Annotated in this window: 38 protein-coding genes; 25 read left to right on the top strand and 13 right to left on the bottom strand. The window is 68.4% G+C overall.

Going from position 1 to position 44747, the window contains the following annotated elements; translation table 11 throughout:
* Together QZ271_RS05595 and QZ271_RS05590 are read left to right on the top strand one after the other, a co-directional pair.
* The coding region (locus QZ271_RS05595) for a BTAD domain-containing putative transcriptional regulator (protein WP_291429739.1) at window positions 1-785 on the top strand (785 nt) is incomplete at its 5' end.
* 173 nt (window positions 786-958) lie between these two features.
* The gene (locus QZ271_RS05590; protein WP_291429738.1) at window positions 959-1729 is read left to right on the top strand and encodes a 3-hydroxybutyrate dehydrogenase; all 771 of its coding nucleotides are present in this window, start codon (window positions 959-961) and stop codon (window positions 1727-1729) included.
* Window positions 1730-1841: 112 nt separating this feature from the next.
* On the opposite strand, the gene QZ271_RS05585 is transcribed toward QZ271_RS05590, so the two are convergent.
* The 3 genes from QZ271_RS05585 to QZ271_RS05575 all read right to left on the bottom strand — a co-directional run bounded on the left by QZ271_RS05585 (window position 1842) and on the right by QZ271_RS05575 (window position 4975).
* Window positions 1842-2342, bottom strand: coding sequence for a CAP domain-containing protein (locus tag QZ271_RS05585; protein WP_291429737.1), 501 nt, complete (start codon window positions 2340-2342; stop codon window positions 1842-1844).
* A 144-nt stretch (window positions 2343-2486) separates the two neighbouring features.
* Window positions 2487-4538, bottom strand: a complete 2052-nt coding sequence (locus QZ271_RS05580; RefSeq protein ID WP_291429736.1) for a M3 family metallopeptidase — start codon at window positions 4536-4538, stop codon at window positions 2487-2489.
* 179 nt (window positions 4539-4717) lie between these two features.
* Entirely contained in the window at window positions 4718-4975 is a 258-nt protein-coding gene (locus QZ271_RS05575) for a cold-shock protein (RefSeq protein WP_055362985.1), read from the bottom strand.
* 436 nt (window positions 4976-5411) lie between these two features.
* Here QZ271_RS05575 and QZ271_RS05570 point away from each other — a divergent pair, with 436 nt between their 5' ends.
* From QZ271_RS05570 to QZ271_RS05555, 4 genes are all read left to right on the top strand, one after another.
* Window positions 5412-6083 carry a GntR family transcriptional regulator gene (locus QZ271_RS05570; protein ID WP_291429735.1) on the top strand — a complete coding sequence of 224 codons (672 nt, stop codon included), beginning with the start codon at window positions 5412-5414 and terminating at the stop codon, window positions 6081-6083.
* A complete protein-coding gene (locus QZ271_RS05565; protein ID WP_291429734.1) occupies window positions 6080-7012 on the top strand; it encodes a proline dehydrogenase family protein in 933 nt (310 codons plus the stop codon). The genes QZ271_RS05570 and QZ271_RS05565 overlap by 4 nt, the downstream gene beginning before the upstream one ends.
* Before the next feature lie 208 nt (window positions 7013-7220).
* Window positions 7221-8792: an L-glutamate gamma-semialdehyde dehydrogenase gene (gene pruA, locus QZ271_RS05560; RefSeq protein ID WP_291429733.1), complete on the top strand. Its 1572-nt coding sequence runs from the start codon at window positions 7221-7223 to the stop codon at window positions 8790-8792.
* Between the two features lie 433 nt (window positions 8793-9225).
* Window positions 9226-11031 (top strand): S8 family serine peptidase, encoded by a 1806-nt coding sequence (locus QZ271_RS05555; RefSeq protein ID WP_291429732.1) that lies wholly within the window; start codon window positions 9226-9228, stop codon window positions 11029-11031.
* 80 nt (window positions 11032-11111) lie between these two features.
* Here QZ271_RS05555 and QZ271_RS05550 read toward each other — a convergent pair whose 3' ends face one another.
* Window positions 11112-12452, bottom strand: coding sequence for an NAD(P)/FAD-dependent oxidoreductase (locus tag QZ271_RS05550; protein WP_291429731.1), 1341 nt, complete (start codon window positions 12450-12452; stop codon window positions 11112-11114).
* Window positions 12453-12465: 13 nt separating this feature from the next.
* Window positions 12466-13356 carry a UbiA family prenyltransferase gene (locus QZ271_RS05545; protein ID WP_291429730.1) on the bottom strand — a complete coding sequence of 297 codons (891 nt, stop codon included), beginning with the start codon at window positions 13354-13356 and terminating at the stop codon, window positions 12466-12468.
* 240 nt (window positions 13357-13596) lie between these two features.
* Between QZ271_RS05545 and QZ271_RS05540 the strand changes: the two genes are divergently transcribed.
* Window positions 13597-14577 (top strand): B12-binding domain-containing protein, encoded by a 981-nt coding sequence (locus tag QZ271_RS05540; protein WP_291429729.1) that lies wholly within the window; start codon window positions 13597-13599, stop codon window positions 14575-14577.
* Window positions 14574-15455 carry an NAD-dependent epimerase/dehydratase family protein gene (locus tag QZ271_RS05535; protein ID WP_291429728.1) on the top strand — a complete coding sequence of 294 codons (882 nt, stop codon included), beginning with the start codon at window positions 14574-14576 and terminating at the stop codon, window positions 15453-15455. The genes QZ271_RS05540 and QZ271_RS05535 overlap by 4 nt, the downstream gene beginning before the upstream one ends.
* A gap of 169 nt (window positions 15456-15624) precedes the next feature.
* On the opposite strand, the gene QZ271_RS05530 is transcribed toward QZ271_RS05535, so the two are convergent.
* Both QZ271_RS05530 and QZ271_RS05525 read right to left on the bottom strand, forming a co-directional pair.
* On the bottom strand, window positions 15625-16164 hold the full coding sequence (locus QZ271_RS05530; protein ID WP_291429727.1) for a phosphoribosyltransferase family protein: 540 nt from the start codon (window positions 16162-16164) through the stop codon (window positions 15625-15627).
* 114 nt (window positions 16165-16278) lie between these two features.
* Window positions 16279-16827 carry a phosphoribosyltransferase family protein gene (locus QZ271_RS05525; protein ID WP_291429726.1) on the bottom strand — a complete coding sequence of 183 codons (549 nt, stop codon included), beginning with the start codon at window positions 16825-16827 and terminating at the stop codon, window positions 16279-16281.
* 104 nt (window positions 16828-16931) lie between these two features.
* Here QZ271_RS05525 and QZ271_RS14525 point away from each other — a divergent pair, with 104 nt between their 5' ends.
* The gene (locus QZ271_RS14525; RefSeq protein WP_367114315.1) at window positions 16932-17015 is read left to right on the top strand and encodes an excalibur calcium-binding domain-containing protein; all 84 of its coding nucleotides are present in this window, start codon (window positions 16932-16934) and stop codon (window positions 17013-17015) included.
* Window positions 17016-17048: 33 nt separating this feature from the next.
* Here the strand turns inward: QZ271_RS14525 and QZ271_RS05520 are convergent, their stop codons facing one another.
* Window positions 17049-18488 (bottom strand): YdgA family protein, encoded by a 1440-nt coding sequence (locus QZ271_RS05520; protein WP_291429725.1) that lies wholly within the window; start codon window positions 18486-18488, stop codon window positions 17049-17051.
* Between the two features lie 323 nt (window positions 18489-18811).
* On the opposite strand from QZ271_RS05520, the gene QZ271_RS05515 reads away from it, so the two are divergent.
* From QZ271_RS05515 to QZ271_RS05480, 8 genes are all read left to right on the top strand, one after another.
* Window positions 18812-19264, top strand: coding sequence for a DUF4395 domain-containing protein (locus QZ271_RS05515; RefSeq protein ID WP_291429724.1), 453 nt, complete (start codon window positions 18812-18814; stop codon window positions 19262-19264).
* A gap of 110 nt (window positions 19265-19374) precedes the next feature.
* Window positions 19375-20946 (top strand): nitrite/sulfite reductase, encoded by a 1572-nt coding sequence (locus QZ271_RS05510; protein ID WP_291429743.1) that lies wholly within the window; start codon window positions 19375-19377, stop codon window positions 20944-20946.
* A 47-nt stretch (window positions 20947-20993) separates the two neighbouring features.
* A complete protein-coding gene (cysC, locus tag QZ271_RS05505) occupies window positions 20994-21548 on the top strand; it encodes an adenylyl-sulfate kinase (RefSeq protein ID WP_291429742.1) in 555 nt (184 codons plus the stop codon).
* A complete protein-coding gene (locus tag QZ271_RS05500) occupies window positions 21545-22228 on the top strand; it encodes a phosphoadenylyl-sulfate reductase (protein WP_291429723.1) in 684 nt (227 codons plus the stop codon). The genes cysC and QZ271_RS05500 overlap by 4 nt, the downstream gene beginning before the upstream one ends.
* Before the next feature lie 153 nt (window positions 22229-22381).
* Window positions 22382-23548: a sulfate adenylyltransferase gene (gene sat, locus QZ271_RS05495; RefSeq protein ID WP_291429722.1), complete on the top strand. Its 1167-nt coding sequence runs from the start codon at window positions 22382-22384 to the stop codon at window positions 23546-23548.
* 291 nt (window positions 23549-23839) lie between these two features.
* Entirely contained in the window at window positions 23840-24829 is a 990-nt protein-coding gene (locus QZ271_RS05490; RefSeq protein WP_291429721.1) for an ABC transporter substrate-binding protein, read from the top strand.
* Window positions 24830-25067: 238 nt separating this feature from the next.
* Window positions 25068-25904 carry an ABC transporter permease gene (locus QZ271_RS05485; RefSeq protein WP_291429720.1) on the top strand — a complete coding sequence of 279 codons (837 nt, stop codon included), beginning with the start codon at window positions 25068-25070 and terminating at the stop codon, window positions 25902-25904.
* Window positions 25901-26656, top strand: a complete 756-nt coding sequence (locus QZ271_RS05480; RefSeq protein WP_291429719.1) for an ABC transporter ATP-binding protein — start codon at window positions 25901-25903, stop codon at window positions 26654-26656. Before QZ271_RS05485 ends, QZ271_RS05480 begins: the two co-directional genes overlap by 4 nt.
* A gap of 253 nt (window positions 26657-26909) precedes the next feature.
* Here QZ271_RS05480 and QZ271_RS05475 read toward each other — a convergent pair whose 3' ends face one another.
* Window positions 26910-28313, bottom strand: a complete 1404-nt coding sequence (locus QZ271_RS05475; protein ID WP_291429718.1) for an MATE family efflux transporter — start codon at window positions 28311-28313, stop codon at window positions 26910-26912.
* A 379-nt stretch (window positions 28314-28692) separates the two neighbouring features.
* On the opposite strand from QZ271_RS05475, the gene lysS reads away from it, so the two are divergent.
* The 7 genes from lysS to QZ271_RS05440 all read left to right on the top strand — a co-directional run bounded on the left by lysS (window position 28693) and on the right by QZ271_RS05440 (window position 36254).
* Entirely contained in the window at window positions 28693-29880 is a 1188-nt protein-coding gene (gene lysS / locus QZ271_RS05470) for a homocitrate synthase (protein WP_291429717.1), read from the top strand.
* 31 nt (window positions 29881-29911) lie between these two features.
* Window positions 29912-30463: a DUF1990 domain-containing protein gene (locus QZ271_RS05465; RefSeq protein WP_291429716.1), complete on the top strand. Its 552-nt coding sequence runs from the start codon at window positions 29912-29914 to the stop codon at window positions 30461-30463.
* Window positions 30460-31401: a PhzF family phenazine biosynthesis protein gene (locus QZ271_RS05460; protein ID WP_291429715.1), complete on the top strand. Its 942-nt coding sequence runs from the start codon at window positions 30460-30462 to the stop codon at window positions 31399-31401. The genes QZ271_RS05465 and QZ271_RS05460 overlap by 4 nt, the downstream gene beginning before the upstream one ends.
* A gap of 81 nt (window positions 31402-31482) precedes the next feature.
* A complete protein-coding gene (gene rlmN / locus QZ271_RS05455; protein ID WP_291429714.1) occupies window positions 31483-32538 on the top strand; it encodes a 23S rRNA (adenine(2503)-C(2))-methyltransferase RlmN in 1056 nt (351 codons plus the stop codon).
* Window positions 32539-32771: 233 nt separating this feature from the next.
* Complete coding sequence (locus QZ271_RS05450; protein WP_367114312.1) at window positions 32772-34385, top strand: tetratricopeptide repeat protein; 1614 nt, start codon at window positions 32772-32774, stop codon at window positions 34383-34385.
* The gene (locus QZ271_RS05445) at window positions 34382-35554 is read left to right on the top strand and encodes an SPOR domain-containing protein (protein ID WP_291429713.1); all 1173 of its coding nucleotides are present in this window, start codon (window positions 34382-34384) and stop codon (window positions 35552-35554) included. Before QZ271_RS05450 ends, QZ271_RS05445 begins: the two co-directional genes overlap by 4 nt.
* 1 nt (window position 35555) lies before the next feature.
* Window positions 35556-36254 carry a redox-sensing transcriptional repressor Rex gene (locus tag QZ271_RS05440; protein WP_291429712.1) on the top strand — a complete coding sequence of 233 codons (699 nt, stop codon included), beginning with the start codon at window positions 35556-35558 and terminating at the stop codon, window positions 36252-36254.
* A 351-nt stretch (window positions 36255-36605) separates the two neighbouring features.
* On the opposite strand, the gene cpdB is transcribed toward QZ271_RS05440, so the two are convergent.
* From cpdB to QZ271_RS05420, 4 genes are all read right to left on the bottom strand, one after another.
* Window positions 36606-38525, bottom strand: coding sequence for a 2',3'-cyclic-nucleotide 2'-phosphodiesterase (gene cpdB, locus QZ271_RS05435; protein ID WP_291429711.1), 1920 nt, complete (start codon window positions 38523-38525; stop codon window positions 36606-36608).
* A gap of 125 nt (window positions 38526-38650) precedes the next feature.
* Window positions 38651-39298: a DUF5639 domain-containing protein gene (locus tag QZ271_RS05430; protein ID WP_291429710.1), complete on the bottom strand. Its 648-nt coding sequence runs from the start codon at window positions 39296-39298 to the stop codon at window positions 38651-38653.
* A gap of 84 nt (window positions 39299-39382) precedes the next feature.
* Window positions 39383-41950, bottom strand: coding sequence for a bifunctional YncE family protein/alkaline phosphatase family protein (locus QZ271_RS05425; RefSeq protein WP_291429709.1), 2568 nt, complete (start codon window positions 41948-41950; stop codon window positions 39383-39385).
* Window positions 41951-42152: 202 nt separating this feature from the next.
* Window positions 42153-43526 carry an FAD-linked oxidase C-terminal domain-containing protein gene (locus QZ271_RS05420; RefSeq protein WP_291429708.1) on the bottom strand — a complete coding sequence of 458 codons (1374 nt, stop codon included), beginning with the start codon at window positions 43524-43526 and terminating at the stop codon, window positions 42153-42155.
* Window positions 43527-44044: 518 nt separating this feature from the next.
* On the opposite strand from QZ271_RS05420, the gene QZ271_RS05415 reads away from it, so the two are divergent.
* The coding region (locus tag QZ271_RS05415; protein ID WP_291429740.1) for a transposase at window positions 44045-44747 on the top strand (703 nt) is incomplete at its 3' end.

Genomic DNA, 44747 nt, shown 5'->3' with positions numbered 1-44747 from the left:
ACGGGGCCCTGGCCGGGGCGGCGCGCCTGCTGGGGTACGAGGCGGTGCCTGACCCGGCCGACACGCCGGGCTTCGAGGCGCACGTGCAGGTACTGGGCCGCGTGGCGGTCACGTGCGGGGACGGACGGGCGCGCGAGTGGGGCCGCGCCCGGGCACGTGACCTGCTGGCCCTGCTGGCCGTGCATCCGGCGGGCCTGCCGCGCGAGGCGGCGCAGGAGGCGCTGTTCCCGGGAGCGGACCCCGGCGTGGGTGAACGGAACTTCCGCGTGACCCTGCACGCCCTGGGGCAGGTGCTGGAGGAAGGGGCGCGCAGCGGCGTGTTCCTGGAACGCGGCGACTGGCTGCGGCTGCGGCCAGGGCCGGACCTGCACGTCGATCTGGCGGCCGCCTGGGCGCTGCTGGCGGAGGCGGCGGGCACCCCGGGCCGCCTGGACGGCCTGCTGCTCCTGCCGGCCGCGCTGGCCGACGTAGACCTGGACGACGTGGTCCGCGAGGCCGGGCGGTACGCGGCGGCCCTGCCCGAGGCGCTGACCGCCGAGGCGGAGGTCGCGCTGGCCGTGGCCCGCCCGGATCAGGCGGTGAGGGCCGCCGAACGCGCCCTGAACCTGGACCCGGCGCATGAACCGGCGGCGCGTGCGCTGATGCGCGCGCACTACGCCCTGGGGCGCGGCGCGGCGGCCGGGCGGGTGTACGCGGCGCTCACGGCGGCGCTGGCCGAGCTGGATCTGCGGCCCCTGCCGGACACGCAGGCGCTGTGGCAGGCGCTGGCCGGCGCGCGCTCCTAACCGCACCTGCGGCTGCACTTTTGGTCGCGCTTCTGATGCGCACTCCGATTGAATGGTCTGCCAGAACCGTTCAATCCGGGCGAAGCGAGTGGGAGCAAAGAGGAGTCCGGGCGTAGAGTCCGTATGAGCAGGGCCGTAACCCCGGAGTGACACGCGCGCCCTACACTCCACGCATGACGCAAGACACGCATCAGAGGGCCGCGCTGGTCACGGGCGGCACCAGTGGGATCGGGCTGGCGACCGCGCAGCGCCTCGCGCAGGATGGGCTGCGGGTGGCGGTGCTGGACCTGGACCGGCCGCAGGCCCGCGAGGTGGCGCGCGAGCACGACCTGACGTTCATCGGCGCGGACCTGTCGCGCCGCGAGGACTGCCGCCGCGCCATCGACGAGACCGTGACGGCACTGGGCGGCCTGGATGTCCTGGTGAACAACGCGGGCTTCCAGCACATCGATCCGATCGCGGAGTTCCCGGAGGACACCTGGGACGCGATGCTGCGCGTCATGCTGACCGCGCCGTTCCTGCTGAGCCGGTACGCGTGGCCGCATCTGACGCGCAGCGGGCAGGGCCGCATCGTGAACGTGGCGAGCATCCACGGGCACGTCGCCAGTCCGTTCAAGAGTGCGTACGTGAGCGCGAAGCACGGTCTGATCGGCCTGACCCGCACGGCGGCGCTGGAGGCCGGCGAGCAGGGCCTGACCGTGAACGCCGTCTGCCCCGGCTACGTGCGCACGCCGCTGGTCGAGGGGCAGATCGCGGATCAGGCCCGCACGCGCGGCCTGACGGTGCAGGAGGTCGAGCAGCGGGTGATGCTGGAACCCGCCGCCATCAAGCGCTTGCTGGACCCGCAGGACGTGGCGGCGCTGATCAGTTACGTGGTCAGCCCGGCCGCGTGGGGCATGACCGGCGCGGTCCTGGACCTGGACCTGGGCTGGACCGCCCGGTAGGCAGGGGCGGCAGCGGGGTGGGAGGCCGCGCGCGGTCGCAGGACGCACCCGAGATTCCGTCAGGGCGAATGGAGGCCGGTTCCATCAACCATCCTCCCTCCCCTATCAACCCTCAGCGGGGCTGGCTGCTCAGGACCATCACGTACGAGGTGCCGCGTGAGCCCTGCACGACGGCGGCGCCCACGTGGGTGTAGCGGTTCTCGTTCATCCAGTAGCAGTGCACCGCCGAGTTCAGCCACCAGCGCACGGCCTGTTCGGGGTTCACGCCGCCGCCCATGTAGATGATCTCGGTGACGCTGACGGCGTTCACGCCGGTGCTGGCCGCGCGGACCTTGGGGGTGGAGCCGTCGGCGCCGGTGTGGGTGATGCGGCCGCTACTGCTCATGTACCCGGCCTGGATGCGCGCGGCAGCGGCCAGTTCTAGCGAGTAGCTGAGTGCGCCCGCCACGGGGCGCCGCCCGCTGCCGGGGCAGCTGACGCCCTGGGCGCGCACCTGATTCAGCCGGACCATCAGCTGACTCTCGGCGGGGGTGGGGGCGGCCTGGGTGGTGCCGGGCAGACCGAGGGCCAGAAGGGCCGCCAGTGCGCCAAGCGTCCGCTTGGGGTTCCGCATGAGCATCGTGAACGCAGCTTAACCTGAATGTCCGGTAAATGTTGCAGGTTCCGGGCGCAGAGTTGATACCTCTGCGCCCGGAACCCGTTCTGGCCGGCGTGAACGATCAGATCAACCGTTCACGCCGGTCTCTTTCTTACAGCCTTACAGCAGGCCGCTGCGGCGCAGCAGGGCGTCCGCGTCGGGGTCGCGGCCCATGAACTCGCGGTACAGTTCGGCCGGGTCGGCGCTGTTGCCGCGGCTCAGGATGGCATCCACGAAGGCGCGGCCCGTGTCGCGGTTGAAGATGCCTTCCTGCGCGAAGCGGCTGAAGGCGTCGGCGTCGAGCACCTCGGCCCACTTGTAGCTGTAGTATCCGGCGCCGTAGCCGACGGGGCTGCTGAACAGGTGGCTGAAACTGGCGATCTGCGCGTACGTGTCGGGCAGCGGGAACGGAGTGAAGGTCGCCATGATGTCCCGCGCGAACGGCAGGGGGTCGGCGTCGCCGGTCGGGTCGAATTCCACGTGCAGGCTCAGGTCGGTCAGGCCGAAGGAGTACTGGCGCATGGCGGCGTTCGCCGCGCGGTAGTTGCGGGCGGCGATCATGCGTCCGAACAGCTCCTGCGGGATGGTCTGCCCGGTCTGGTAGTGCCGGGCGAACAGGTCCAGCGCCTCACGTTCCATGACCCAGTTCTCCATGATCTGGCTGGGGAGTTCCACGAAGTCCCAGGCGACGCGGGTGCCGCCCAGACTCCGGACGCTTACGCGGCCCAGCGCGTGGTGCAGTAGGTGGCCGAACTCATGGAAGACCGTTTCGACCTCCCGGATGGACAGCAGGGCCGGCGTCTGGGCGTCTGGGGGGGTCATGTTGCCGCACATCAGGCCCAGGTGCGGGTCCACGCCGCCTTCGCGGGGGCCGCCGGTGATGAAGGCGTTCATCCACGCGCCGGCGCGTTTGCTATCGCGCGGGAACCAGTCGGTGTAGAAACTCGCCACGTGCGTGCCCGCCTCGTCGTGCATGTCGTAGTACCGCACGTCCGGGTGCCAGCCGGGCGCCTGCGCTTCGGTGACGGTCACGCCAAACACGCGGCGCACGATCTCGAACAGGCCGGTCAGGACGCCGTCCATCGGGAAGTACGGGCGCAGGGCTTCCTCGTCGAAGTCGTACTTCGCCTGCCGCTGCTTTTCAGCCCAGTACGCGCCGTCCCAGGGTTGCAGGTGCGGGGCGTCCGCGCCGGCCTGCTCGTGGTAGAAGGCGTCCAGTTCGGCGTTCTCGCGCTCGAAGGCGGGTCGGGTGCGGGCGTCCAGGTCGCGTTCAAAGTTCAGGGCGCGGTCGCCGCTTCCGGCCATGCGGTCGTGTAGCACGTAGTCCGCGAAGTTCCGGAAGCCCAGCAGCGCGGCCTTCTCGCGGCGCAGTTGCAGGATCTCGCGGATCAGGGGGCGGTTGTCGCGGCCCTCCTGCACACCCAGCCGGGCCTGCGCTTCCCACAGTTCGCGGCGCAGGTCGCGGTCGTCGGCGTAGGTCAGGATGGGCAGCAGGGTGGGGGCGTGCAGGGTCAGGCGGTGACCGTCCTGGCCTCTGGTCTGGGCGTCTCGGCGGGTGGCGTCCTGCACGCGCTGCGGCACGCCGACCAGCCGCTCGGTCGGCACGAGCAGTTCGTACGCGGCGGTCGAGTCGAGCACGTTACGGGAAAATTCGCTGGTCACTTCTGCCAGGCGGGTGTTCAGGGCCAGGAGGCGGTCGCGGGCCTCGCCCTGCAGGTCGGCTCCCTCGCGGCGGAAATTGTCGATGGTCGTCTGGAGGTGCCGGGCGCGGACGGGGTCCAGCGCGGCCGCCGCGGGAGTGGCCGCAAAGGCTTTCAGGGCCTTCCAGAGGCCTTCGTGCAGGCCCAGGCGGGTGTAGAACTCACTCGTTCTGGGCAGGATCTCCATCTTGGCGGCCGTCCACTCGGGGCTGCTGATCACGGCGTCCAGGTGGTGAACGATGGTGTCCACGGTGTCCAGCTGTTCGGTCAGGCTGTCCAGGTCGGCCATGAAGTCCACGAAGTCCCGCTGCGGGGCGGCAGCCAGCTGCTCGAGCTTCTCCTGCGTCCGGGCCAGCAGGGTGTCCACGGCGCCCGCGGCGTGCTCGGGGCGAATCTGGTCGAACGGAATGCGGAACCCGACATTCAGCAGGGGGTTGTTCACGCCGGTCGTATCGGTATGGGGTGCAGTCATCGTTCTTAAGTATAGGAGGGTGAGTGCTGCGGACCCTAAGCATATTGGCGTGCTGGCAGTGCTACTCGCCAGTAAAGGGGGGCAGCGGTTCGCCCGCGCCGGGGTGAGCGGGCGCGGGCGGGATGACAAAAAAACCGGAGTGGCCCTGGTGGGCTCCTCCGGTTAGGGGTGGTTTGCGATTACCAGCGGTCGTCGCGGCGGTTGCCGCCGTACTCGCTGACGGGCGCGGCCTTCGTCACGACGATGTTCTTGGCCTGCGGGCCCTTGCCGCGCTGGCCTTCTTCCACTTCGAACTCGACTTCATCGCCCTCGTTGAGCTTCTTGAAGCCGGTGCTCTGGATGGCGCTGAAGTGCGCGAACACGTCGGGGCTCCCTTCCGTCTGAATGAAACCGAAGCCCTTTTCCGCGTTAAACCATTTCACTTTACCTACAGCCATGTTCAACTCCTTAGATTCCAGAGGCACGAAGAAACACACAGAAACCTTGTGCGCCCCTTACTCACTGCGTACCCGGGAAAACTATGGGTGCAGTGTAGACGCCGCCCCCAATTTTAAAAGCAGTTTTGATCACAATAGACACGAGGGGGCGAAGGGCCAGTTCAGCCTTCGCCTGCTCTGCTTCACCGGCGTCGCACCGTGATCCCTGTTGACTCGATAGAGACGCCCAGACCCGGTGACAAGACGGTGGTCTCTCATGCAGTTCTGAGCCAATCCGAGCGGACGCGAGTCGGAATAGCAGACGCCCCTTTGTGGTTTGGAGCCGCAGGCAGCGCTTTTCCGACTGTGGCGCAGTGGAGCGGCAGTCCGCATCAGAAGCGGCGCTCTGGGCCGGTCGGCTTGCAGGGGACCACAGAAATTGTATACAGTATCCACAATGACCTCTTTCGAGCGCCCCACCCTGGTCCGCGACGGCGTCTACGACCACCTGCGCCGCGCCGTACTGGACGGCGATATCGCACCAGGCGAACGCCTCGGCGAGGTGGAACTCGGCGCGCAACTCGGCGTGTCCCGCACCCCCATCCGCGAGGCCCTGATGCGCCTGACCCAGGACGGCCTGCTGATCGCCGAGGCGAACAAGGGCGTGCGCGTCCGCACCGTCACCGCCGACGAGGCCCGCGACACCTACGTCGTCCGTGAGGAACTCGACGGGCTGGCCGCCGCCCTGTGCGCCCACCAGCACAGCCCCGCCGACGCCCAGACCCTGCGCGGCGCCCTGAGCGCCCTGCAACGCGCGCCCAGCAGCGACTACCGTGAACAGACCCGCCTGGACCTGGCGTTCCACCGCGCCATCACCGCCGCCACGCACAACGCCGCACTGGCCGACCTGAACCGCGACCTGGAACAACGCGTTGCGCTCATCAAACACCAGACCCGCACGTACAACGCCCACCCCCAGACCGACGCCCAGCACGCCGCCATTCTGGACGCCATCCTGGCGCGCGACGCGGACGCCGCTCGGCAGGCCGCCCGCACGCACGTCCGCACCTTCGCCGCCCTGGTCCTTCAGAACCTCGCCCTGCCCATCACCCCGGAGAAACAAGCATGATCGACCAGCTGTACCGCAAAGCCGTCCTGACCGTCGCCGGGCAGAAAGCCGTCGAGCAGATCGTGCGCAGCCGCGGCTGGAGCGTCGCCCAGCGCTTTGTGGCCGGCGAGAGCATCCAGACCGCGCTGAACGCCGTCAGGGAACTGGAAAAGGACGGCATTCTGGCCAACCTCGACCTGCTGGGCGAGTTTATCGACTCGCCCGAAAAGTGCAATGCCTTCGCCGACAACGTCCTGAACCTCATGGACGCCGCGCACGCCCAGGGCATCAAACCGTATGTCAGCGTGAAACTCAGCAGCGTCGGCCAGGGCAAGACCGTGGAAGGCGAGGACCTGGGGCTCAGCAATGCCCGCCGCATCGTCGGCCGCGCCAGACAGTACGGGGGTTTCGTGTGCCTCGACATGGAAGACCACCCACGCGTGGACATCACCCTGGCGCAACTGCGTACCCTGATCGGCGAGTTCGGCCGCGAGCACGTGGGCAGCGTCCTCCAGTCCTATCTGTACCGCAGCGAGGCCGACCGCGCCGCGCTGGACGACCTGCACCCCAACCTGCGGATCGTGAAGGGCGCGTACCTGGAACCCGAGACGGTCGCCATGCCCGTCAAGGCCGACGTGGACGCCAGCTACCGCAAACTCGTGTATGCCCACATGAAGGCCGGAAACTACGTAAACGTCGCCACGCACGACGAAGGCATCATCCGCGACGTGCAGCACTTCGTCCTTGCCAACGGAATCAGCAAGGACGCCTTCGAATTCCAGATGCTGTACGGCATCCGCCGCGACCTGCAACGCAACCTCGCTGCCGCCGGCTACCGCGTCCGCGCGTACATCCCCTACGGCCGCGACTGGTACCCGTACTTCTCACGCCGTATCGCCGAGCGGCCTGCGAACGTGATGTTCGTGCTCAAAGGGATGTTGAGGGGCTAGGGATGGTCATGAAAGTCCGTCAACACACTCTCGTTGGACGTAATTGAAATGGCGATCTAACTGAATTGTGCCTCATCAGAACCACGTTTCATCTGCAGTCGTCGCAGACGCCATTCGTGAGGCGTTGTCACGAGGCTGGAAACCTCTCGATCCTGGCCCCACATTCCACCTTGAATATCCACCGATACGCTAACAAGGAGCCCCTATCATGCTGAAAATCCAGGAGTACCGCCCCCAACCCTTCATCGACTTCACCAAAGAAGAAAACGTTCAGGCCTACAGGGCCGCGCTCAAGAAAGTCCGCGCCGAACTGGTCGGGAAGCACTACCCGCTGGTCATCGACGGCGAACGCGTGGACACGGCCGAGAAGTTGACCTCGCTGAACCCCTGTGACACGTCGGAAGTGGTGGGGACGACGGCGAAGGCCACTACCCAGGACGCCGAGCGTGCCTTGCAGGGCGCGTGGCGGGCATTCGACTCGTGGAAGAAGTGGGACATGGACGCCCGCGCCCGCATTCTGCTCAAGGCGTCCGCGATCCTCAAGGCCCGTCGCCTGGAAGCCTGCGCCCTGATGAGTATCGAGGTCGGCAAGAACTACGCCGAGGCTGACGTGGAGGTCGCCGAGGCCATCGATTTCCTGGAGTACTACGCGCGCAGCGCCATGAAGTACGCGGGTTTCGGCGCGGCCGAGACGACGTGGTTCGAGGGTGAGGAGAACGGCCTGATGTTCATGCCGGTGGGCGTGGGCGTCTCGATTTCTCCGTGGAACTTCCCGTGCGCGATCTTCCTGGGCATGCTGGCCGCGCCGATCGTGGCGGGCAACTGCGTGATCGCCAAACCGGCCGAGGACAGCGGATTGATCGCGGGGATGATGGTAGACATCCTGCTCGAAGCGGGACTGCCCGCCGGGGTGCTGCAGTTCCTGCCGGGCGTGGGGAAAGAGGTGGGCGAGTACCTGACGACGCACGCGCAGACGCGCTTCATCACGTTCACGGGGAGCCGCGCGGTGGGTCTGCACATCAACGAGGTGGCCGCCAAGACCCAGCCGGGGCAGAAGTGGATCAAGAAGGTCATTCTAGAACTGGGCGGCAAGGACGGCCTGATCGTGGACGAAACCGCTGATCTGGACGTGGCGGTCACGGCGGCCGTGCAGGGCGCGTTCGGCTTCAACGGGCAGAAGTGCAGCGCCATGAGTCGCCTGATCGTGGTGGACAGCGTGTACGACGCCGTGGTCGGAGGCTTCGTGGAGCGCACGAAGGCCCTGAAGGTCGGGACAGGCGAGGAGAACGCGAACATCACGGCGGTCGTGAACCAGATGAGCTTCGACAAGATCAAGAGCTACCTGGAACTGGCTCCCAGTGAGGGCAAGGTGCTGCTGGGCGGCCAGGCCACAGGCGAGGCGAACGGCAAACAGGGCTACTACGTGCAGCCGACCATCGTGGGCGACGTGAAGCGCGGCGCGCGGCTGGCGCAGGAGGAGATCTTCGGGCCAGTCGTGTCCGTGATCCGCGCGCAGGACTGGCAGGACGCGCTGGATATTGCCAACAGCACCGAGTACGGCCTGACGGGCGGCGTGTGCAGCCGTGACCGGGCGCGGCTGGAGCAGGCCCGCCACGAGTTCGAGGCCGGAAACCTGTACTTTAACCGCAAGATCACGGGCGCCATCGTGGGTGTGCAGCCCTTCGGCGGGTACAACATGAGCGGCACGGACAGCAAGGCAGGCGGCCCGGACTACCTGGCGAACTTCATGCAGCTCAAGACCGTCACCGAACGCTGGTAAACGCCGCGCAGCACAGTGGGCCAACAGGGCGCGGCCCGCCGGTACCAGAAGACCGCCGCGGATACCGGAACACCGTCAGGGGGCAGGCAGAGGGATGAATCTCTGTCTGCCCCTGTTCATGCAATGGGGCACCTGCGGATGATCCGGGTCATCTTCTGTACTGGGTCGTATCGCGTGGCCCTGGATTCAAGCCACGCGATTTCCCGTCCCTAGCAGTGACCGACTGGTGGGGAGTAGGCGACCGCGCGTCTCTTTGTTGCACCCCGTCCAGCGCTGGCTAGCCGGGTGGAGTGCCTGGGTACCGGGCGCGCATTAGTATCCGCGCCAAGCTGAACTGCACACCTGCCTGCCAGTGAATACCACGTCCATGCCGCATGTTCTTGTGCGGCCGGAACAGCCTTCGCCCCCACCCCTGGACCTCCCGGAGGCACGCATGAAACTGACCCACCCCCTGCTGGCAACGACCCTCGCCCTGACCCTGGCTGCCTGTGGACAGCCGGGTACTGTCACACCCGACGCCGCCGGCCCGACTGCGCCCGTCGCCAGCACACCGGCAGGCACCGGCAGTTACCTCGTGGGCTTCCGCCAGCCGCTGAGTGCCCAGGCGCTCGGCGCGCAGGAACTGGCCGCGCAGGCCGCCGTGCAGGCGCAGGCCATCACCGCGGCCGGTGGTGTCATGACCAGCCAGTGGGCCGACATCAGCGCCGCTGCCGTCCGCCTGAGCCCCGCCGCCCTGAGCGCACTCCGCGCAAATCCCAGCGTCGAGTACATCGACCAGGAAGCCGTGCACCGCGCCCAGGGCATGCGCCGCGCCAGTAGCGACGCCCGCCCCGCCTCCACCACCCCGAGCGCCCCTGCGCTGGTTTCGCAGGGTCTGGGTTCACAGGGTCTGGGCGCACAGGCGCTGTACGCACCCAGCAGCGAGTACACCTGGGGCGACAACGCCCTGCGCGTGCCCGCCCTGCGCGCCGCCGGGTACACCGGGGCCGCCACCACCAGGGTTGCGGTGTGCATCCTGGATACCGGCATTGACGGGAATCACCCGGAATTCGCGCGGAAACTGACGGGCTTCAAGAACTTCGTGACCACCGAGGCCAACCGCAACGACCCCTACGCGCTGAACGACGTGTCCCATCACGGTACGCACGTTGCCGGGACCGTGTTCGCGCAGTACGGGGCGGGCACCGGCGCGGCTGGCCAGCAGAAGGGCATGGACGTGAACGGCGTGGGCGGCGTGGCGACCGGCGCGAACCTGTACATGGGCCGCGTGCTGGGCAACACTGGGTCGGGCACCAGCAGCGCCATCATCAACGGCGTGAACTGGTGCGTGTCCCAGCTGAAATCGCAGGGCGGCACCCAGGACCGGGTCGTGGTGTCCATGAGCCTGGGTGGCGGCAACCGAAGCACCACCGAACAGCGCGCCTACACCGCCGCGTACAACAAGGGCGCCCTGATTATCGCTGCAACCGGGAACGACGGGGCCGCCGTGTCTTACCCCGCCGCGTACACCCAGGTGGCGGGCGTGGCCGCCGTGGACAGCAATCTTAGCAAGGCTGACTTCAGTAATTTCGGCTCGCAGGTGGACCTGTCGGGGCCCGGCGTGGCCGTCCTGAGCAGCGTGCCCCTCGGGCAGGGCACGGCCGCGAGCGCCTCGGGCGGCGGCGTGACCTTCAGTAACGTGCAGGCCGCCGACCTGACCGGCCGGGGCAGCTTCACCGGGAACGTCGTGAAGGCGGGCGACGGCACTGGCACGGCCGGTGCGAACGAATTCTGCGGCGCCAGCACCCGCAACACCGCCCTGAGCGGCAACATCGCCCTGATCGCGCGCGGCACCTGCTCCTTCGAGGAAAAGACCGCGAACGCCGTCGCCAGCGGCGCCCGGAGCGTCATGATCTACAACAACGTCGCCGGGCCGCTCGGCATGAGCCTCACGAACACCTCCGCCGTGCCGGTCGTGGGCGTCCAGCAGGCCGACGCTCAGGGTCTGCTGAGCAAACTGCCCACCACCGGTACGGTCGCCGTGACCAGCGCCGACTACGAGTACTTCGACGGGACCAGCATGGCCACCCCGCACGTCAGTGCGGCCGCCGCCGTCGTGTGGGCCGCCAAACCCAACCTGACGAACACCGGGCTACTCAGCCTGCTCACGGGCACCGCCCGGGACCTGGGAACGGCCGGGAAGGACGACAACTTCGGTTACGGCCTCGTGGACCCGTACAAGGCCATCACCGGCCAGTAAGCATCACGATCACCACGCACCCCCTTCCACGCGCAGGGGGTGTTTCTTATCGGGCCGGGCCTGCACGCTGGCCAGGGCGCCTACCAGCCCGCTTCGCGCAGCAGGCGGTCCACGATCAGCGCGCCGCCCAGGATGGCGGGCAGGCCGCCGCCGGGGTGCACGCCTGTTCCGACCTGCCACAGCGTGGGGGTCAGGCGGTACGGCTGGGGGTGCAGCGGGCCGCCACGCCAGGCGGGCAGGGCTGCGCCGTAGATCGCGCCGCCCGGGTGGCCGCCCCGTGCGTAGTGCGCGGGCGTCAGGGTGACGGTGTCCAGGGCGGAGTCCAGCAGACCGGGCACGTTCAGGGTGCGTTCCACACGCCCCAGTTGCGCCCGCACCCAGGGGTGGTCGGCACTCAGGATGCGGCCGGTGGGGGGCGCGGTCAGCAGAACGGCGAGGCGCGGGCCGTCTGCGTGCACGAGCGCCAGCGTGGTGTGTGGGAGTGCCCCGGCACGCAGCGCGTCCCGGAAGTCCCGGAAGCTGGTAGGCGGAATGACGCTGGTGGCGGGCAGCGGCGCGGGAGCACTCAGCGCGGCATACACGGCGACGCCACTGACGGTCCGGGCGCCGGGTCTGACCGGCTGGCCGCGTAGCCCGGCGAGGCGGGCCGGGTCGATGGCACTGACGATCAGGTCGTGGTGACAGACCTCTCCCCCGTTCAGGGTGAGGGCCGTACCCGTCATGGCGCGGACGCCCACGCCTTCGCGGATGGTCACGCCAAGCGCCTCGCAGAAGCTGCGCAGGGTGTCCAGCAGCGCGCCCATCCCGTAGGCGGGCCGGAACACGTCGGCTCCCACCAGGGCGGGAATCAGGGCGTACAGGGCTGGGGCGTCGGCAGGACTCAGGCCAGCGTTCAGGGCGTGGGTAGCCAGCGCGTGCTCCAGCGCGGGTGGCAGGTGACGGGCGCGCAGCCAGGCGGCGGCGCTGGCGTGCGGGGCGGTGGCGCGCAGCAGGGCCGCCGACGCCCGCAGGAATGCCGGGTCGTTCAGGCGGGGCGGGGTGGTCAGCAGGGCGGTCAGGTGCGCGCGCAGGGGCTCGGCCGCCTGCACGTACCGTTGCCAGTGCGAGAACAGCGCGTGTGTGGGCGGCACGGGCAGCGGCACCGGCCCGTGCGGCGTGTAGTGAGTACCCAGACCGCCGGGCAGTGGGCGCAAATACAGCGGGTCGGGTTCGTGCAGGCGGGCCAGGACGGCGCGCCACACGTCTGGGAAGGTGAAGAGGCTGGGGCCAGTATCGAAGCTCAGGCCGCCCGCGTGTTCGCGCCGCAGCTTGCCGCCCGCGCGGTCCTGTTCGTACACGGTGACCGCGTGTCCGCGCGCGGCCAGAAGCGCGGCCAGGGTCAGTCCGGCGATCCCGGCGCCCACGACGCCGACGCGGCTCACCTGACCGATCCGTTCACAGGCCGGTCCACTCCCCGCGCGCCAGCAGGTAGACCAGTTGCACGCCCGCCACCGCGCCCACGATCCATGGCGTGACGATGCTCAGCGGGTACAGGCGCGCGGCCTGTGCGGGCGTGGGGCGGCGCAGCAGCCCAAGGGCCATGCCGCCGCAGGTCAGCAGCAACGCCAGCGCCGTGAGGCGCGACACGGGCAGCAGCAGCGCCGCCGCCAGAACGAACCACGCCAGCGCGTAGGCGGCGCTGCCCCGCGTGCCCAGCGTGGTCGCCACCGTGCGCGTCCCGGCGGCCCGGTCGGCGGGAATGTCCTGCGCGGCGTCGAAGGCGTGCTTCCCGACCGAGTAACTCATGAGGGCCAGCAGCGGCCACCACGGGACCGGACTGCCCAGCGTCAGGGCAGGCAGGGCCAGCGGCAGGGCGTACGCCACGTTGCTCAGGCCGTCCAGGAAGGGGCGGCCCTTCAGGCGCAGGGGCGGCAGGCTGTACGCCACGAACAGCGCCGCCGAGACCAGCAGCACAGCCGTCGCGGCCGGCGGCAGCAGTAGCGCCAGCGTCAGCAGCGCCGGGATATTCAGGAGCAGCGTGGCGCGCAGCAGCGGCCCGCCCTCGGCCAGGGTCAGGCGCGCGCCCTGCCAGCCGCCCTTGCGGGACGAGCGGGCGTCCTCCTCGCGGTCCGACAGGTCATTCAGGCCGTAGATCAGCAGGTTGAACGGCAACGTCAGGTACCCCAGCAGCAGCAGCGTCCCCGCGTCCAGCGTGTACAGGCGGCCCGAGAGCCACACGCCCGTGACGAGCGTGCCGATGGTGTTCACCCACAGCGCCGGGCGCGACACGATCAGGAGTCGGCGCAGCGGCAGCAGGCGGGATCGGGGCTGGGCGGCGCTCGGCATGAACAGGGCATTGTAAGGGCGGACGGGGGCAGGCGGTTGACCCTGCGCTGGCCCGCCATGAAAGCATGTCGGCGCGGCCCACTATGGACTGCCGTCTGCTTCGCGCACAACCCGAAACGGCGCCCTGGTCCCACTCGCTCTGCTCGGAAGGGAACGGCCCTGCACGCCACGGCGCCAGAGTCGGCAGTATGCGTAATGCTTACCATCAAACGGCCTAGCCGTGCGCCACAATGGTCTGCGATGAAGCCCACCGCCGGACGGTCCCAGACCGGAATGTTCACCGCCTCGGAAGTCGAGGGGCAGACGGGCGTTCCCGCCACCACTCTGCGGCAGTGGGAACGGCGCTACGGGTTTCCGCACCCCGTCCGGAACGCCAGCGGGTACCGCCTGTACTCGCCCGGTGACGTGGCCGCCATTCAGTACATGCAGGCCCAGTTGCAGTCGGGCGTGCCGGCCGGGCGCGCCGCCGAACTGACCGTGCAGGCCACCCGACCCCCATGCGAGCCGGCCGGGGTGTCCCTGGCGCCCCCGCCCGCGCAGCCCGGAGGGCGCGGCGCGGCTCACTGGTCAGGAATGCTGACCGACGCGCTGCTGTCCTCGGATACCGACCGCGCCGGCGCGCTGCTGGCCGAGGTGCATTCTCAGCTGCCGGTCGAGGATGTCATGACGGCCGTGATCAGCCCCACCATGGTCGAGATCGGGGCTCGCTGGGAACGCGGTGAGATCACGGTGGCGCACGAACATCAGGCGACCGCGTACCTGCGCTCCCGCCTGTCGGCGCTGATGGACGTGGCGGGCGTGCAGGCGGGATTCGGGCCGCTCGTCGTGGCCGCCTGCGCGCCCGAGGAGCAGCACGAACTGGGCCTGATGATGCTCACGCTGGCCCTGCGCCGCCGGGGCGTGCGCGTGGCGTACCTGGGCACGAACGTGCCGCTGGGTGACCTGGCCGTGTACGCCCGGCAGCGCGAGGCGCGCGCGGTCCTGCTGGCGCTGAACGGCCCCTGGGCGCTGGACGCCACGCGCGAGCACCTGCGGGACCTGGACTGCCTGGGCATGCCGCTGTTCTACGGCGGCGCGCTCCTGAACGCCGAGCCCACTCTGGCGCGGGAACTCGGCGGGCAGTACGCCGGGCCGGACGCGCCCAGCGCCGCGCAGCAGATCGCGGCGGCCCTGCTCGGCAGCGCTGCCGACCCGGCGCACCCTTCTGGAGGTTCAGTATGAACGTACTCGTGACCGGAGCCAGTGGCTTCGTCGGAAAGGCCGTCGTGGCCGAACTCATCTCGCGCGGGCACTCCGTCACGGCCGGCAGTCGCTCGGGCCGCGACGTGGGCGGCGCGCGGGGCATGAAACTGGATGTGACCGATCCTGGCAGCGTGCAGCGAGCTGTAGGGCAGGCCGACCCGCAGGTGGTCGTGCACTTGGTCGGCATCATCGCCGAGAAGGGTGACCAGACGTTCACGCGCGTGCACGTGGACGGCACCCGCAACGTCCTGGCCGCCACACCGCGCGGCGCGCGGTACGTGCACATGAGCGCCCTGGGTGCGCGGCCTGACAGTGCCAGCGCCTACTCCAGCAGCAAGGCGCAGGCCGAGGCGCTCGTGCGGGCCAGCGGCCTGAACTGGACGATCTTTCAGCCCAGCCTGATCTTCGGTCCGGGCGACGATTTCTTCGGGCGGGTCCTGCGGGAACTCGTGAGTGCGGCGCCCATCGTGCCGCAGATCGGGGACGGCCGCTTTCCGTTCCGGCCAGTCAGCGTGCAGGACGTGGCCCAGGCGTTCGCCGCCGCCGCCGGGTCTGACCTGGGCAGCGGGCACGCCTACGCACTGACCGGCCCGCAGGAGTTCACGTTCCGGGAACTGCTGGAACTGGAACTCGGGGCGCTGGGCAGGCAGAAACCCATCGTGCCCGTCCCGCTCTTCCTGATGGATCTCGCCGTGCCGCTGATGCAGATTCTGCCCAGCCCGCCCATCACGCGTCATCAGTACGCCATGCTCAAGGAGGGCAACACAGCCCCCAACGAGCCCGCCCGCACGTTGTTCGACCTGCCCATGCGGCGCCTGCCAGACGACCTGCCCGGCCTGCTGAGCAGGAAGCACTAGCCGGTTGGGCACCCCCACCCGCTCGGGGCCCGCGCTGTTATACGGACTCCAATTGATGGGGCTGCAAAGGCCCTTCAATCCGGGCGAAGCGAGTGGGAACAACACGGGTTCCGGGCGTGGAGTTGACACCCTGGCGATGTTCTGGGTGGTCAGCGAAATAGACGGAACCCTACAGGTGGGTGGGCAGGTCCTGAAGGGCCCTGACGGCCATGGGGGGCGCGCCGCGCCGGAACGCGGCGATGTACGCGCTGACCGTTCCCCCGGCGCGTTCCACGAGGCGGGCCAGGGCCTGCGCCGTCCCGCCGGACGCGATCACATCCTGCACGATGGTCACCTGCTGTCCTGTCAGACGGGCGGCGTGCGGGCCGTCCAGCCACAGGGTTTCCGTGACGCCCAGGGACATGCTAGGAACCTGCTGAATGAGTGGCTCGTGCATGTACGTCCGGCGTTTCTTGCGGGCGCACACGTACGGGATACCGCTGCGGTCGCTCAGTTCATGCGTGAGCGGCAGGGCGTTCGTGACGACGGTCAGCAGCACCTGGGTCTGCGGGGGAATCAGGGCCAGCATCTCCTGCGCGGCGGCGTTCGTGAAGGCGCTGTCGCCCATGAATTCCACGAGCGGCACGCGCTCCAGATTTCCGGTGCGAACGATGGGCAATCGCCGTTCCAGACAGCCGACCCGCACGGTCAGTTCGTTCAGGTTGTTCATGCGTCCCACGCTATCCCGGCTGCGCGCGCAGCGTTTCAGGTGCGCCGGGTGTGTTCCGCCCCGATGGACGCACCCGGCCCACCCGGTGCCCGGTCCCCGCGCGGACAGTCCGGGTCAGCGTTCGGTGGGGTCGCTCTCGAATAGCGGCAGGTGACCCAGCGCCGTCACTTCCGGACGTTCCTGCCCCTCGGTAAACACGGCGACGACAGCCGCGACCTCGCCGCCGACCTCATCGATAATCTGGCGGATGGAGTGCAGCGTGCCGCCGCTGGACACCACGTCGTCCACGATGGCGACCTTGCGGCCCCGGATCTTCTGCACATCGAAGCCGTCCAGGACCAGCAGTTGCGGCTTGCCGGTCGTGATGCTGACCACCTCGCGCGCCACGGGATCCACCATGTACGGCTTCTGCGTCTTGCGAATCACGATGTACGGCTTGCCACTCTCACGGCTGATGACGTGCGCGAGGCTCAGCGCCTTGACTTCCGGCGTGACCAGCACGTCGATATCGGCGGGCAGCAGGCGCGCCAGTTCACGGCCTGCGGCCTCGGTGACTTCGGTGTCGCCCAGCATGTTGAACAGGGCGACGCTGACACCAGGAGCGACGGGAACGATGGGAAGGTCGCGGGTCACGGCGCCCACCTGAACTTTGAACGTGTTCACTCTGCGCAGTGTACCCCCCTGCCGGGGAGCCTGGCCGTACGTCGAACTGCTGGCCGAACTGCTGACGTCGCGTCCCCCGAGAGACGCCCGCGCGCGAGGTCCCCCTGCCCCTGCGGCGCGGCCAGCCCGAGTACCGGCCCGAGATGGACGGCGACCGGGACGGAATGGCCTGCGAAAACCAGCCCTGAGCGGCCGCCCCGCCCGGCGGGCGATGCCTGGAACTACTCCAGGGACTGGCCGTTCAGGGTAACGCGGCCCTGATCGATTCGCAGGTCGAGGCCAAGCTGGTCGCCGCTGCGCTTCAGGTACCCGGCGCTGACCAGGGTGTCGATATCGGCCATCTGGGCCAGCGGGCCGACATTGCCGAGCAGGGCGTTCAGGGCGTCCTGGGTGGCGCTGAGTTTCAATTGCAGGTCGGTCAGGGGCAGCAGCTCGGCGGGCTGGTCGGCCAGCGCCTGAAGTTGCGTGTCGTCCAGGGTGGCCGCGCCGGGCAGGGCCACCCGACCGGTCAGGGTGACGTTCCCGGCGCCTTGCGCGACGTTCAGGCGGTCCAGGGTCAGGACCGGGCCCTTCTGGAGCAGGGCCAGCAGGTCGGCGCGGGCCTGCGTCTGCTGCGCCGCGCTGAGACCCGCGAGCGGATCGCTCTCGGCCTGGTCCGGTTGAGCCTGCCGCGCCTCGTTCATCCCGGCTTGTGCGTCATTCAGCAAGACCATGAGGCGGTCCAGCGGTTCGCGGGCCAGGTGACCGAGGCTCAGGTGCAGTTGCAGGTCGCGCAGGGTCTGCACGGCGCCGTCCGGGCCGGGCACGGTGAGCGTGCCGACGTCGTACTTCACGCTGCTCGTCAGGAACTGGTCCTGCCCGGTGGTGGCGGCACTGATGTTCAGGCCGGTCAGGTTCATCGGGTCGGCACCCGCCTCCACGGAAGCGCGGTCGAGGGTCAGGGACGCGCTGCCCAGGCCGATGAGGTCCCGTGGCCCGCTGCGGCGGTTCTCGCCGGTCAGGGAGACGCGTCCCACCTGGACGCTGGTGAGCTGGCCGTCACTGGAGTCGGTGACGGTCAGGCCGGGCCAGTTGAGGTTCAGGCGGGAGTCGTTGCCCCGCACGTCCACGGTGCCGCCCAGCGCCTGCCAGTTCACTTTGGCGCCCTGCTCGGTGAGGGTACCGCCCGGCACGTCCACGCGGCTGTGGGTGTCTCCGGCCAGTCCGATGACGGTCTGCACCTGTGGCTGGCGGTTCGGGAAGGCGCGCGCGTACGCGGCCTGCGCCTGCGGGTCCTCGGGCCGGAAGGTGGTGGTCACGGTGGCCTGCCCCACGCCTTTCAGGGCGGGCAGCGGGCCGTACTGGATATCGTTCGTGATCAGCAGGCGCTGTGGGGTTCCGGTGCTGCCGGGCAGCGTGAGGCGCAGCACCTGCGTGCTGTGCATGAAACCGCGTGTGTACGACACCTGTTCGACCTGCGCGCCCGAAGCGGCGGCGCGGCCGCGCAGCGTGGCGGTCAGTTCGGTGGTGAGGGTCTGGGCGCGGCTGGAGAACACAGCCGTAGCGGCGGCGTACGCACCGGCCAGCAGCAGCGCGCCCACGGCGGCGGTGGCCAGCGGGCGGGCCGGGCGGCGGGTCGCGGTGTGGCGGGCAGGACGGGCGGGCGGGGTCGGGTCGGTCATGGGGTCTCCTGCTGGGCCGGGTGGGCCGGGTGGGCTGGGGGAAGGGGGCGGGGACGTACTCAGCCCGCCTGGCGGGAATGGCTCTGGCAGGCTAGCGGGCAGGTGTGGGCGGCGTTGCCGCAGGTCTGCTTGACGCGGCGCGTCCTTCCTGCGCTGACGCCAGAGCCGTCTGTCGGTGGCCCCTAACAACAGGAATTCCAGCTCTCGTGTGGGCGATTGCGCCCGTCCTGATGGTCTGTGTGGGCGCCGTGAAGGGGGTCTCCGGTCGCCTGTCTGGATAGTTGACTTGTTTTGTACGCCATAAAGGTTTACCTTTTTTATCAATGATTGCTTCCGCGTCCACCCGACCGCCCGCACGGACGGACCTCAGTGCCCTGAAATTCAATCAGGTGACCGTGGTTCTGGTAACCCTGCTGGCCGTGATCCTGACCCTGCCCGTCCTGACGCTGATCCTGGGCGCGGCCATGCTGCTGGGGGCCTTGCGCCCCGACCTGTCCCCCATGCGGGCCGCGTACGGCCTGCTGGGCCGCAGTGTGGGCCTGAGGCCCGAAGTCGTGGACGAGGACCCGCGCGCGCATCACTTCGCGCAGGGCGTGGGCGGCACCTTCCTGCTGGCCTCCGCCGCGTTTACCCTGGCGGGCCTGCTGGTCGTGGGGGCGCTGCTGGGCGTGGTCGTGATCGCACTGGCCGTGCTGAACCTGACCCAGAAGATCTGCGTGGGCTGCCTGATGTACTTCCAGTACCGCCGCCTGCGCTTCCATGTGCTGCGCCGCTAGATACCGGGTTCCCCCCACGCTGGGCCACTACACCAAGGCCACTGCGCCGCGAACGAACCACGGCCCTTCCGAACACACTCCCTGCAATGGCACGACCAGAAGGACACCCCATGCGCGACATTGAAGCCCTGAAGAAAGAAGTGCCGCCCTTCCAGATTTTCGACCTGATCCCTCAGTACGCCGCGCAGGGGTTCATTGACCCCGAGCGCATCGACCTGCTGAAGTGGGCGGGCGTGTACCCGCAGCGCCCGCAGGAGGACGGCTTCCTGATGATGCGCGTGCGCGTGCCCGCCGCCGAGTTCTCCAGCGCCACCCTGCGCGAGGTCGCCAGCATTGCCGAGGAGTACGGCCGGGGCTTTCTGGATGTCACGGACCGTCAGGCGTTCCAGTTTCACTGGCTGACCATCGATAAAATCCCGCAGATCTTTGACCGGCTCGCCCCGCTGGGCCTGCACCCCAAGGGGGCGTGCGGTGATACTGTGCGCGCCGTTATCGCCAGCCCCCTGGCCGGGCTGGACGCCCGCGAGATCATCGACGTGCGCCCCCTGGCCCACGCCATGGAAGGCACCCTGACCGGCAATCTCGAATTCCAGGACCTGCCGCGCAAGTTCAAGATGAGCATCACAGCGGTGCCGGAACTCGAAGGCATTCACATGATCAACGACATCGGCTTTCTCGCGCACCGCGTGAACGGCGAGGTCGGTTTTGACGTGTGGGTGGGCGGCGGTCTCGGCGCCGTGGCGCACCTGTCCAGGCGACTGGGGGTGTTCATCCGCCCCGAGGAGGTCGTGGAGGTCGGGCGGGCCATCACCGCCGCGTACCGTGACCACGGGTACCGCCAGAACCGCAAGAAGAGCCGCCTGAAGTTCCTGATCAAGGACCTGGGCGTGGAGCGGTTCCGCGAGATCGTCGAGAGGGACTACCTGGGCCGCGCGCTGAGGGACGGCCCGGCCGCGCCGACCGCGCGGTTCGGCGGGAATGACGTGCTGGGCGTGCAACCCCAGGCGGACGGCCTGAACTACGTGGTTGTGGCGACCACCGTGGGCCGCATCGACCCCACCAAGGCCCGCGCGCTGGCCGACCTGGCCGACCGTTACGGCAAGGGCGTGCTGCGCACCACCGCCTTCCAGAACATGGTGCTGCCGCACGTGGCGACCGCCGATCTGGACGCCGTGACGGCCGCGCTGAGCGAACTGGAACTGGCCCCTAAAACCACGCTGCGCGGCACGACCATCGCCTGCACCGGCAGTCAGTTCTGCCGCCTGGCGCTCACGGAGACGAAGGCCCGCACCGCCAGTCTGATTGATCACATCGAGGCGAAATTCAGCGGGCTGGACGTGCCGTTCACCATCAACCTGACCGGGTGCAGCAACGCCTGCACCCGCTACCAGGTGGCGGACCTGGGCTTCATGGGGGCGAACAAGACCGACCAGGACGGTACCGTGCACGAGGTGTTCAACGTTCACCTGGCGGGCAGCATCGGGCAGGCGCACCGCACGGGAACCAAGCTCAGGGGCGCCGTCCCGGCGGAACGTCTGAACGAATACACGGACGCCGTGCTGTCTGAATTCCAGGCGAACAAGCAGCCGGGCGAGAGCTTCGTCGAGTACAGCGACCGCATCGGCCACGAGCACTTCGCGCCGGACGCCGTGCTGGGCGCGCGCGAGCCGGTGACCGCGTGACTCCCATCGCCGGGGCCCACACCGCAGAACACACCGCAGAAGCCCAAATTGCAGAGGCCCGCACCGCCGGGGCCGCGGCGCAGCCCCCGGTGGGTCCGGGCCGCGTGGTGTGGTTGACCGGACTGAGCGGCGCGGGCAAGAGCACCCTGGCGAGCGCCCTGCACGCCGAACTGCTGGCCCGCGGCGTGGCGACCGAACTGCTGGACGGTGACGCCGTACGCGAGAACCTGAGTAAGGGCCTGGGCTTCTCGAAGGCCGACCGGGACACGAACGTGCGCCGCATCGGGTTCGTGGCGGGCCTGCTGGCAAAGCACGGCGTGACGGTGCTGGTCAGTGCCATCAGCCCGTATGCCGACACGCGCCACGAGGTGCTGGGCCACTTGCCGGACGCGCTGGAAGTGTTTGTGGACGCCCCGCTGGACGTCGTGACGGAACGCGACGTGAAGGGGCTGTACCTGAAAGCCATGGCCGGGGAGATTCCGCACTTCACGGGCGTCAGTGACCCCTACGAGGCCCCCGAGAACCCGGACCTGCACCTGCGCACCGACCTCATCAGCGTAGAAGAGGGCGTGCGGCAACTGCTGGAGGCGCTGAAGGTATGACCACCCTCCCCCACCGCCCTGACTTCACGCCGGACAGCGATCCGATGGACGTGATCCGATGGGCACTGGCCGCGCACCGGCGGGTGCTGATGCCCAGTGCGTTCAATCTGAACGGCGTGGTCCTGATCGACCTGGCCGCCAAGGCCGGGTACCGGGGCGAGGTGGTGTTCGTGGACACCGGCTACCACTTCCCTGAGACCCTGGCTACCCGTGACCGGCTGGCGGCGCGCTACCCGGAACTGAGTTTCGTGACCCTGAATGACGGGGCCAGTCCCGGGGACGGGCAGACGGACCCGGCGCTGTACGCGTCCGACCCGGACGCCTGCTGCGCCGTGCGGAAGGTCGCGCCGCTTCAATCGTACCTGCGCAGGCAGGCGCCGGACGCGCTGCTGAACGCCCGCAGCCGCGATCAGGCGACCACCCGGGCCGACATTCCGTTCGTGGAGCAGGGCGCGCGGGTCAAGGTGAACCCGCTGGCCCACTGGACGCGCGAGCGCCTGGAGGCGTACGCGCGTGAACACGACCTGCCGGCCAATCCGCTGTACTGGGACGGGTTCCTGAGCGTGGGCTGCTGGACCTGCACGCGCGCCGTGCGCCCCGGCGAGGACGCGCGCGCGGGCCGGTGGGCCGGGAAGGGCAAGACCGAGTGCGGCCTGTGGGCCGGAGGGAACGCCCTGTGACCCGCCGCCGTTGACCGTGCCCCGCTGAACAGACCGCCGCCTGCCCCCCGAGCGGCTTTTCCTGCCCAGAATAGTTGAGCTCTTTGGTCCACCAATACCCTCTGCCCACACCCACCCCGACCTGTTCCACTACTACCCCACGAGGTTCCCTCCATGACCATCCTGCTGCCCGAAACCGCCCTGCTGCCCACGCCCCTCGGCGGAGCCCTCGTGAACCTCGTGCGCCGCCCCGGCCACGACTTCGACCCGGCCGAACTGCCGGGCCTGCCCCGCCTGAACATCAGCGACCGCAGCGCCGCCGACCTCGAAATGCTCGCCACCGGCGCGTACTCGCCGCTGACCGGCTTCCTGAACGAGGCCGACTACCTGTCGGTCATCGAGCGACTGCGCCTGGCGGACGGCACGCCCTGGAGTATTCCCATCACGTTGCCCGTGGAGCGCGAGCACGCCCGGCTGCGCGGCCGCGTGGTCCTGAGCCACGGCGGGCAGGACATCGGCTGGATCGACGTGCAGGAAACCTACGAGGCCCGCAAGAGCCTGGAAGCCCGCGAGGTCTACCGCACCGAGGACCCCGCGCACCCCGGCGTGGCTGCCCTGCTGGCCCAGGGGGACGTGAACCTGGCCGGGCCGGTGGCGCTGTTCGCCGTGCCGCGCGGCGACTTTCCCCGCCACCACCGCACGCCCGCCGAGGTGCGCGGCGTGATCGAGGCGCGCGGCTGGCGGTCGAGCGTGGCCTTCCAGACCCGCAATCCCATTCACCGCGCGCACGAGTACCTTCAGAAGGTGGCGCTGGAACTCGTGGACGGCCTGCTGCTGCACCCGCTGGTGGGCACCACCAAGGGCGACGACGTGCCCGCCGACACCCGCGTCAAGGCCTACGAGGTGCTGCTCTCGGGGTACTACCCGCAGGCCCGCACGCTTCTGAGCGTGTACCCGGCCGCCATGCGGTACGCCGGGCCGCGCGAGGCGATCTTGCACGCCCTGTCGCGCCGGAACTACGGCGTGACGCACTTCATCGTGGGCCGCGACCACGCGGGCGTCGGCAGTTACTACGGCACGTACGACGCGCAGGAGATCTTCAGCGCGTACACCCCGGCGGAACTGGGCATTCAGATCCTCAAGTTCGAGCACACCTTCTACTGCAACGCCTGCGGCCAGCTGGTCAGCGCCCGCACCTGCCCGCACGACAGCAGCCACCACCTGGTGCTGAGCGGCACGAAGGTCCGCGAGAAACTCAGCGCCGGGGAGAACCTGCCCGCCGAGTTCACGCGCCCCGAGGTGGCCGAGGTCCTGCGCGCCGCGTACGCGGAACGCACCTGACCGGCACCCCCCGCCGTGACTGGGCACCGGCCCCGCCCCGGCCGGTCCGGACTGGACTGGACTGGACTGGAAAAACGTGACGGTATGGCGGGAGGCGTTACATGGACCGGCCCTCCCGCACCGCTCGTACGGACTTTGATGGAAGGGTGAGCAGGAACCCTTGGATCAAGGCGGAGCGAGGAGGAGCCACGAGGATTCCGGGCTTCGAGTTGGCAACCCGGTGAGGTTCCCGATTGCGCCCGATACAGACGGGGTCCGTCTGAACCGCATCATCTACCCATGGAGGGACGCATGACCCGAACGAACAAGCTAACCGTCTCGACCCTGCTCGGCCTGCTCCTCAGCCTCCCGGCCTCTTGGGCGCAGACCGCCGCCCAGCCCGCTTCCACCGTTCGCCTCGGGTACTTCCCGAACCTGACCCACGCGCCCGCCCTGGTGGGTCTGGAACGCGGCACCTTCCAGAAGGCGCTGAGCCAGAGTGGACAGGGCAAGGTGAAACTGGACGCCCGGCAGTTCGTATCTGGTACCACCCTGACCGAGGCCTTCGCTGCCGGTCAGATTGACATCGCGTACGTGGGGCCGGGCCCGGCCATCAACGCCGCCGGGCGCGGCATGCCCGTGCAGTTCCTCGCGGGGGCCAGCGAGGCTGGCGCGGTTCTGGTGGCCCGCAAGGACAGCGGAATCAGGTCGTACAGGGATCTGGGCGGCAAGAGCGTCGCCGTGCCCAGCCTGGGCAACACGCAGGACATCAGCCTGCGGCACATTCTCAACGAGAACGACCTGAAATCCAGAACGGACGGCGGCACCGTGACCATCACGCCCATTCCCCCCGCCGACATGCTGGCGGCCTTCGGCGCCAAGCGCGTGGACGCTACCCTGGTTCCCGAACCGTGGGGCGCGGCCCTTGAGTCGCAGGGACACAAGGTGATCGGCACCGAGAAAACCGTGTGGCGCGACGGGAAATACCCCACCACGGTTCTGATCGTGAATAGCAAGTTCGCGCAGGCCAACCCGGCCCTGGTGAAGGCATTCCTGAACGCCCACGCGGACACCGTGGCGTTCATCAACCGCTCCCCGGCAGCGGCGCAAACGGCCGTGAACGCCCAGCTTCTGAAACTCACGGGCGAGAAACTCGACCCGCGCGTGTTGCAGCGCGCCTTCGCCCGCACCCGCTTCACCACGGCGCTGGACCCGGCCGCACTCAGGGAATACGCCGCGCTGAACGTGGAAGCCGGGTACGCCCGCAGCGCCCCGGATCTCACGCCCTTCCTGCGTCAGTAAGACGGATTCCGCTGTATACCGTAAAGCCCGTCTGTTATTCCCACTCGCTTGGCTCGGATTGAACGGTCTTTGCTGCCCCTTCAATCGCCGTCCGTCTCATACGGACTGCGACTCCATACCGCCCAATTCGTATGCTGTTCCTACTCGCATCCGCTCGGATTGATTCAAAACTGCACCGAATCAATCGCAGTCCATCTCATTTCCGCGCGCCTCGCCCGCCGATCATTTCTGGAGGTTCATGACCACTGCCAACCGTTCAACCGATCTTTCCCCTCCCGGCGGGCAACCGCCCCGCTGGCGGGTGCTGTCCTGGCAGGTGGCTGGCCTGCTGGTCATCCTGGGCCTCTGGTGGCTTGTCACTGACGTGCTCAGGGTGTACCCGCCGTACGTGTTCCCCGGCCCGCAGGCCGTGTGGACCGAGGTCAGTTACGGCCTGTGGGGCACCGGGCCGCAGGACGGCAAACTGCTGGCCGCTATTGGCGGCAGCCTGCGCCGCGTGCTGAGCGGGTACCTGCTGGCCGTGCTGCTGGGCGGCGTGGTGGGCCTGCTGATGGGGGCGTGGCTGCCGCTGCGGGCCACGCTGGGCGCGTACCTGACCGGCATTCAGAGCGTGCCGAGCATTGCGTTCGTGCCGTTCGCGATTCTGTTCTTCGGCCTGAACGAGCGGGCCGTGCTGTTTGTGGTGATCCTGGAGGGGTTCATCCCGGTGGCGCTGGCCGTGTCGGGCGCGCTGCTGAACGTGCCCCCGGCGCTGCGCGTGGCGGGCCGCACGCTGGGCACGCGGGGGCTGGGCCTGACCCTGCGGGTGCTGCTGCCCGCCAGCCTGCCGAACGTCCTGACTGGCCTGCGAACCGCGTGGAGTTTCGCGTGGCGCGCCCTGGTCGGCGGGGAACTGCTGATCGCCGGGGCGGCCAGCCTGGGCGAGCAACTGGAAGTCGGGCGGAACACCGCGAACGTCGCGCTGGTCCTGGCGACCATCATCATCATCGGTGTGATCGGCGGGCTGTTCGACACGCTGCTGCGCTCCGCCGAGGCCCGCGTCCGGCGGGACTACGGTCTGGAGGTGCCCGCATGACCACGTCCGCTCAGGCTGGCGCCCGCCCGGCGCCCCCGACCACGCGCAGCGGCGCGCCCCTGTCCCTGGACGGCGTGACCTTCCGCTACCCGTCGCGCCGACGCGCCGGGGTCGGCGTGGGTCCCCTCACGCTGGACGTGCCCGCCGGGGAGTTCCTGTGCGTGGTCGGACCGTCCGGTAGCGGCAAGAGCACCCTGCTGAGCCTGCTGGCCGGGTTCCTGCGGCCCCGCTCGGGGCAGATCACGCTGGGCGGCGAGGTCGTCCGGGGTCCGCACCCGCGACTGACGCTGGTGCAGCAGGAAGCGGCGCTGTTCCCGTGGTTGACCGTCGCGGGGAACGTGGGCTTTGGCCTGCGCGGCCTGAACCGCGCGGAGCGGGCGGCGCGCGTGACCGACACGCTGCGGCAGGTGGGCCTTGCCGGATTCGAGTCACGCCGCCCGCACGAACTGAGCGGCGGGCAGCGCCAGCGCGTCGCCCTGGCCCGCGCGCTCGCCATCCAGCCGGGCCTGTTGCTGCTCGACGAACCGTTCAGCGCCCTGGACCACGCCACCCGCACCGCCCTGGCGGACGAACTGCTGGCCCTGTGGTGGCAGCACAAGGTGACGGTCGTGTTCGTCACGCACCAGCTGGAAGAAGCCCTGCACCTGGGTCAGCGGGTCGTGGCGCTGCGCGGCGGTCAGGTGGCCCTGGACGCCCCCGCCAGGAGTGTCAGCCTGGAAGACCTGCGCCGCACGCTGGAAGACGAGGGGTAATACGGATTCCGCTTGATTCGGCGACTTCCGAATCGATCCGAGCAGATACCAGTAGGAACAGCAGACGGATTGGGCGATATGGAGCCGCAGGCGGCGCTTTTCCGACGGTGGTGGAATGGAGATCGGTCCGTATAAGACAGACGCCGGTGGGATGGGGGGCAACCACCCCATTCAATCCGGGCGGCCCCGGAGAGCGGCGCGGCACAGCGGATGGGAGCAGAGCGGCATCCGTATGTTGCTCCTACTGCCGTCTTCAGTGGGCGGCGGCCACGTCCTTGCCCCGCTGCTCCTGGGCGAGTCTGTCCCAGTTGATGCGGCGGCGTCTCCATTCGAAGATCAGGACTTTCACGGTCTCGTCGGCGGTACGGGCCAGGAAGACGCCCCACACGCCCAGCGGGGAGTACAGGCCCAGGCCGATGGCCAGTGGCAGTCCGACGACAAAGGAACTGACGACGTCACCGATGATCACACCCTTGCCGTCTGCGGCGCCGGGCAGGACGCCACCTCCGATGATCATGTTGCGGACCTTGACGACCTGCGTGACGGCGCTGATCAGGATGCCGATCAGGGCGATGCGGTGCACGTCCGCGCCGACGTTCGGGAACAGGCCGGGGACCAGGAAGGCACTCACGGCGAACAGCGCGCCGAAGCCGAGGCCGGTGACGATACCGGCGCGGCTGATGCGTGAAAGCCAGAGTTGCGCGGAGGCGGCGTCGCCCGCGCCCAGCGAGCGGCCGATGAAGACGGTGGCGGCGCTCATCAGGCCGAAGGACCCCACGATGAAAATGCCTTCGAGCGTGCCGACGATCTGGCTGGCCGCGAGCGCCTCGGTGCCGACGCGGGCGAACACGGCGGCGTACAGGAACCCGCCGAGACTCCAGGCGAACTCGGTCACCGCGATGGGGGCGCTGGTGATCAGCAGGGGCGCGGCGATGGTCCGCCACGCAGCCCGGGGGGGCAGGGTGAGCGCGGCAAGGTGGCGCGGGCCGTAGATCTGGTAGGCCAGCAGCGCGACTTTCAGGGTATTGGCCGTCACGAGTGCCCAGGCCGCGCCGACCACCCCGAGCTTCGGGAGCGGGCCGACCCCGAACACCAGGCCGTATGCCAGAAGGCTCTCGACCATCACGGTGATGATGGTGGCCACCAGGGGGGTGCGGGCGTGCCCGAGGGAGCGCAGCGCGCCGCTGAGAATCCACGCGAGGCTGCCGGGGATCAGGGCGAGCATGCTGACCTGCATGTAGGGGGTGGCCGCGCGGGTGACGGCCTGCGTGCCGCCGGCCAGGGCCAGAAGCGTACCGGCCCCCAGGACGACCGGGACGGTCAGGAGGGCGGCAGCCAGGAAGCTGATGGCGACGGTGACGGTCAGGGTCTGGTTGATGCCGGTCTGGTCGCTGGCCCCGGCGCGGCGGGCAATGAGGATGCTGGTGCCGCTGCCGAGCGCGCCGAGGGTGACGAAGAACAGGAAGCCGAGGCTGCCGCTGAGGCCCACGGCGGCCACCGCGACCGCGCCGAGCGTGCCGACGATGATCTGGTTGATGAAGGTCAGGACGAGCTGGATCACCATTTCCAGGCTGACGGGTACGGCAATGGCGGCAATTTCGCGGCCCGGACTCTTGATCGATTCAGTGGCGGGGCGGCTGGCGATCACGGACGACATGGTGTCCACGGTACACCGGCGGCTTCAGGGTGGGATCAGACGGATTCCGGTTGATTCGCTGCCATCACGAATCCACCGCCTTTCGTGTCATACGGACTGCGATTGATTCGCCGCTGTTCCGAATCAATCCGAGCGGATGCGAGGAGGAAGGGCATACGCCCCTTCGCGGTATGGAGCCGCAGGCGGCGCCCTTCCGACTGTGGCGCAGTGGAGCGGCAGTCCGTATCAGGCGCCGCGCAGAGGCGCGGACCATCCGCAGGCCCGCGCCCGCCCCCGCGCCGGGGAGCTTCCACATATCTTATCATTTGATATCTATTTAACCTTTTTGCTTGACATTCATCAAGCATCCCCGCAGAATATGCCCCGAGAGGCAGCCCCCATGACCCAGGACCCCACCGCGACCACCGAACACCCCGCCCCCCTGATCCCCGCGCGCTCCTGGGCGATCATTGACTCCACCCTGCGGGAGGGCGAGCAGTTCGCACGCGGGAACTTCAAAACCGACGACAAGATCGAAATTGCCCGCGCGCTCGACGCCTTCGGCGCGGAATTTATCGAGGTCACCACGCCCATGGTCAGCGCCCAGACGCACGCCGACATCCGCCGCCTGACCAGCCTGGGCCTGAACGCCAAGTTCCTCACGCACGTCCGCTGCCACATGGACGACGTGCAGCGCGCCGTGGACACCGGCGTGGACGGCCTGGACCTGCTGTTCGGTACGAGTTCCTTTCTGCGCGAATTCAGCCACGGCAAGAATATCGGGCAGATCATCGAGAGCGCCCAGCAGGTCATCAGCTGGATCAAGACCAACCACCCGGAGCTTCAGATCCGCTTCAGCGCCGAGGACACCTTCCGCAGCGAGGAAGCCGACCTGATGGCCGTGTACAAGGCCGTCTCGGACCTGGGCGTGCACCGCGTCGGCCTGGCTGATACGGTCGGCGTCGCCACGCCCCGGCAGGTGTACACCCTGGTCCGTGAAGTGCGCAAGGTCATCCACGCGGAGTGCGGCATCGAATTCCACGGGCATAACGATACGGGCTGCGCTGTCAGTAACGCCTACGAGGCGGTCGAGGCCGGCGCCACGCATATCGATACCACCATCCTGGGCATCGGCGAACGGAACGGCATCACGCCGCTGGGCGGATTCCTGGCCCGCATGTTCACCTTCGACCCGCAGGGCCTGATCGACAAGTACAACCTCGACATGCTCCCGGAACTCGACCGCATGATCGCCCGCATGGTGGACCTGCCGATTCCCTGGAACAACTACCTGACCGGCGAGTTCGCGTACAACCACAAGGCCGGCATGCACCTGAAAGCCATCTACCTGAACCCCGGCGCGTACGAGGCCATCCCGCCCGGCGTGTTCGGCGTGGGCCGACGCATCCAGGCGGCCAGCAAGGTCACAGGCAAGCACGCCATCGCCTACAAGGCCCGCGAGATGGGCCTGCACTACGGCGAAGACGCCCTGCGGCGCGTCACCGACCACATCAAGGCGCTGGCCGAGCACAACGAACTGGACGACGAACACCTCGAAACCCTGCTGCGCGAGTGGGTCAGCGCGTAACCTCAGTGGCCCGGCCGGTAGACTGCGCACCATGCAGCTGATCCGCGCCTCGCCCGCCGCCCTGGAACGCGTGCGGGCGCGCTTGCAGAGCCTGGCCCCCCAGACGGTGGAGACAGGCCGGGTCGGGCACGGGCAGGTGACGGTCGGGCACGGTCCGGCGGCATTCCTGGCGGCCCGCGAAGCCCTGGCCCACTGGGCGACGCACCGGTCCGGCGGGCTGCGCCTGTACCCGGACGACCGACCCCCCGCGCCGGACCTGACCGTGCTGGTCTGCCTTCAGGCCAGCCGGACCAGTCCCGTGTGCGTGGTGTTCGGCTGCCGGGTCACGCAGGTGATTGATGAGCCGCGCCGCTGGGGCTTTACGTACGTCACCCTGCCGGGCCACCCGGTGCGCGGCCATGAACTGTTTCTGGTCGAGTGGCACGCGGACGACCGGGTGTCGTTCACCCTGCGGACCGTCAGTCGTCCCGGATTGCCCCTGACCCGGCTGGCGCGGCCCGTGGCCGAGTGGGCGCAGCGACTGGGCGGGCGTCGGTACCTCCGGGCCATGAGGGCCGCCGTTTCCGCAAGAATGCAGCCATGAGTCCCCAGGACACCCCGCCCGGCGCCACATCCGCCCCCGACACCCGGAACAGTGTGACCCCGCCTGGGACAGCCACCCGCCCCCCGGCCGGGCCGACGCTGCGCCGGGTCTTCAGCACGCCGGACGGCAGCGGAGGCAAACAGGTGGCGGTCTTTCTGGACGCCGGGGACGAGCAGGCGCGGGCCGCCGCCTCGGGGGCGCCCCTGAGCGTGTTCGTGCAGGCCGCCGACCCGACGGGCCTGAGGCTGCGGGTGTTCACGCCTGAGCGCGAGAAGGGCAGCAGCGACAGCGCCGCCGTGGCTGCCCTGAGTACCCTGCAGGGACCAGGGAGTCTGCTGGACGTGGTGGAGGTCACGCAGGGCGACCCGGAGGCGGGCGTCGAGGTACAGATGGCTCAGTTGTGCGGCGGCGAGTGGCTGCTGCGTCAGGGCGTGGTGACGGTGCAGGCAGTCACGGCCGACCTGTCGGTGCTGGAGTTGTCGGTGCTGGAGTTGTCGGTGCTGGCCCCGTCGGGACCGGGCCTCTCCCCTGCCCAGCCTGCCTGGGTGGCCGGGACGGGCCGCCCGAATCTGGTGGCAGGGGTCGCGGACCTGGGCGCGCTGGACGCCTTCGTGCCGGACGACGCGGCCGTGAGCGCCGTGAACCGCGCGACCGGCACGACTGGCCTGATCCTGTTCTGCGTGGGCGGCCCGGCCCGCGCGGACGTGAGTTTCCGCGCGTTCGGGCCGCTCAAGGGCTTTAGCGAGGACGCCGCGAGCAGCAACATGCTGGCCTGCCTGACCGGCGTGCTGGGTCACCTGGGCCGCCTCCCGGCCGACAGTACCCTGATCCGCGCGGCGCAGCGGCGGCCCGGTCAGCCTGCCCGCCTGAGCGCCCAGTACGCCCCGGCCGACGGGGGCACCGAGGTCTGGGTGGGGGGCCGGGTCACGCCAGCCTGACCGGGGGGCGCGGGGGGGGGTCGGCCGGTAGGGAGGATGCGGCTCACGGAAGGGGAGTCGCCCGCCCCGTACACTGTCACCATGGAGCTGTTACTGGACCTTCACCCCGACGCCTACCCGCTGCAGGGCTTTCGCCGCAAGCAGTTGCTGGAGTGGGTGTTCGAGCAGGGCGTGGGCACCTTCGGCGCCATGACCAACCTGCCCGCCCAGGCCCGCGCCGAACTGGAGGCGTCGTACCGGCTGAACCCGTTCAGGCTGATCGAGACGGTCCGCAGCGCCGACGGCAGCGTGAAGTACCTGTTCACCTTGATGGACGGCCGGCAGATGGAAGCGGTGTACATGCCGTACCTGGACCGCAAGACCATCTGCGTGTCCACCATGGTCGGCTGCCCCGCCAGGTGCGCGTTCTGCGCGACGGGCGCGATGGGCTTCGGCCGGAACCTGACGCCCGGCGAGATCGTCGGGCAGGTGCTGGCCGTGGCGGGCGGGGAGGGCTTCGCGCCGCGCGAGATCCGCAACCTGGTGTTCATGGGCATGGGCGAGGCCATGCTGAACTACGACCACACCATGCTGGCCGCGCGCATCCTGCTGCACCCCGACGCGCTGGACATGAGCAAACGCCGCGTGACCCTCTCCACGGTCGGCATTGCCAAGGGCATTCAGAGGCTGGCGGCCGAGGACGACCTGGGCATCAAACTGGCGATCAGTCTGCACGCCCCGGACGAGGAGACGCGCCGCCGCATCATCCCGACCGGCGCGGTGAACTCCATCGAGGAGATCATGGCCGCTGCCCGCGAGTACCAGTCGGTCACGGGCCGCCGAATCACCATGGAGTACACGATGCTGAGGGGCGTCAACGATCACCTGTGGCAGGCCGAACTGCTGGCCGACCTGCTGCGCGGCCTGGTCAGTCACGTGAACCTGATTCCCATGAATCCCTGGCCCGGCTCGACGTTCGAGAGCACCACCGAGGAGCAGCTTCAGGCCTTCTACGACGCCCTGGAGGCGCGAGGCGTGGACGTCAGCGTGCGTCGCTCGCGCGGGCGGGACGCCGGGGCCGCCTGCGGCCAACTGGCCCTGAAACGCCCGTACGCCGTCAGTGGTGAGTCGGGGGCCGCTCAGGCCGCCCCTGCCTGACATGGGTGCGCCGCGCCGGACGCACGCGCGGCAGGCGCATGAGTAAGGGTCCCGATAGAGGTTAAGTACCTTGAAGCTCACATGGCGCCATGCCGGGAAAGCACCGGAACCTCTCCATTCCCGCTCCAACGTACTTTCTTCTGCTACGCGCTTCGCGCGGTTTATCTACAAGATAAACGCAGTGTACTTAATGCTACGCTACTCGCGTTTCCGAACATCAGGAGGCCATCAAGGTGACTCAATACACACGTTCCGTTCTGCTGGGCCTGACGCTGGCCCTTGCCAGTCACAGCGCCGCTCAGACCATGATCGAGACGGTGGGAGCGGCCGGGATTCAGCATACCCTGACCTCTGCCGGTACGTCCGCCCTTCCGAAAGTGAACCTTCCCGCCACGCCCGCCGACCCGGGCACGCCGTCCAGCAGCGCGGGTACCAGCGTACCTGCCGTGGCAGTCACGCCCCTGACCGCCGAACAGCAGACCCAGCTGGAAGCCGCGCAGGCCGCGTTCCAGGCCCGCCGCTACCCGCAGGCCCGCGCAGCCTTCGAGGCGCTGATCACCCAGAACTACACCAACCCCGCCCCGCACTTCGGGCTGGGGCTGGTGCTGCTCGCCCAGAACGACGACAAGGGCGCCGCCTTCGAATTCACCCAGTTCGCGGCGCTGGCACCCACCCGCTTCGAGGGCCCGTACAACCTGGGCGTGATCGCCACCCGCGCCGGCAACCACGAGCAGGCCCTCACACTGTACGGGCAGGCCGCCGGCCTGATGAAGAATCAGGCCAGTCCCGCCGCGCAGCAGCAGGTCCTCGAGGCGCTGGCCACGGAGCAGACCCGCAAGGCTGATTTCGCCGCCCTGAGTGGCACGCTGGCCACCATGGGCACGCTGGACCCGCAGAATCTGGACGTGCAGTTCCGCCTCGCGCAGGCCCGGACCCTCAGCGGTCAGGGGAGTGCCGCGCTGCCCGGCGTGTACGCCCTGCTGGCCAGGGCGCCCGCCCGCCTGGACGCCGCGCTGCTGCTGGCCGACATCTACGTCGCGCAGGGCCTGCCGGACCGCGCCACGCGGGAACTGGACGCCGCCGTGCCCCGCGCCGCCAACGGCAGCGACCGCGCCACACTGCTGCTGCGCAAGGCCGACATTCTGGCCGTGAGCGACACGCGCGCCGCCGTGTTTGCCGCGCAGGACGCCACCCGCGAGGACGGCCGCAACGCCGCCGCCTTCGCCCGGGTGGGCGAACTGCGCGCCCTGCGCGGCGACCGGCCCGGCGCCCTGAGCTTCTACCAGAACGCCGTGAAACTCGCCCCGGACAATGCCGCCTACCGCGCCGCGCTGGCCGGCGTGCGCCTGACCCTCAACCAGAACACCGAGGCTGCCCGGGACGCCGCGCGGGCCCTCACGCTGCGCCCGGACGACGCCACCCTGGCCCGCGCGCTGTTCGTGCAGGGCGTCGCCGCGTACCGCCAGGGGCAGTACCCGCAGGCCATCAAGGCCCTGACCTCCAGCCAGACGCGCGCCCCCAGCGCCGACACGACCCTGTGGCTGGGCCTGAGCGCCTACGCGCACAAGGACTACCCGGCCGCCGCAGCCGCCCTGAGCGAGAGCGTGAAACTGAACCCCACGCCCACCGCCCGCCTGAACCTCGCCAGTGCCCTGCTCGCCAGCGCCCGTTACCCGGAAGCGGAAGCGGTCCTGCGGGGACTCGTCAGTGACAACCCCAAAACCCCCGAGGCCTGGTTCCAGCTGGGCCTGTCCCAGCGCGCCCAGACACGTGAAGCCGATGCCCGCACGTCCCTGAAGACGGCCGCCGCGCTGGGCAGCACCCGCGCTGCCGGAGCCCTGAAATGACCCGACTCACCCCCAAACCTCGCCGCTGGCCCGACCTGCTGATCGGCCTGTTGGTCCTGCTGCTGCTGGGCGGCTTTGGTACGCTGCTGCTGCGCGGCACACCCCGGCCTGGCGCGACGGGCACTGCCGCGACCGATGCGCCCACCGGCGCCAGTATTCCCAGTGCGCCCGGCACCGAGCCGGTGGCCGTTCCGGCAGCCCCCACGGGCACCCTCGAATCCGCCCCGCCAGAGACGGCTCCGGCCGATCCCACCGACCGCACAGCCGCCGCGCCCAGCGATACCAGCACGCAGGACACCAGCACCCAGGACACCAGTGCCCAGGACACCACTGCGCAGCCTACGCCTACGCAGGACACCGCCCCGGTAGTCGAAGCGGCCCCCATCGGCGAGCCCATCATCCCTGATCCCGTCACCACGCAACCAGCCCAGCCCAGTCCCACCAACGCCACGGGCAGCACGGAAGCCAGCACCGAAGCCAGTACTGGAGCCAGTACCGAAGCCACGACCGACACCGCGCCCGCCCCGCAAGCCCCGGCAGCGCCCGCCCCGGCCCCCACGGGCGGACCCATCCCCCGCCCCGAAGGAGCCGTGCGTACCAGCGAGAGCCGTGTGCCGCTGCGCAGCGACTACCGCATCTCGCTCGGGACCTTCAGCAGCGAATCAGCTGCGCAGAACGCCGCTGCGCCCGTCCAGGGCATCGGCTACACCGTGTACCCCATCGATCTGGGCACGCAGTTCGTCGCGCAGGTCGGCCCCTTCGCAGACGAGCAGAGCGCCCGGCAGGCCCTGGCGGACGTGAAGCGTGCCTACCCCGGCGCGGTCCTGTACCCACCCCGCAAGCGCCCCGCCACCGACAGCGCCACCCCAGTGGCAGCCGCTCCGGTCCCTGCGACGGATACCCCCGCCGCGGCGGCCCCTGCCAGCGCGCCCAGCACCCCCCCCGCCCCCAGCGGCCCCACCTACCTGCAAGTCGGCGCGTTCGACCGCGTGGAGAGCGCCCAGAAGCTCGTCCAGCAACTCCGGGACCTGGGGTACGCTCCCACCGTCAACGCCCCCGAAGGCAGAAAGGTCACGGTTCTCGTCGGCCCCTACGCCAACCCCGACGCCCTGGACCGCACTGAAACCCGCCTCGCCGACAACGGCCTCGACAGCTTCCGGGTCCGTTAACGTGGCCGAAATTCCCACCGCCGCCATCAGTCGCCTCGTCACCTACCTGCGCATCCTCGAACAACTCGAAACGCAGGACATCAGCCGCACGAGCAGCAGCGACCTCGCCGAACGCGCCGGTGTCAGCGCCTTCCAGGTCCGCAAGGATCTCGCGTACTTCGGCCGCTTCGGCACGCGCGGCATGGGCTACACCGTTCCCATCCTCAAACGCGAACTCGTCCGGGTTCTCGGCCTTAACCAGACCTGGAACGTCGTCATTGTCGGCGTCGGCCGTCTCGGGCAGGCCATCGCCAACTACCCCGGCGCCAGCGATTACCAGTTCCAGTACGTTGGTCTGTTCGACGTCAACCCCGCGCTCGTCGGCCAGCAGGTGCGGAGCCTTCCCGTCCAACACACCGACGAACTGCGCGAATTCACCCGCCACAACACCGTCGACATGGGTTTCCTGGCCGTCCCCCCCGAACACGCCCAGGACGCCGCGCAGGCCCTCGCCGACGCCGGCATCAAAGGCATCCTCAACTTTGCCCCCGTCGTCATTCAACCCCGCACCCTCGAACGCGGCGGCCTGCAAGAAATCAGTCATGAATGGCGTGGTCTCATCGTTGAAAATATCGATTTCCTCGCCGGCATGAAACGCCTCGCCTTCTACATCCTCAACCCACACCTCAAAGACGCGCCCTCCCTGGAAGAACCCACCTGAGGAACAGTCGCTTTATCCCTGGTGACCGCCCCGATTTCTAGCGCCTGCAACGCGCCATCGGCACGAACCTGGGACACAGCGGCCGTTGGTAGGGCTGTTGCTAAGTACACTGCGTTTATCTTGTAGATAAACCGCGCGAAGCGCGTAGCAGAAGAAAGTACGTTGGAGCGGGAATGGAGAGGTTCCGGTGCTTTCCCGGCATGGCGCAATGTGAGCTTCAAGGTACTTAATGCACGCTCGCATTGATTCGGAACTGCACCAATCAATCGCAGTCCGTGTCACTTGCATGTTGAACAGTTGAGGGAAGGCGGTCACCTTCCCTCAACTATGGCAGGTCTACCTGGGTGCGTTTCAGTTCTTGATGGTGTAGTCGGCGAAACCGTCGTCGCGGGTTTTAATCAGGGCGGCGCCTGAGGGAAGGTACTTCTGGGCGTTGGGGCTGCTGGTGTAGAGGAGGGTGGCGCCGGGGATGGGCGTGAGTTTCCAGTTGCCGTCGGCGGTGGGGTTGATGGTTTTCTGCTGATTGAAGTAACCGATGAGGGCCTGGCGGGTTTCGTCGGGAGCGGCGAGGATGATGTTCTTGCCGGTCAGGCCGGGGAAGCTGCCGCCGCCGCTGGCGCGGTAGTTGTTGGTGGCGATCACGAACTGCTGCGTGGGGTCAATGGGTTTGCCCTGGTAGGTGAGGTTCTTGATGCGGTGGGCGCTGGCGTTGGCGATTTCGCCCTTGGCGGTGTAGCGGTTGGGTTGGGTGACGTCGATTTCGTAGTTGACGCCGTCGATCACGTCGAAGTTGTAGGTGGGGAAGCTGGTGTCGACAAGGTCCTGGGGTTGGGTGTTGGCGGGATCGATCTGTTTGAACTGCCCGGCGCTGCGTTCGAGCCATTCCTGGACCTGCGCGCCGGTGATCAGGACGGCCTGGACGGTGTTGGGGTACACGTAGAGATCGGCGACGTTCTTGATGGCGAGCGTGCCGGCGGGAATGTCGGTGTAGTAGCTGGGTCCGGCGCGGCCACCGGCTTTGAAGGGTGCGGCGGCAGACAGGACGGGAAGGTCCCGGTACTGGGTGCTGGCGAGCGCGGCCTTGACGTAGGCGGTCTGGGCGCTGTTGACGAGTTGCACGCTGGGGTCGTCCTGCACGAGCGCCCAGTAGGAGTTGATGGGAGCCGTCAGGTCGGCAACCTTGCCGCGCACGTAGGCAAGGGTGCCTTCGTGGGCGGTTTTGACGGCCCTGGCGATGCGCGGGTCGGGCGTGACGAGGTTTTTCTTGGCAGCGGCGTCCCAGATGGGGCGGACCAGGGCGGCGCTGTCCTTGATGGTCCACTTCTGGGTTTTACGGTCGTAGTCGAGTTTCAGGTCGACGATGCCGAGGTCATTGCCCCAGAAGCCAGCCATGACAACGGGTTTGCCGTTGATGGTGCCTTTGGTGATGTCGGCGCCGGGGATGCTCTTGTACACGGGTCCGGGGAACACCTGGTGGCTGTGGCCCGAGAGGACCACGTCGATGCCGGGGAGTTTGGTGAGTTCGGTGGCGACGTTCTCCTGGCCGGGGGTGTAATCGGCGGCGATGCCGCTATGCGCAATGGCGACGATGATGTCGGCGCCCTGGGCTTTCATCTGGGGAATGAACGTGCGGGCGGTCTGGACGATGTCGGCGGTGACGATCTTGCCGTCGAGGTTGCTCTTGTCCCACTGGACGATCTGGGGCGGCAGGAGGCCGATGACGCCGACGTTGATGATGTAGGGGCGGCCGCCCGCGTCGTACACCGTGTGGCGCTGGATAAGGTAGGGGGTGAAGGCGTTCGCGCCGGGTTTGCCGGTGCCGTCGTCGAGGTAGGTGTTGGCGCTGACGATGGGCATGGGGGCAGCGTCGATGATCTGCCTGAGGAAGGGCAGGCCGTAATTGAATTCGTGGTTGCCGAGGTTGGCGGCGTCGTACTTCAGGACGCTCATGGCGGCGTGCATGGGGTGCATCTGACCGGCCTTCAGGGGCTTGATGCGGGCCACGTAGTCACCGAGGGGGTTGCCCTGGATGAGGTCGCCGTTGTCGAACAGCAGACTGTTGCGCTTCTCGTTGCGGGCGTTGTTGATGAGGGTGGCCGTGTATTCCAGGCCGAATTCCCCGGTTGGTTTGTCCTGGTAGTAGTCGTACCCGAGGGCGCTGGTATGCAGGTCCGTGGTTTCGAGAATGCGGAGTTCGACGGTCTGGGCGCCGGCTGCCCCAAGCAGCAGGGCCGTGATCAGGGAGATGTTTTTAAGCACGCCGTCAAGCATAGCCAATTGAGTCAGGGGCGTATCTGCCCACCCCGGATGAACAGCCAGTCACGGTGCTGAGGTGGGTGGCACGGGTACGGACTCCGGTTGAATGGTTCGTGCAGGCCGTTCACCCGGAGTTCCTGCTACAGGCTGGCCGCCAGGGTGGCGAACAGGGCGGGCGGGGTAGGGTGAGACGCGCCGCCGAGCCATGCGAAGCGCAGGTCGCGCAGGGGGCCGCCTTCCCCGACGCCCATGCCGCCCGGGAACAGCGGAACGTAGTCGGGCGGAGTCGTCACGGGAACCGCGCCAGGGAGGTCCAGCAGGGCACGCACCTCGCGCTCATGACCGAAATGCAGGACGTGTGTGCCGTCCGGGGCGGCCCAGGTGAAGCGGGCAGCGGTGGGAGCGAGCGGGCCGGGGTGGACGATGTGCCCGTTGCTCAGGCCGGGGCGCAGGCGCAGCGTGACCTCCAGCGCCTCGCCCAGCAGCCCGAAGCTGCCCACGAACGGGCGGGTCAGGTCATAGCCCTGCACGTTCTTCACGGTACGCCCGCCCGCCTTCACGGCTCGCCCACTGGGAGCACGAAAGGTCACGCCCAGCACCTCCGCCCCGAAGAAGAAATTCTGTCCGAAGCCGCCGCGTTGAACCAGCCCGCCCACGCCACCCGGGAGCGCGACGGGCGGAAAGGCCGGAAACAGCCTGTTCGGCAGGGCGCCGTAGATTTCCAGCAGCGGGGTATCGGCGGAGGCCGTGAGGGTCTGGTCCTGGGGCGAAAGATTCAGAATAGGCATAAGGCGCTCTGGGTACAGTCTAGCGCCGTCGCCACAGCAACCGACCCCGCCTGTCTGAGCGCGGGGTCGGAAGGCTTGACCGGTTCAGTCGTTGTCTTTCTTGGCGGGGGCCTGGCCCACGGTGGCAGGCGCGGCGTCGTCGGCGTCCTGACTGAGGCCCAAGCTGGCGCTCGCGCTTTCATGGAAGGTGGTATGCGGCGTGGGCATGGGCACGTCCTTGCCCTTGACCGCGTGCCAGACAATTTCGCTAAACGTATGGTCGTCGGCGCGGTCTTCCTGGCTGAAGTCCATGCGGGCCGACTGCTCCTGACCGTTCGCCCCCAGCGCGTTCATCTGGTCGAGGGGCTGCTTGGGCGTCTTGAAGGTGTACGGGGTCAGGTCCGGCTTGTCCTGGAACGCGCCGATCATCGGGGTGGCTGAGGCGTCGAACTGCGTCATGGGGGGCAGGCCCAGGATCAGTTCCAGGGTGCGCAGCATGGACACGGTGCTGTACTGCGTGTGGTCCACGCTGCCACGCTTGCTGTACGCGCTGGCGACATAAGCGGTGGTGCGGTGCGCGTCGATGTGGTCGGGGCCGTTCTGTGCATCGTCTTCCACGCTGAAGATCACGGTGTCTTTCCAGTAGGGGCTATGCGACACGGCGTCGATCAGCTTGCCCACCGCCAGATCGTTGTCGGCGACGTAAGCCTGCGGCGTGGGCGTGCCCTTGCGCGTGCCGGAGGTGTGGTCGCTGGGGAAGCGCACGACCGACAGCTGGGGCAGGTTGCCGCCTTTCGCATAACCGTCGAATTCCTTTTTCCAGGCGTCGAAGCGCACCTGATCGGGAATGCTCAGGTCATACGACGGGAAAGTCGGGCTGAGGTGGCCTTCGAGCGCCGGGGCGAAGGGCGCGGGCTTGATGTTGGGTGCCTTGGTCGCAAAGTCGGCAAATTCCCCGTAAGAGCGGTAGCTGATGCCCGCCCGCTTGGCGAAGTCGAACAGATACCCGGCGGTGGGCGCGGGGGCGCTGGACGAGCCTTCGAAGTCATACGGACGGTTGCGGCCCGAGTAGTTGGCGGGCCAGCTCTTCTGGGTGTACTCGGTGGCGACGCCGCCCATGGTCCAGTTGTGCCCGTCGGCGCTCACTTCGGCGTCGGCGTAGAAGTGGTCGAACAGGCCGAAGGTGCGGGCCACGGCGTGCAGGTTGGGCGTCACATCCTCACCGAACAGCACCAGATTCTTATCGCCGTCGCCACCCGCTACGGCGCCCAGCACCTGATCGTAGGTGCGGTTTTCCTTGATGATGTAGATGACGTGCTTGAGCGGCGTGGGGTCGCCGACGCGCCGGGGAATGGCGTGGGCCTGCGTGTCTTTCGCGCCGCGCGTCAGAACGCCCTGCATCTCGTTGAAGCCGTTGTTCTTGACGACCTGAGCGGTCAGGGTCTTCAGGGCCTCGTCGCCGGGCAGCTCGAAGGTTTGCAGCGAACCACGCGCCATGTTGGCGATGTACTGCTCGTTGGGCCGGGGCTGCGTGGGCTGGCGGTCGTCGGGGTTGGGGCCAGCGCCCAGGCCCTTCATGTTGGCGACGAAGACGAAGCGCCCGTCGCTACCGGTGGTGACCACGCTGGGGAACCACGCGGTCGGCACCAGCCCGCGCACTTTCAGGTCGGTCGTGTTCACGAGGGCCACGTCGTTGTTGCCCGCATTGGCGACCAGCAGCGTTTTGCCGTCGGGCGTGACGCTCACCGAGTCGGGCATGGAGCCGAACGGCGCACCCGCGTAAGGCGCGAGCTTGACCTCGCCGCGCACGGCATTCTTGGCGGTGTCCACGGCGCTGACGGTATCCGAGTTGGCGTTGGCGACATACAGGGTCTGTCCGTCGGGCGAGAGGGTCAGGCCGCTGGGGTGGTCGCCCACCTTCACGCGGGCCTTTTCGGTCAGGGCCGCCGTGTCGATGACGCTCACGGCGTGGCCATTCCACAGGCTGGCGTACAGGGCCTTGCCATCTTTCGACATCACCATCTGCACGGGCAGCACGCCGATGTCGGCGGCCGCAGCGGGTTCGCCCAGTTTCACCGATTTCACGGCGGGGCTGGCGGGGTCGCTGCTCAGGTCGATGGCCGCCACCGAGTTGCCCAGGTTGAGCGCGGCGAACAGGGTCTTGCCGTCGGGCGAGATGGCGAGTCCGGCGGGGTAGCTCGGCGTCTTGGCATCGGCCAGGATGATGCTGGGGCCTTCGGTCAGGCGACCCTGCTTGGCATCGAAGGTGTAGACGCGCACCTTGTTGTTCCCGCCCGCCGAGGCGTACAGGGTGTTGCCGTCCGGGCTCCAGACCACGCCCATGTACAGGGCTTCGGGCGAGTTGTAGGGGATGCTCTGCGCCACCTTGCGGGTAAAGCTGTCGTACAGCGCCAGCGTCTGCACGCCCTGGCCGTCGTTGCTGACCGCCAGGTAACGCCCGCCGGGATGCCAGCTCGCGCCCATGGGCCGGTCCCCGATTTCCACGCTCTGACCATGCGGCGTCAGGGTCCAGTGGTTGGGCGTGATGCCGGTGCCGTCTGGCTGCGGGCCGATCAGGCTAAAAAACCGCATTTGCGTGCCGACAGCGAGGGCGGCTCCGACGGTCAACAGGGCGACTGCGGCGGCGGTGCGCTGCTTTTGCTGGGTCTTCATCAGTTTTACCTCGGTTGGGACAGGTGGGACATCGTTCCGAAACCAATTTGAGACAAGGCCTGCTGCGGCGGTCGTGTCAGCTCGGGGTGTGCGGGAGGTCAGAGCAGGGTCAGACAGACGGCTGGGCCACAACGGCAAAAGATGTTCCCCGTGTCAGCCAGGGTGGTGGCCGACACGGGGAAAGAGAGGGCAGTCGGGTGGGTTAGCTTTCTTCGGGCGGCAAAATCTTGCCCGGATTCAGCCGCCCCGCCGGGTCGAGCGCCCTCTTCACGTCCCAGAGGGCGGAGAGCGTCACGGGGTCAACGGCGTCCGTCATAAAGTCGCGCTTCATGGTGCCGATGCCGTGTTCGCCGCTGAGCACGCCGCCATGCCGGAGGGCGACCAGGGCAATCTTGTGCGCCAGTTCGTGTACGGCCTCGGCCGACTCGGTGCGCGGGTCGAACAGGATATTCGGGTGCAGGTTGCCGTCGCCGATGTGTCCGAACTGCACCACATGGAACGGGCTGGCGTCGCCCAGCGCCCGGATTTCGCGCACCACGTCGGGCAGGGCGCTTCTGGGCACCACGATGTCCTCGTTCATGCGCTGCGGCCTGATGCGCCCCAGCGAGGGGCTGATGCTGCGGCGGGCCTGCCACAGCGCGTCGGCCTCGGTGGGCGTGGCGGCGCGGCGCACGGTTCCGCCTGCCCCCTCGCAGGCCAGGGCGACCAGCTCCAGCTCGGCGTCCACTATCGCCGCGTCGTTGCCGTCGGTGTCCACCAGCAGCACGGCCCCAGCGTCGCGGGGCAGGCCGACATGCAGGTAATCTTCCACCGCGTTCGTACACGCCGTGTCCATGAATTCCAGCTTGGACGGTACTGCCCCCGCCGCAATCGCATTGCTGACCGCTTCGGCGGCCTGCCCTACCTCGGCAAAATGAGCCATCAGCGTGCGGGAAAATTTGGGCGGCACAACCAGGCGCAGGGTGGCCTCGGTTATCAGGCCCAGGGTGCCCTCGGAGCCGATGAGCAGCCCGGCAAGGTCGTAGCAGTCGCGGGTCAGGCGGTGAATCTCGCCGTCGGCGTCCACAAATTCCATGGCCTTGACATAGTCGCCCGTCACTCCGTACTTAAAGCACATCGGCCCGCCCGCGTTCTCACCGAGGTTGCCGCCGATGGTGCTGGTGCGGAAACTGGCCGGGTCGGGCGGATACATCAGGCCGTGCGGTCTGGCGGCTTCTGTGACCTTCAGCGTCACCACGCCGGGCTGCGCCACCGCCTCGCGCCGTTCGGGGAAGATGTGAAGGCCCGTCATGCGGGTAAAGCTGACCACCAGCGACTCCTGCAACGGCGTGACGCCCCCGCTGAGGCCGCTGGCCGCGCCCCGTCCGATGATGGGCACGCCCGCTGCCTTTGCGGCCTTGACGGCGGCCACCACGTCGGCGGTACTTTCGGGCAGCACCACCGCCAGCGGGGTGACGCCGAACTGAATAGCGTCGTAGCGGTAGTTCAGACGCTCCGCGAGGTGGGTCAGCACCTGGTGGGGTCTGAGGGTGCGCAGGAGGTCGGTGGTCAGGGGTGAGCGGTCAGTGGTGGTCATCTTGTTCCCCAATCCGCCCAGGTGGGTTGCGCGGTACGCGTCAGCCGCAGCGTCATGAAGGTACTGTAGCAAGCTTGGGGGGCACGGTACCAAAGCACAGGCAGGGGGGGAGTCCGGCTGTAAGGAAGGAGTCATGGCGCGGATATTAATTTTGGCTCTTCCTGGATTCCAGGGTAGTTGGCTGGAACTATGCCCGACAGGAAACCCCTCTAGGTCGTGACAGCCAAGCTCGCAGCGTCCAAACGCGATCGGTCAGCCCAATCGCCATCGCCGGTGTGCGCTGGAGGTACTGTTGACGTCCCTTCGGAACGTCAAGCTTCTTCCGCAGACCGCGTTGCGTTCGGCACCAGTTGTAGATCCCCTGAACCAGATGAGCCAGACTCAACCGGTGGACCGTCAGCCTCGCGAATGCGAGGCTTTTCCGTAACTGCTCAGCAGGGTGACTTCCGGGAGTCGATTGGGTAAGGTGGACCATCAGCGAGACTCCCTGCCCAAACTGCGAACGCCTCGAGGCACGCATCCGTGAACTCGAAGCGCAGATTGCAGCCCTCCTGAAACGCCTTCAAGAGCTCGAAGGACGTCAGGCCAAGAACAGCCGCACGTCCAATCAACCACCCAGTCAGGACAAACCCTGGCAGCCCAAGAGTGAGCGCCAGAAGACCGGCCGGTCTTCTGGCGCTCAGCCAGATCACCCCGGCACGACCCTCAAGATGTCAGCGCATCCCGACCACACGGTCCATCTCCCTGTCACCGGACACTGCACCTGCGGACAAGTCTGGGACGACGTTCCAGTCGACACTCAGGTCGCTCGACAGGTCCATGACTTCCCCTCGGTAGAACTTCAGGTCACCGAATACCGCGCCGACATCAAAATCTGTCCTGGCTGTCATCACCGGCAGCGAGCACCCTTCCCGACGCACGTCACGGCTCAGGTGCAGTACGGTCCACGGGTCCACGCCCTGACGGTGTATCTGAACGTGGGGCACTTCGTGCCCCTCGAACGCACCAGTGAGATTCTGCAGGCTCTCTGCGGGGCGCGACCGAGTGATGGCACCATCGCCCTCAACCTCAACCTGGCGGCCGATCGGCTGCAGGACTTTGAGGCGTACCTCCGGACGGCACTGATGCAGCAACCGGTCCTCCATGCAGATGAGACCGGCAGCCCGGTGAACGGGAAGCTGCAATGGATGCATGTCGTGAGCTGCGCGCAGCTCACGTTCT

The sequence above is a fragment of the Deinococcus sp. genome (genome assembly GCF_018260555.1).
In the GTDB taxonomy this organism is placed as follows: Bacteria; Deinococcota; Deinococci; order Deinococcales; family Deinococcaceae; genus Deinococcus.
The sequence above is the reverse complement of the archived record's forward strand: the minus strand, read 5'-3'. Positions and strand labels throughout refer to the sequence as shown.

Bases quoted from the DNA above. Each gene is read 5' to 3' on its own strand.
- pruA (WP_291429733.1), top strand. From the start codon at position 7,221: ATGCTGAAAATCCAGGAGTACCGCCCCCAACCCTTCATCGACTTCACC.
- QZ271_RS05490 (WP_291429721.1), top strand. From the start codon at position 23,840: ATGACCCGAACGAACAAGCTAACCGTCTCGACCCTGCTCGGCCTGCTC.
- QZ271_RS05460 (WP_291429715.1), top strand. From the start codon at position 30,460: ATGAGTCCCCAGGACACCCCGCCCGGCGCCACATCCGCCCCCGACACC.
- QZ271_RS05420 (WP_291429708.1), bottom strand. From the start codon at position 43,526: ATGACCACCACTGACCGCTCACCCCTGACCACCGACCTCCTGCGCACC.
- QZ271_RS05570 (WP_291429735.1), top strand. From the start codon at position 5,412: ATGACCTCTTTCGAGCGCCCCACCCTGGTCCGCGACGGCGTCTACGAC.
- QZ271_RS05540 (WP_291429729.1), top strand. From the start codon at position 13,597: ATGAAGCCCACCGCCGGACGGTCCCAGACCGGAATGTTCACCGCCTCG.
- rlmN (WP_291429714.1), top strand. From the start codon at position 31,483: ATGGAGCTGTTACTGGACCTTCACCCCGACGCCTACCCGCTGCAGGGC.
- QZ271_RS05555 (WP_291429732.1), top strand. From the start codon at position 9,226: ATGAAACTGACCCACCCCCTGCTGGCAACGACCCTCGCCCTGACCCTG.
- QZ271_RS05565 (WP_291429734.1), top strand. From the start codon at position 6,080: ATGATCGACCAGCTGTACCGCAAAGCCGTCCTGACCGTCGCCGGGCAG.
- QZ271_RS05485 (WP_291429720.1), top strand. From the start codon at position 25,068: ATGACCACTGCCAACCGTTCAACCGATCTTTCCCCTCCCGGCGGGCAA.
- QZ271_RS05535 (WP_291429728.1), top strand. From the start codon at position 14,574: ATGAACGTACTCGTGACCGGAGCCAGTGGCTTCGTCGGAAAGGCCGTC.
- QZ271_RS05430 (WP_291429710.1), bottom strand. From the start codon at position 39,298: ATGCCTATTCTGAATCTTTCGCCCCAGGACCAGACCCTCACGGCCTCC.
- QZ271_RS05530 (WP_291429727.1), bottom strand. From the start codon at position 16,164: ATGAACAACCTGAACGAACTGACCGTGCGGGTCGGCTGTCTGGAACGG.
- QZ271_RS05585 (WP_291429737.1), bottom strand. From the start codon at position 2,342: ATGCGGAACCCCAAGCGGACGCTTGGCGCACTGGCGGCCCTTCTGGCC.
- cpdB (WP_291429711.1), bottom strand. From the start codon at position 38,525: ATGCTTGACGGCGTGCTTAAAAACATCTCCCTGATCACGGCCCTGCTG.
- QZ271_RS05445 (WP_291429713.1), top strand. From the start codon at position 34,382: ATGACCCGACTCACCCCCAAACCTCGCCGCTGGCCCGACCTGCTGATC.
- sat (WP_291429722.1), top strand. From the start codon at position 22,382: ATGACCATCCTGCTGCCCGAAACCGCCCTGCTGCCCACGCCCCTCGGC.
- QZ271_RS05475 (WP_291429718.1), bottom strand. From the start codon at position 28,313: ATGTCGTCCGTGATCGCCAGCCGCCCCGCCACTGAATCGATCAAGAGT.
- lysS (WP_291429717.1), top strand. From the start codon at position 28,693: ATGACCCAGGACCCCACCGCGACCACCGAACACCCCGCCCCCCTGATC.
- QZ271_RS05510 (WP_291429743.1), top strand. From the start codon at position 19,375: ATGCGCGACATTGAAGCCCTGAAGAAAGAAGTGCCGCCCTTCCAGATT.
- QZ271_RS05580 (WP_291429736.1), bottom strand. From the start codon at position 4,538: ATGACTGCACCCCATACCGATACGACCGGCGTGAACAACCCCCTGCTG.
- QZ271_RS05480 (WP_291429719.1), top strand. From the start codon at position 25,901: ATGACCACGTCCGCTCAGGCTGGCGCCCGCCCGGCGCCCCCGACCACG.
- QZ271_RS05425 (WP_291429709.1), bottom strand. From the start codon at position 41,950: ATGAAGACCCAGCAAAAGCAGCGCACCGCCGCCGCAGTCGCCCTGTTG.
- QZ271_RS05575 (WP_055362985.1), bottom strand. From the start codon at position 4,975: ATGGCTGTAGGTAAAGTGAAATGGTTTAACGCGGAAAAGGGCTTCGGT.
- QZ271_RS05465 (WP_291429716.1), top strand. From the start codon at position 29,912: ATGCAGCTGATCCGCGCCTCGCCCGCCGCCCTGGAACGCGTGCGGGCG.
- QZ271_RS05515 (WP_291429724.1), top strand. From the start codon at position 18,812: ATGATTGCTTCCGCGTCCACCCGACCGCCCGCACGGACGGACCTCAGT.
- QZ271_RS05590 (WP_291429738.1), top strand. From the start codon at position 959: ATGACGCAAGACACGCATCAGAGGGCCGCGCTGGTCACGGGCGGCACC.
- QZ271_RS05520 (WP_291429725.1), bottom strand. From the start codon at position 18,488: ATGACCGACCCGACCCCGCCCGCCCGTCCTGCCCGCCACACCGCGACC.
- QZ271_RS05500 (WP_291429723.1), top strand. From the start codon at position 21,545: ATGACCACCCTCCCCCACCGCCCTGACTTCACGCCGGACAGCGATCCG.
- QZ271_RS05545 (WP_291429730.1), bottom strand. From the start codon at position 13,356: ATGCCGAGCGCCGCCCAGCCCCGATCCCGCCTGCTGCCGCTGCGCCGA.